50 protein-coding genes are annotated in these 56,788 nt (G+C 36.2%); 33 read left to right on the forward strand and 17 right to left on the reverse strand.

Annotated elements, in window-relative coordinates; translation table 11 throughout:
- Both ACB104_RS15510 and ACB104_RS15515 read left to right on the forward strand, forming a co-directional pair.
- Positions 1-6,550, forward strand: a 6,550-nt coding sequence (locus ACB104_RS15510) for a DUF8693 domain-containing protein (RefSeq protein ID WP_370480194.1), incomplete at its 5' end; no start/stop codon positions are given.
- Positions 6,551-6,744: 194 nt separating this feature from the next.
- A complete protein-coding gene (locus ACB104_RS15515) occupies positions 6,745-7,572 on the forward strand; it encodes a DUF8693 domain-containing protein (RefSeq protein ID WP_370480195.1) in 828 nt (275 codons plus the stop codon).
- A gap of 417 nt (positions 7,573-7,989) precedes the next feature.
- On the opposite strand, the gene hisS is transcribed toward ACB104_RS15515, so the two are convergent.
- From hisS to rpsF, 6 genes are all read right to left on the reverse strand, one after another.
- Positions 7,990-9,360 carry a histidine--tRNA ligase gene (hisS, locus tag ACB104_RS15520; protein WP_370480197.1) on the reverse strand — a complete coding sequence of 457 codons (1,371 nt, stop codon included), beginning with the start codon at positions 9,358-9,360 and terminating at the stop codon, positions 7,990-7,992.
- 98 nt (positions 9,361-9,458) lie between these two features.
- Positions 9,459-9,929, reverse strand: a complete 471-nt coding sequence (locus ACB104_RS15525; protein WP_370480198.1) for a DUF6495 family protein — start codon at positions 9,927-9,929, stop codon at positions 9,459-9,461.
- A 74-nt stretch (positions 9,930-10,003) separates the two neighbouring features.
- Positions 10,004-13,219: a TonB-dependent receptor gene (locus ACB104_RS15530; RefSeq protein ID WP_370480200.1), complete on the reverse strand. Its 3,216-nt coding sequence runs from the start codon at positions 13,217-13,219 to the stop codon at positions 10,004-10,006.
- A gap of 131 nt (positions 13,220-13,350) precedes the next feature.
- Positions 13,351-13,815: a 50S ribosomal protein L9 gene (rplI, locus tag ACB104_RS15535; protein WP_370480202.1), complete on the reverse strand. Its 465-nt coding sequence runs from the start codon at positions 13,813-13,815 to the stop codon at positions 13,351-13,353.
- A 13-nt stretch (positions 13,816-13,828) separates the two neighbouring features.
- Positions 13,829-14,125: a 30S ribosomal protein S18 gene (rpsR, locus tag ACB104_RS15540; RefSeq protein WP_139695332.1), complete on the reverse strand. Its 297-nt coding sequence runs from the start codon at positions 14,123-14,125 to the stop codon at positions 13,829-13,831.
- Positions 14,126-14,127: 2 nt separating this feature from the next.
- A complete protein-coding gene (gene rpsF, locus ACB104_RS15545; protein WP_370480204.1) occupies positions 14,128-14,466 on the reverse strand; it encodes a 30S ribosomal protein S6 in 339 nt (112 codons plus the stop codon).
- Positions 14,467-14,675: 209 nt separating this feature from the next.
- Here rpsF and ACB104_RS15550 point away from each other — a divergent pair, with 209 nt between their 5' ends.
- Entirely contained in the window at positions 14,676-15,371 is a 696-nt protein-coding gene (locus ACB104_RS15550; RefSeq protein WP_370480205.1) for a LytR/AlgR family response regulator transcription factor, read from the forward strand.
- 17 nt (positions 15,372-15,388) lie between these two features.
- Here ACB104_RS15550 and priA read toward each other — a convergent pair whose 3' ends face one another.
- The 3 genes from priA to nadC all read right to left on the reverse strand — a co-directional run bounded on the left by priA (position 15,389) and on the right by nadC (position 19,751).
- Positions 15,389-17,842 (reverse strand): replication restart helicase PriA, encoded by a 2,454-nt coding sequence (priA, locus tag ACB104_RS15555; protein WP_370480207.1) that lies wholly within the window; start codon positions 17,840-17,842, stop codon positions 15,389-15,391.
- Between the two features lie 3 nt (positions 17,843-17,845).
- A complete protein-coding gene (locus ACB104_RS15560; protein WP_370480209.1) occupies positions 17,846-18,787 on the reverse strand; it encodes a YihY/virulence factor BrkB family protein in 942 nt (313 codons plus the stop codon).
- Between the two features lie 103 nt (positions 18,788-18,890).
- Complete coding sequence (nadC, locus tag ACB104_RS15565) at positions 18,891-19,751, reverse strand: carboxylating nicotinate-nucleotide diphosphorylase (protein ID WP_370480210.1); 861 nt, start codon at positions 19,749-19,751, stop codon at positions 18,891-18,893.
- A 128-nt stretch (positions 19,752-19,879) separates the two neighbouring features.
- On the opposite strand from nadC, the gene rlmH reads away from it, so the two are divergent.
- Positions 19,880-20,353: a 23S rRNA (pseudouridine(1915)-N(3))-methyltransferase RlmH gene (gene rlmH / locus ACB104_RS15570; protein WP_370480212.1), complete on the forward strand. Its 474-nt coding sequence runs from the start codon at positions 19,880-19,882 to the stop codon at positions 20,351-20,353.
- Here the strand turns inward: rlmH and hpf are convergent.
- Positions 20,350-20,649 (reverse strand): ribosome hibernation-promoting factor, HPF/YfiA family, encoded by a 300-nt coding sequence (gene hpf / locus ACB104_RS15575; RefSeq protein ID WP_370480214.1) that lies wholly within the window; start codon positions 20,647-20,649, stop codon positions 20,350-20,352. The two genes, rlmH and hpf, sit on opposite strands and share 4 nt — an antisense overlap.
- Before the next feature lie 176 nt (positions 20,650-20,825).
- Here hpf and ACB104_RS15580 point away from each other — a divergent pair, with 176 nt between their 5' ends.
- From ACB104_RS15580 to ACB104_RS15595, 4 genes are all read left to right on the forward strand, one after another.
- Positions 20,826-21,407 carry a non-canonical purine NTP diphosphatase gene (locus ACB104_RS15580; RefSeq protein WP_370480216.1) on the forward strand — a complete coding sequence of 194 codons (582 nt, stop codon included), beginning with the start codon at positions 20,826-20,828 and terminating at the stop codon, positions 21,405-21,407.
- Between the two features lie 66 nt (positions 21,408-21,473).
- On the forward strand, positions 21,474-23,699 hold the full coding sequence (locus ACB104_RS15585; protein ID WP_370480273.1) for a RelA/SpoT family protein: 2,226 nt from the start codon (positions 21,474-21,476) through the stop codon (positions 23,697-23,699).
- A 26-nt stretch (positions 23,700-23,725) separates the two neighbouring features.
- Positions 23,726-24,184, forward strand: a complete 459-nt coding sequence (locus ACB104_RS15590) for a Fur family transcriptional regulator (RefSeq protein WP_370480275.1) — start codon at positions 23,726-23,728, stop codon at positions 24,182-24,184.
- A gap of 8 nt (positions 24,185-24,192) precedes the next feature.
- Positions 24,193-25,476, forward strand: coding sequence for an adenylosuccinate synthase (locus tag ACB104_RS15595; protein WP_370480217.1), 1,284 nt, complete (start codon positions 24,193-24,195; stop codon positions 25,474-25,476).
- Between the two features lie 75 nt (positions 25,477-25,551).
- Here the strand turns inward: ACB104_RS15595 and ACB104_RS15600 are convergent, their stop codons facing one another.
- Positions 25,552-26,160: a thioredoxin family protein gene (locus ACB104_RS15600; RefSeq protein ID WP_370480219.1), complete on the reverse strand. Its 609-nt coding sequence runs from the start codon at positions 26,158-26,160 to the stop codon at positions 25,552-25,554.
- A gap of 12 nt (positions 26,161-26,172) precedes the next feature.
- Positions 26,173-26,724 carry a TlpA disulfide reductase family protein gene (locus tag ACB104_RS15605; protein ID WP_370480221.1) on the reverse strand — a complete coding sequence of 184 codons (552 nt, stop codon included), beginning with the start codon at positions 26,722-26,724 and terminating at the stop codon, positions 26,173-26,175.
- 292 nt (positions 26,725-27,016) lie between these two features.
- Between ACB104_RS15605 and ACB104_RS15610 the strand changes: the two genes are divergently transcribed.
- The 9 genes from ACB104_RS15610 to ACB104_RS15650 are packed head-to-tail and all read left to right on the forward strand — an operon-like array spanning position 27,017 to position 34,015.
- The gene (locus ACB104_RS15610) at positions 27,017-28,423 is read left to right on the forward strand and encodes an anthranilate synthase component I family protein (protein WP_370480223.1); all 1,407 of its coding nucleotides are present in this window, start codon (positions 27,017-27,019) and stop codon (positions 28,421-28,423) included.
- 1 nt (position 28,424) lies between these two features.
- Positions 28,425-28,991, forward strand: a complete 567-nt coding sequence (locus tag ACB104_RS15615; protein ID WP_370480224.1) for an anthranilate synthase component II — start codon at positions 28,425-28,427, stop codon at positions 28,989-28,991.
- 10 nt (positions 28,992-29,001) lie between these two features.
- Positions 29,002-29,994 (forward strand): anthranilate phosphoribosyltransferase, encoded by a 993-nt coding sequence (gene trpD / locus ACB104_RS15620; RefSeq protein WP_370480226.1) that lies wholly within the window; start codon positions 29,002-29,004, stop codon positions 29,992-29,994.
- A complete protein-coding gene (gene trpC, locus ACB104_RS15625; RefSeq protein WP_370480228.1) occupies positions 29,994-30,779 on the forward strand; it encodes an indole-3-glycerol phosphate synthase TrpC in 786 nt (261 codons plus the stop codon). The genes trpD and trpC overlap by 1 nt, the downstream gene beginning before the upstream one ends.
- Positions 30,776-31,399, forward strand: coding sequence for a phosphoribosylanthranilate isomerase (locus tag ACB104_RS15630; protein ID WP_370480230.1), 624 nt, complete (start codon positions 30,776-30,778; stop codon positions 31,397-31,399). The genes trpC and ACB104_RS15630 overlap by 4 nt, the downstream gene beginning before the upstream one ends.
- A gap of 2 nt (positions 31,400-31,401) precedes the next feature.
- Complete coding sequence (gene trpB, locus ACB104_RS15635; RefSeq protein ID WP_370480231.1) at positions 31,402-32,583, forward strand: tryptophan synthase subunit beta; 1,182 nt, start codon at positions 31,402-31,404, stop codon at positions 32,581-32,583.
- A gap of 3 nt (positions 32,584-32,586) precedes the next feature.
- Positions 32,587-33,351, forward strand: coding sequence for a tryptophan synthase subunit alpha (gene trpA / locus ACB104_RS15640; protein ID WP_370480233.1), 765 nt, complete (start codon positions 32,587-32,589; stop codon positions 33,349-33,351).
- Positions 33,348-33,563, forward strand: coding sequence for a hypothetical protein (locus ACB104_RS15645; RefSeq protein WP_370480235.1), 216 nt, complete (start codon positions 33,348-33,350; stop codon positions 33,561-33,563). Before trpA ends, ACB104_RS15645 begins: the two co-directional genes overlap by 4 nt.
- A complete protein-coding gene (locus tag ACB104_RS15650) occupies positions 33,563-34,015 on the forward strand; it encodes a tRNA (cytidine(34)-2'-O)-methyltransferase (RefSeq protein WP_370480236.1) in 453 nt (150 codons plus the stop codon). The genes ACB104_RS15645 and ACB104_RS15650 overlap by 1 nt, the downstream gene beginning before the upstream one ends.
- Here ACB104_RS15650 and ACB104_RS15655 read toward each other — a convergent pair.
- Both ACB104_RS15655 and ACB104_RS15660 read right to left on the reverse strand, forming a co-directional pair.
- Complete coding sequence (locus ACB104_RS15655) at positions 34,012-35,253, reverse strand: DEAD/DEAH box helicase (RefSeq protein WP_370480238.1); 1,242 nt, start codon at positions 35,251-35,253, stop codon at positions 34,012-34,014. The two genes, ACB104_RS15650 and ACB104_RS15655, sit on opposite strands and share 4 nt — an antisense overlap.
- Before the next feature lie 124 nt (positions 35,254-35,377).
- Positions 35,378-36,031 (reverse strand): uracil-DNA glycosylase family protein, encoded by a 654-nt coding sequence (locus tag ACB104_RS15660; protein ID WP_370480240.1) that lies wholly within the window; start codon positions 36,029-36,031, stop codon positions 35,378-35,380.
- A gap of 102 nt (positions 36,032-36,133) precedes the next feature.
- On the opposite strand from ACB104_RS15660, the gene ACB104_RS15665 reads away from it, so the two are divergent.
- Entirely contained in the window at positions 36,134-36,268 is a 135-nt protein-coding gene (locus ACB104_RS15665; protein ID WP_370480241.1) for a 30S ribosomal protein THX, read from the forward strand.
- On the opposite strand, the gene ACB104_RS15670 is transcribed toward ACB104_RS15665, so the two are convergent.
- Positions 36,269-36,994: a tetratricopeptide repeat protein gene (locus tag ACB104_RS15670; RefSeq protein ID WP_370480242.1), complete on the reverse strand. Its 726-nt coding sequence runs from the start codon at positions 36,992-36,994 to the stop codon at positions 36,269-36,271. It lies immediately after the preceding gene.
- Between the two features lie 35 nt (positions 36,995-37,029).
- Entirely contained in the window at positions 37,030-37,788 is a 759-nt protein-coding gene (yaaA, locus tag ACB104_RS15675; protein ID WP_370480244.1) for a peroxide stress protein YaaA, read from the reverse strand.
- 437 nt (positions 37,789-38,225) lie between these two features.
- On the opposite strand from yaaA, the gene ACB104_RS15680 reads away from it, so the two are divergent.
- The 11 genes from ACB104_RS15680 to ACB104_RS15730 all read left to right on the forward strand — a co-directional run bounded on the left by ACB104_RS15680 (position 38,226) and on the right by ACB104_RS15730 (position 51,546).
- Positions 38,226-38,462 (forward strand): hypothetical protein, encoded by a 237-nt coding sequence (locus ACB104_RS15680; protein ID WP_370480245.1) that lies wholly within the window; start codon positions 38,226-38,228, stop codon positions 38,460-38,462.
- 215 nt (positions 38,463-38,677) lie between these two features.
- Positions 38,678-39,355, forward strand: a complete 678-nt coding sequence (gene trmD / locus ACB104_RS15685) for a tRNA (guanosine(37)-N1)-methyltransferase TrmD (protein WP_370480247.1) — start codon at positions 38,678-38,680, stop codon at positions 39,353-39,355.
- 268 nt (positions 39,356-39,623) lie between these two features.
- On the forward strand, positions 39,624-39,974 hold the full coding sequence (gene rplS / locus ACB104_RS15690) for a 50S ribosomal protein L19 (RefSeq protein ID WP_370480249.1): 351 nt from the start codon (positions 39,624-39,626) through the stop codon (positions 39,972-39,974).
- Between the two features lie 858 nt (positions 39,975-40,832).
- Positions 40,833-43,043 carry an NADP-dependent isocitrate dehydrogenase gene (locus ACB104_RS15695; protein WP_370480251.1) on the forward strand — a complete coding sequence of 737 codons (2,211 nt, stop codon included), beginning with the start codon at positions 40,833-40,835 and terminating at the stop codon, positions 43,041-43,043.
- Between the two features lie 73 nt (positions 43,044-43,116).
- On the forward strand, positions 43,117-45,489 hold the full coding sequence (locus ACB104_RS15700) for a TonB-dependent receptor (protein ID WP_370480253.1): 2,373 nt from the start codon (positions 43,117-43,119) through the stop codon (positions 45,487-45,489).
- Positions 45,490-45,493: 4 nt separating this feature from the next.
- The gene (locus tag ACB104_RS15705; protein ID WP_370480254.1) at positions 45,494-46,309 is read left to right on the forward strand and encodes a DUF4249 domain-containing protein; all 816 of its coding nucleotides are present in this window, start codon (positions 45,494-45,496) and stop codon (positions 46,307-46,309) included.
- Between the two features lie 103 nt (positions 46,310-46,412).
- Positions 46,413-47,657, forward strand: a complete 1,245-nt coding sequence (locus ACB104_RS15710) for an efflux RND transporter periplasmic adaptor subunit (protein WP_370480256.1) — start codon at positions 46,413-46,415, stop codon at positions 47,655-47,657.
- A gap of 1 nt (position 47,658) precedes the next feature.
- A complete protein-coding gene (locus tag ACB104_RS15715) occupies positions 47,659-49,011 on the forward strand; it encodes an ABC transporter permease (RefSeq protein ID WP_370480257.1) in 1,353 nt (450 codons plus the stop codon).
- Positions 49,012-49,017: 6 nt separating this feature from the next.
- Positions 49,018-50,478, forward strand: coding sequence for a TolC family protein (locus ACB104_RS15720; RefSeq protein ID WP_370480259.1), 1,461 nt, complete (start codon positions 49,018-49,020; stop codon positions 50,476-50,478).
- A gap of 29 nt (positions 50,479-50,507) precedes the next feature.
- Entirely contained in the window at positions 50,508-51,326 is an 819-nt protein-coding gene (murQ, locus tag ACB104_RS15725; protein WP_370480260.1) for an N-acetylmuramic acid 6-phosphate etherase, read from the forward strand.
- On the forward strand, positions 51,316-51,546 hold the full coding sequence (locus ACB104_RS15730) for a DUF6095 family protein (RefSeq protein ID WP_370480262.1): 231 nt from the start codon (positions 51,316-51,318) through the stop codon (positions 51,544-51,546). The genes murQ and ACB104_RS15730 overlap by 11 nt, the downstream gene beginning before the upstream one ends.
- A gap of 2 nt (positions 51,547-51,548) precedes the next feature.
- On the opposite strand, the gene ACB104_RS15735 is transcribed toward ACB104_RS15730, so the two are convergent.
- Positions 51,549-52,049, reverse strand: coding sequence for a DinB family protein (locus tag ACB104_RS15735; protein WP_370480264.1), 501 nt, complete (start codon positions 52,047-52,049; stop codon positions 51,549-51,551).
- 312 nt (positions 52,050-52,361) lie between these two features.
- On the opposite strand from ACB104_RS15735, the gene ACB104_RS15740 reads away from it, so the two are divergent.
- The 4 genes from ACB104_RS15740 to ACB104_RS15755 all read left to right on the forward strand — a co-directional run.
- Positions 52,362-53,249 carry a hypothetical protein gene (locus ACB104_RS15740; RefSeq protein WP_370480265.1) on the forward strand — a complete coding sequence of 296 codons (888 nt, stop codon included), beginning with the start codon at positions 52,362-52,364 and terminating at the stop codon, positions 53,247-53,249.
- A gap of 6 nt (positions 53,250-53,255) precedes the next feature.
- A complete protein-coding gene (locus ACB104_RS15745; RefSeq protein ID WP_370480267.1) occupies positions 53,256-54,176 on the forward strand; it encodes a DUF4412 domain-containing protein in 921 nt (306 codons plus the stop codon).
- Between the two features lie 39 nt (positions 54,177-54,215).
- A complete protein-coding gene (locus ACB104_RS15750; RefSeq protein ID WP_370480269.1) occupies positions 54,216-54,953 on the forward strand; it encodes a hypothetical protein in 738 nt (245 codons plus the stop codon).
- Between the two features lie 130 nt (positions 54,954-55,083).
- On the forward strand, positions 55,084-56,788 hold a 1,705-nt coding region (locus tag ACB104_RS15755; RefSeq protein WP_370480271.1), incomplete at its 3' end, for a hypothetical protein.

Raw genomic sequence — 56,788 nt, forward strand, 5'->3', positions numbered from 1 at the left:
AACGGTAACGGCTTCCGATAACTGCGACTCTTCTGTACCGGTCTCGTTCACCGAAGTGAGCAACACCGTGGTGGACGGATGCGGACAGATCGTAAGGCAATGGGATGCTTCCGACAACTGCGGCAACGACATTTCATTCACACAGACCATAACCGTGATCGACTCCACGGACCCCGTGTTCGCCGGATTGCCCGCGGCCACTGCAACTGTAGAGTGCGACGCCATTCCAGCGCCCCCAACGGTAACGGCTTCCGATAACTGCGACTCTTCTGTACCGGTCTCGTTCACCGAAGTGAGCAACACCGTGGTGGACGGATGCGGACAGATCGTAAGGCAATGGGATGCTTCCGACAACTGCGGCAACTCTGTGTCGTTTAACCAAACCATTACCGTAACCGATACTACAGCCCCTACCTGGACAACCGCTGCCAATGACCTTGACAGGACCGTCCAATGTAGCGATGCCGCTGCTATAGCTGACGCACAGGCTTTGTTCCCCGTTGCTTCTGACAACTGTGATGCCGATGTGACCAATATCAACAAAACAAGCGGTGGATTCGCTGCCGGTTCTTGCCCTCAGGCCGGAACTTATACAAATACATGGACCGTTACCGATAAATGCGGCAACACGTCCGCCGTATATACTCAGACAATTACTTTAATCGACACCACAGACCCTACAGCTTCCAACCCAAGCCCCATTTCAGTACAGTGTGCGGCCGATGTGCCTGCACCTAACGTTGCGGTGGTTACCGACGAGGCCGATAACTGCACAGCTAACCCTGTGGTGGCATTCGTGTCTGATGTTTCTAACGGAGATTTCAATCCGGAAACAATTACAAGAACATATTCGGTTACCGATGATTGTGGTAACTCTATAAACGTTACTCAGACGATTACTATTGATGATACAACACCACCAACAATAACCTGTCCTGGTAATATAAATGCTTCTAGTTCCGATGACGGTACAGGGGACTGTTACACAACGGTTGCGCTAGGAAGTCCAACTGTCTCTGATAATTGTACTTTAGACAGTAACCTGATAATATCTAATAATGCACCCGCTACTTTCCCTGTAGGATCTACTACAGTAACTTGGACCGTAGCAGATGAGGCAGGCAATACAGCAACTTGTACCCAGACTGTGACCGTGGCCGACGATGAAAACCCAACCATAACATGCCCAGCAGACATAATTGAAAATAACGCAGGTGGTGATTGTAGTGCTGGAGTAATTATCCCTAATATTGTTTATGCTGATAACTGCCCGGGAAGTACTGTTGCTTGGACTATGACAGGCGCTGAAACTAATAGTGGTTCTGGACAAATTGGAACTTATACGTTCCCTGTAGGCACCACAACTATTAGCTTAACGGTAACTGATGCTGCTAGTAATACAGCTTCCTGTAGCTTTACTGTAACCATTAACGACAGTGAATTGCCTGCATTTACTAACTGTTCTGGAGATATAAACGTATACAATGACCTTGGTGTCTGTAGTGCAGAAATAACATTTGCAACTCCTACTGCAGATGATAACTGTGGTATAGCGTCAATCGTACAAATAGCTGGATTACCTTCTGGCAGTACATTCCCTGTGGGGACCACTACTGTGACCTTTAGAGCTACGGATACTGCAGGATTAACCAGAGATTGTAGTTTTAATGTTAATGTAACCGATAATGAAGAGCCAACAACACCTGTTTTACCAGATCTAACCGATGAGTGTTCAGTCACTATTACTGAACCACCAACAACTACAGATAATTGTGCAGGTACCATTACCGGAACAAATGGAGATTTTAGTAGTTTTCCTTACACCTTTAATACCCAAGGGACTCACACTATAACTTGGCAGTTTGACGACGGTAATGGGAATCCTATTTCTGTGAATCAAACAGTTATTATAGATGATATCACAAATCCTGTACCTAATAATTCATATTATCCATCATCACTACCAGATGACCCCTATATAGATTGTGAGGCTGATGTACCTGTTCCTACCGCTACTGATAATTGTAGAGCTGGAACATTTAATGCGATTCCGGTTGATGCGCCTAATGCTAGTGGAAATGTTATTGATTTACCTATTACAACTTTTGGCGATACAACCATCTATTGGAAGTATGATGACAGAAATGGAAATGTTATATATCAAGAACAACTAATAACCTTAACAAAACCACCAATTTCAGGAGGGGTTTTACTGGGTCAGGTTGATACTCTAGACCAAGACTTGTTTCCTCCTACAAACAATGTGGCCATAACAGCCTGTCCAGATGAAATTAATCCAGTTACAATCAATTTGTCTGGGTACAATGGAACCATTGTACGATGGGAAAAATTTGAAGAAAATACCAATAATTGGGATAATATTGCAAATACTACCAATACTTATCATATCGATTTTGATATTGCAAATTCAGTATCCACAGTATTTAGAGTACTCATCCAATACAATTCCTGTTATGAATATTCTCAAATTTTAACTGTACATGCCGTACCACCAGACATCCCTCCATTACTTGAAAACGATTATTTTAATGAGTGTTTAGGTACTACAATTGAACTAACGGCCTATAGTGGTTATACTGGAATTGTTGATCCATCAGAAGAAGAAGCTGGACAGTTTGATCAGGGCCAATTCCCTGATAAATGGAACCCGAATATGTGGAAAATTGATGGTAATGTAGCAGGCGTAGCGTTTACTGGAGCTGCCAACAACCGCTCTGTGAACAACTGGACTGCAACCAATGATCACCCTTTCCCTGATGGAACTTGGACCCCAAAAACCACATTTGATTCCAATAATTTTAAGTTTGCTATTGCTCAAGGCGATTTTACCAGCCAAGAATACATAGATGCTTTTCCTCCTGGGAATGCAACAACTTTAGAAACTCCAATTATGAGTTTGCTCGGTCTGGACTCACCAGAAATTTCATTTACTCAGGCTTGGAACCTGTTTCCTGGGGATACTGCAATATGTGAGTTATCCTTAGATGGGGGATTGACTTATAATATTGTATTAGAGGATTTAACTGACCCTATTGTTCCATGGGACTGGGCCGCTTACCCTCCATCTTCAGAATATAATTTTGAGTTTGGCAATAGTGTTGCAACATTTGATTTGAGTGATTATAATACTTCCGACGAGGTTAGGGTACGATGGACCTTCTTTGGTACAACACCATTTAGTGCTTGGGCCATAGATGAAATTACTTTGCCTCTTGGTGGATCGCCAGGAGATGAAATTGAATGGACCGATGGTATTGGAGACCCTAATGAAGAACCTCTTGCAGATGGAACCTTGAATGTAACCTATACCTTTACACCAGATGCACCGGGGGCCCATGAATATGGTGCTACTGTAGTGGTTAATGGATGCAGAGCTTATGACCCTGACGGTACAGCAATTGCAGATGTTTTGATCAATTACGCTTATGCAGGTGAAGATAAAGTATATGCTGATGACGAATGCGGTGACAATATTGTGACCCTTAACGCTTACGATAATACCAAGACGGCTAATGAAAATGCCAACAAAGGCGCCTTTACGCTTCCTGTAGACTGTAAGAATTGTGATGATCCCGGTACAGGATCTCCACAGAAATGGACTGTTGTTAATACAGTCTCTTCTTGTGGTGGTAATTATTCATTTTCAGACGACACCGATCCCAATGCTACTTTTACTGGAGATCCAGGAACCTATACATTAAGATGGACCGTTGGGCCATTTGGTCCTAATAATGGCACCTGTTCTGATGATGTCATAATAGAAATTACAAATTGTTCTGTGGTTGATTTTGATGGAACCGATGATAATGTTACATTTAATGATAATTATAATTTAACTCCAGCATTTAGCATTGAATGTTGGATCAAACCGGATGCCACCACGAACTTAGGTGGAGCAAACAATGGTATACAAACCATCATATCCAAACGGAATGCTAATTCGAGTGATTATGATAAAAAGGGTTATGACCTTCGACTTGTAAATAACACTTTATCTTTTAAATGGAATGGTACTGGATCGATTACATCATCCTATCCTATTGACACCAATAGATGGTATCATGTTGCCGTTACTAGAGTAGTTGGTAGTAATAATAATACGAGTATTTATCGTATGTATATTGATGGCATTCAAGTAGCAAGTACTACTGGAAGTGCTCCAGCTTCAAATACTGATGATTGTATTTTAGGTGCTATGGCACAAACTGGCAACCCACCAAATAAACCCGTAAATTATTTCAGTGGCTGGATTGATGAAGTTCGCATTTGGAACAAAGCCCTGAGTGTAGATCATATTCGTCAGATGATGAACCAGCAAATAGATGATTCAGGAGGAAATGTTATTGGAGATGTGATTCCCCTTAAAATAGACGGGCCTGATGCAAATGGAGATAGTATTGACGACAATCCTATAACCTGGGCAAATCTTAGAGGCTATTATCGTATGGATCCGGCATCAATATCATGCGGTTACTTACAACCCTATGCCGGAAAAGGTGTTGCTGGTCAGCTTAGAAATATTACCACACCTCAAGATGATAGTGCCCCATTACCTTATACTACAGATGCCAATGGTAATTGGAATGACACATCGAGTACTTCCCCTTGGACCTATGGTGATACCGTTTGGGATTACCCAAATAGTACAGGTGTAAATGGAGACCCAATTGATTGGAATATTGTAAGAACAGGAAATAATATAACTTCAGACTCACAAGATGTAACCCTACTAGGACTCCTTGTAGATAGTAATGAACTTACAATCACCAATTCAGGAACCCAGGACGAAACCAACCCTGGACATGCCTTAAACATTACACGGTATTTAAAACTTGATGGCTTGATAGATTTAATTGGTGAATCACAATTAATTCAAAAACGTTATTACTTTGACCATGATGGTAACCCAAATAATGATGATGTTACTTATCAACTTAGTGGAAGTATATTAGATAGTGATAGTAGTGGACATTTAGAACGTGACCAACAAGGACAATCTAATCTATATAACTATAACTATTGGAGTTCTCCTGTAAGTCCTACTTATAATAGTGCTTATAGTATAGAACATGTACTTAGGGATGGTACGAATACCAACATTCCATTAACATTACAATGGACTAGTGGTCATAATGCTAATCCTAATACATCGGGAATCACTTTAAGTACCCGATGGCTATATGCATACATAAACAACCCAATGAGTATTTATGCCAACTGGGAATATATAGGGAAATCTGGTACAATAAATCCAGGATTGGGCTATACCATGAAAGGTAGTGGTGCCAACAGTGATGAACAAAACTATGTTTTTGATGGGCTACCTCATAATGGTACAATAACCACACCAATAACCTTTAATAACCAAGCATTGGTTGGAAACCCATACCCATCTGCTTTTGATGCTAGAGATTTTATCTTAGATAATATTCCTGGGGGAAATCCTGGAACATCAGCTAGTATTGATGGTACACTTTATTTCTGGATTCACTATGATACAAACGACACCCATATTTTAAGAGATTACCAAGGAGGATATGCCCAACTTAACATATCAGGCGGAAATCCTGCGGCATCGCCACCTGTTACTCTTGATGGCTATATAATTAGTGGACTTGGAAATTCAAATAAAATACCGGAATATTACGTTCCTGTTGCGCAAGGATTTTTTGTCTCTGCCATTCAATCTGGAACTGGAGGAAATATAGCATTCCACAATAAACACCGTATTTTCAAAACCGAACAAGGTGGAGAATCTGTCTTTATGAAACAAGGAAATTCAAAAGGTAAATCAAATAATGCTCAACCTAATGCTAACCAAGAATCTGATGACATACAAAGAGTACGCTTATTATTTAAAACACCTGAAGGCGTTAAAAGACCTTTATTGCTAGCATTTACCCCTGATAATACTGCTACCGATGGTTTTGATTTTGGATATGATGCTATAAATAACGACAATTTCCCTAGCGATATGCTTTTTAGAATAGGTGATGGAAATTATAATATCCAAGGTGTTGGTGCATTTGATGAAACTAAACAATACCCATTAGCAATATATTTAGAGACTGGGGGTCCAATTGAAATACATTTAACTGACCTGGAAAATTTACATCCAAGTACCAAAGTGTATATTTATGATTCTTTATTAGGCACTTATACCAAAATTAATAATAAAGCATTTGAAATGATAATGGACTCTGGTGAGTATCTTAATAGATTTTATGTTGCGTTCGCAAAAAACAATGCGCTTTCTATTGATGAAGATTTATTGCCAAATCAAGTTGTTGTTAACTATTTGCAGAGTAGTAAAGAAATATACATTAAAATAAATGATGGAATTAAAGTTAAGCAAGTGTACTTAACCAATACTCTTGGTCAAACGGTTAAGGCTTGGAATGTATCTAATACCCCTTCATTCTCAAATGACATGAAGATACCTGTAACAAATATTTCTGAAGGAAGCTATATTATTAAGGTTCAAACAGACATGGGCTCAACGAACAAAAAGGTAATAATCAACCAATAAAAAAGCATTATTAAAATATCTTAAATAAAAGGGGGGGGGGATAATATCCACCCTTTTTTGTTATAAAACCCCGACAAATGGTTAACAACATATACCTTTTATCGTATTTTTTTGCATTTTGTGGATTTTTTAGTTAAAAAATGATATATTAGCGTCAGCAATGAATGTAATGTCAACTAAAAACCCCAAATCAAATGACACAAATTACGCGCTTATGTCTGTTTGCCCTTTTATTATTTATTACTAATGTGTTTGCAAAATCAAATAACTTTAGTAGTGAATATAATGATACCGAAGCAACTTTTAGTAATTCAGAAATTCAACGTGTTAGAATTTACTTTACAACACCTAATGGTTTTGTAAGATACTTATTATTAAGTTTTACAAGTGATGGTATTGCTAGTGATGGATTTGATTTTGGGTACGATGCCCTTAATATAGAGGACCTTCCTGACGATTTAAACTGGATGATTGAAGAACAACGCTATGTAATACAAGGCGTTGGTGCATTTGATAACACTAAAAAATACCCTTTAGGACTATTTTTAAAAAATGCTGGTGAAATTAAAATTGATTTATTTAGATTAGAAAATTTTGATACACCAATTGAAATTTATATATATGATGCTTATCTCAATACCTATACTAAAATAAATGAAGCCTCTTTTGCAATGACTATGGAAAGCGGAGATTATATTAAAAGATTTTATGTTGCATTTAGTGATAATTTAGACACAAACTCAATTGCTAAAACCAGTTTATCTACAGAAGATGAAACGTTGGAAAAAGCTAACATAAGTTATTTGCAAAATACCAAAGAACTATTTATAAAAGCAAATACTTCAACAATAATAAAAACTATTACCATATTTAATCAACTAGGACAAAAAGTTTATGTTTTAGGTGGACTAGAAGACAATCAAATCAAGATGTCAATACCTAATTTAAAGGATGGTTATAGTATTGTTTCTGTAGAAACAGATAATGGCTATATGATCTCTAAACAGATATTTATAAATTAGAAACACGCACCAATAAATAATTCACCAAAAAACATCTAAGATTATTTTTGAATTTCATGGATTATAAATTTCATTCGGCTCCAAGCATTAATTAGCCCCAAACTAAAACTTAACTTATTAGGAAAAATTTACGCTCGTAATTTTCACTGCATAATCAAGCGAGGAAAGCTATTAATCTTCGGAGATTTTAAATATTCTTGACAATCAATTTAGAAATTTTACCAAGAAGAATTAGAACATTACCAAGTATTTTAAACTAGAAATATCAACTCAGGATCCTATATAATTAAGTTAACATTATAGATGGCATGCTATCTAAAAACATAATAGCAAAATATGTTTGGGTTTTGGGCTAGTTTATCAAATTCCAAATCTATCCAACTAAACTACTGAGTCCTAATTTAACTAGACCTCTTTTTATTTCAATTTTGAAATGAGATCTATTAACGATAATTTACTTTGCTCTCCGGAAACCATATCTTTAAGGGTGAACATATTGGAATTAATTTCTTCCTTGCCTAGCAAAACCACAAACGGAATATCGCGCTTATTAGCATGGTTCATCTGCTTTTTCATTTTAGCTGAATCCGGATACAATTCGGCGTTAACACCTTTTAAACGTAATTGCTTAATTGCTTTTAAGCAAAACAATGCTTCTTTATTACCAAAATTGATAAACAATACCTCAACATTTTTATTGACGGTTTCAGGAAACAGACCCAATTCTTCAAGAACCAAATAAATTCTATCCAAGCCAAAGCTAATACCCACACCACTCATATTAGGCATACCAAAAATACCCGTTAAATCGTCGTAACGGCCACCACCACCAATAGAACCCATTTGTATGGTTTTGGGCGCAGCCACTTCAAAAATAGCACCTGTGTAATAGTTTAGTCCGCGTGCCAAGGTAACATCCAATTGCAATTTGGCTGTGGATAAACCCAATTCATTAATGGCGTTATTGATAAAAGCCAGTTCATCAATACCTTTTTTGCCTTCTTCGGAAGTATCTAAAATGCCTTTTAAACTTTCAATTTGTGATTCAAACGAGCCGGACAAGGTGAATAGCGGCTGTAATTTCTTAATTCCTGTTTCTGAAATCCCTTTACTCAACATTTCTTCTTTTACCTTCTCCTCCCCTATTTTATCAAGTTTGTCCAAAGCTACCGTAAAATCTATCAATTTATCGGAAGCACCAATAACCTCTGCTATACCAGACAATATTTTACGGTTGTTTATTTTAATGGCAACACCATCCAGTTTTAAAGCCGAAAAAACGGTGTCATATAGTTGAATAAACTCCACTTCTTGCCAAAGTGAGTCACTACCAACCACATCGGCATCGCATTGGTAAAACTCCCTAAAACGACCCTTTTGTGGCCTGTCAGCGCGCCAAACAGGTTGTATTTGGTAACGCTTAAACGGAAACTCTATTTCGTTTTGGTGCTGTACCACGTAACGCGCAAAGGGCACGGTTAAATCGTAGCGGAGCGCCTTTTCGGAAATTGAAGCGGTCAGTTTATTTGAATCCTTTCCATTATAAGCGCTTTCATCTGCTTTAGATAAATAATCCCCCGAATTCAAAATCTTAAAAATCAAACGGTCACCTTCATCTCCATATTTCCCCATTAAGGTTTCAGAGTTTTCAAAACTTGGGGTTTCAATGGGTTGGAACCCAAAGGTTTCAAACGCACCACGAATGGTATTGAAAATATAATTGCGTTTAGCTACTTGCTCCGGATTGAAATCTCGAGTACCTTTTGGGATGCTTGGTTTTTGAGCCATTTAATGAATTTAATTGATAAACACTTCAACAATGCTAAGTGTGACAAAAATAACAGATTAATTTGAAAAAGATTCCTGCCTGCGCGGTAATGACAAATCTAATTTATCAAGTTGTCAAAATACTTGTACAAATCGCCTTTAGTAATGACGGCACCTTGCTCAATCATTTTGAATTTATCTAGGTTTTTGTCCTCGGTATATTCTTTATCTGCCTGTAAAAATTCAACTTGTTCATCCATCAAGTTTTCACGAAGCCAATTGTAACCTTCCTTTGTTGTAATATCAACTTCATCATTTTTTACATTTACAACTATGGCAAGCATGCTTTTTTCATCAAGATGAAACAAATACATGTGCTGTGGCGCAAAATGCTCTAAATATTCGGCTTGGTTTAAAACCCCTTCCCAAATTAAATCGCTGAACACGTCCAACTCTGTTTCAGCCAATTCTGCCTTGTTGGCTTTTAGGTTGGTCCATTCCTCGTGCGTGATGGATTGGGTGGCCAAAAAATTAATGAATTCTTGGTGCAGCTCTTCAAACTGTTCTTTGGTAAGTCTTCTATATTTCATAATAAAAATGCGCTCCTTTCGATAGATAGCTATCGAGATTGGAGCGCAAATTTAAGAATATATATCCGTTTATATTAGAAAATGTAACGTAATCCGAATTGAGCCTGCCATCTAGATGCTAAGCTAGAATCAAAGCCAAATGTTTTTGCTTCTGATCCGCCATTAAAAGTATAAACTGGCTCGCTACCAGACACATCAACACTTATTGGGGATAAATTATTTGGTTGCTCAACAACTCCCCAATCAGAATTTAAAAAGTTTCCAAAGTTTAAAATATCCAAACTTAACTGTAACGTATTGGTTTTTGTTTCAGAAACTTTAAAAATAAAATCTTGTAAAATTTTAACGTCCCATCTACTTCTCCACGGCGATAAGGCACCATATCTATCAAAATAGCTTCCTCTATTATCACTCATGTATTTATCTTGTTGAATAAACTTTTCAAAATCATCTGCCATCGCCTGCCCACCAGAAAAATTCATTTGCTGCACTTCTAAGGCTGTTGGAATATAGATAAGGTCATTATTTTGGAAAGAGGAGTCACCATTTATATTTCCCGCATAAGTATAATTAAAACGACCTCCCTGAGCATATTCAGCAAATGTTGATATTGTAGTTGCCATTTTATCATTTGAATAAGTCCACTTTTTGCTTGCTACACCAATAAAACGATGAGTATCTCCATATTTTGAAAAAGAAAGCACATCATCATTTGCATTACCTAAGTTTGGATTAAAATCAAAAGCATCACCGGTAATTTCTGCCTCAATGGAATTAACATCTTTAGCATTCAAATAGTTGTAGGCAAAACTGGTATAAATACCATTATCAAATGTTTTTTGAGCTTTGAATGTGGCATTCCAAATTCTTCCTTTATCGGAGTTTGTGAATACATAGGCACTTGTTGGACCTCCAAATTGGTTATTAGCTCTATCTCCTGCCAAATATACCGGGCGATTATCTCCAGGTGCATTTAAAGTACCTGATGGTGTATTTAATGCCCAATTTTGGACATGGGCAGCATTAATGTCTTTAGTATAAGAAACATCTGTAGTTAAAACAAGTCCATTATTAAGCCTGTGGTCTACACCAATATTAGTACGCCAAACCTGTGGCCACTTAAAGTCTGGATCTACGACTTGATAAAAGAAAAAGTCCACCCCTTGTACTTGGTTGCCTAACCAAACAAAAGGGAAACGGCCTGTAAATATTCCTGAGCCACCTCTAATTTGTGTTATGCTCTCTCCATTCACATCCCAGTTAAATCCTAATCTAGGAGAAATTAACCAATCATTTGATGGCAATTGCTCTGAATCCAAAAAGGTTGACCCCCCAGTTTCAGGATCAAAATAACTAATACTTGGTGCATAGGTGCCTCCTGAAAAATCTAAAGGATTAAAAGGACCTCCTTTTCTTTGGATATTTTCCCTTATTTTATCTTTTGTATCAAAGTACAGCGGTTTATCAAAACGTATACCATACGTCAGTTTAAAATCATCCGTTATATTCCACTCATCTTGTGCATAAAAAGCTAATTGACCAACATTGGTCTCGGCTAATGCCCATCCGCCTGGATTACCTGTTCCTGCCGCCTCCAATGAAGCATTTGTTGCAATGGCATCATTAAAATAACCTTGGTATGTAGCAACTAAATTTGCTTCAGCTGTTGCATCTAAGTTTCTAAATGAAGAAATATCACCGGTTGGAAAAAAGACACCTTGAGCCCCATATACTCCTAAATTAAATGAGTTATCAAATTCAAATTTTTCAAACGAAAAACCAATTGTAAAGGTGTGCTCTCCTTGAATGACATTCAAATTATTTGTGAGCTGAAATACTTTTTGGTCTAGAGTATTATGAATAGAAAATGGTTCATGCCCTGCAATTATGTAATTCTGTCCACCATTTTGAAGAGTAATAGAAGGCGCAGGTGTTGAAAGTGGATTTCTGAAATCATCAAAATGTGTATAACCAGCTTGAAGTTTATTGGTCATCACATCTGACAAGGTGGAATTTAACTCTAATTGAACTGATTGCAATTTATTATTAATTTGATATCCAGCATTTTCAAACTGAAGCGTACTAAAGCTTGGTCCTCGAACGCCAAGTGCTGTTGGATGAGCAGGTTTTTCCTTGGAGGCATCTAAAAAGTTATAAATTACAGCTAGCCTATTACTATCATTGATATTCCAATCCAATTTAAAGATACCTTTAGTAGATTCAGAGGCATAGGTAAATCCTTGAATGCTTCCTGGATTATAAAATTGACCATTTCCTATGGATACTTGTCTTAGAATGTTATCAACCGAATTTAAATCAGAAATAAGAACACTAGACTCATTTACGGCACCAGAACCCGTGTTGGGTATCCAACCATTAGAACCTAAATCATCTCTTTCATCTCTTTCAAAATTTGCAAAAAAGAATAATTTGTTCTTTACAATTGGCCCACCAATACTTACACCATATTGCGTTTGGTTTAAATCTGGCCTAGTGACTTCTTCTCCCTTTATTTTCTTTCCAGTCATGGTTTCATCCCTATAAAAACCATAAACAGTTCCATGGAATTCATTGGTCCCACTTTTGGTAACGGCATTTACAGAGGCACCTGTAAAACCAGATTGTGTTACATCAAATGGTGCGGTAGATACCGAAATTTGATCTATGGCATCCAAAGAAATAGGTTGAGCATCAGTTTGTCCACCAACTGTTGGCGCATCCAATCCAAATGGATTGTTAAAAATAGCACCATCTAAAGAGAAGTTGTTATACTGGTCATTACGACCGCCAAAAGAATTGCCACTAGAAGAAGGTTCTAATCTGGTGAAATCAGCTGCAGATCTAGAAATAGTTGGCAAGCTTGTCAATTCACGTCTACCAACGCTTGTTTCTGCTCCGGTACGGTCACTTCCAAAAGTACCTGTACCCCCTCCTCGAATAACTACTGTATCTAACTGCTGGTTATCCGTAATCATGTTTGCATCAATATTTTCTGTTTTACCCAATATCAAATACACATCATTAAATGATTGCTCTTTATAGCCAACATATGATATGGTAATGGTATAAGGCCCTCCAATTCTTAAATTCAAAAGGTTATACCTTCCGTCAATATTGGCCGCCGCTCCATACTTAGTTCCAGTTGGCGTATGGATAGCCACTATATTAGCACCGGCAAGTGGTTCTAAAGTTTCGTCTAAAATAAGACCTTTAATGTTTGAGGTAGTTATTTGCGGAAATGCAATAAAACCAAGAAACAAAAAGAAAATTAAAAATGCAGTTTTTTTCATTACGCTGAAGTTTTTGAGTTAGTCATATGGTGCTTAGCATAACACCTTGTGACTAATATAATTAAAAAGAAAAAGCCACCCCAATGGAGTGGCCTCAAATTTCAATACGTTTTATTAACAAATAGTTAATACTAATTTGCTTGCGCTATAACCTCAAAAGGAAAATCGAAAACTACCTCACGGTGTAAACGTACAACAGCATTGTACTGCCCTAAACGTTTAATGTTTCCACCAGTAATGGTAACAAATTTTTTGTCTACGATATGCCCTTCTTTTTCAAAAGCCTCAACCAAATCAGCTTTGGTTACCGAGCCAAATAATTTATCTCCAGCTGAAGCTCCTTCTGTTGCTTTAGCGGTAATTTTAACTTCCAACCCTTTAATAGCCTCTGCTGTTTTATTAGCATCTTCGATTAATTTCTTGTCTTTAAAAGCTCTTTGTTTCAAGTTTTCTGCCAATACCTTTTTAGCAGAAGGCGTTGCCAATATAGCATGCCCTTGAGGAATTAAAAAGTTTCTACCATAACCGCTCTTAACTGTTACAACATCGTCTTTAAACCCTAAATTCTCAACGTCTTGTTTTAATATAAGTTCCATTGTTATGATTGTTTTATTTTAATAAATCTGCTACATAAGGCATCAAGGCTAAGTGACGAGCTCTTTTTACAGCTACAGACACTTTTCTTTGATACTTTAAGGATGTTCCTGTTAAACGACGTGGCAAAATTTTGCCTTGTTCGTTTACAAACTTTAATAAGAAATCTGGATCTTTGTAATCAACATATTTAATTCCAGATTTTTTGAAACGACAGTATTTCTTTTGCTTATTAGTTTCAATGTTAAGCGGAGTTAAATACCTTATTTCTCCGTCTTTTTTTCCTTTTGATTGTTGTTCTATTGATGACATAATTAAGCTTTTACTTTAAGTTTTTCTCTTCTTCTTTCTGCCCATGCAATGGCGTGCTTATCAAGAGCTACGGTTAAATAGCGCATGAAACGCTCATCACGTCTAAACTCCAATTCTAGGGCATTAATTACATCACCTGCAACGGTGTACTCAAATAAATGGTAAAAACCACTTTTCTTGTTCTGGATTGGATAAGCTAATTTTTTAAGCCCCCAATCTTCTTTCGATACCATCTTAGCGCCGTTAGAAACAAGAAAATCTTCGTATTTCTTTACTGTTTCCTTTATCTGTTCTTCAGATAAAACGGGATTTAAGATGAAAACAGTTTCATAATGATTCATAAAAATCGTTTTAATTGTTAAAAATTGGCTGCAAAAATAAATAAATTCTATATATTTCACAACTAAAACGCACCCTATTTCAAAGGTAAAAATTATGACGTTAAAAATGTTAAAATTATGTTAAATTGCGCATTTTAACGATGTTTTTTGGTTTTTAACCGAATTATTCGTACTATTGTCGATATCTTAACCGAAATAATACAAATGTTATGACTTTAAACTGTGTAGTAGTAGACGATTCAGCAATACAACGTCTCTCTATTGTTAAGTTAGTTGAAAATCACCCAAATCTAAACTTAATAGCAGAGTACAGTAGTGCTTTAGAAACAAAAAATGGTTTAAATACGCATCAAGTAGATTTAATCTTTTTAGACATTGAAATGCCAGTGCTAAATGGATTTGAACTTTTGGACGTATTGAACAACAAGCCCCAAATTATTTTTGTAACCGGTAAAACCGAATATGCTTTTAAAGCATTCAATTATGATGCTACCGATTATTTGCACAAACCTATTACAAAAGAACGTTTTAACACCTCTGTAGAAAAAGCCCTTGAGCAACACAGGTTGACCCAAGACTTTAACGAAGAAGAAGGTGAACATATTTTTGTAAAGAGTAACCTGAAAAAACGTAAAGTTTATATTAAGGACATTAAATGGATTGAAGCCTTGGGTGATTATGTGAAATTAGTTACAGAGGAAAACAGCTTGGTAGTTTTATCTACCATGAAATCTTTTGAAGCTGAACTACCAGAGGGCAAATTTTTAAGAATCCATAAATCGTACATTGTTAATCTGGATAAAATTGACAGATTTAACAGTAAAAATGTTGAAGTCGGTGCCTACGAAATCCCTTTAAGTAGAAACAAAAAAACCCAATTGGTTGATGCTTTAAATAATATTTAAACCACTAACCATCTAAATTAAAAGTTATCGACATTTAGAATTACCCTAACCGACCGAAAATCTTTTATACTCAGGAAGCTATTATTAATTTTAATGATAGCTTCCTTTGTTTTTGACAATGATTGCTGCTTTGGTATTTTCACCAATATGTTTTTATGAAACTGGTTACGGATTCTGGCGATGGGTGGAGATTCTGGTCCTAAAACAAAATCGTCAAATACTTGTCTTAAGGATTTTGCGAACCATATAGCTGCAGTTTCAGTTTTACTATAATCTTTATGTTTTAAAGTGATTTTAATCTGCTTGTAAACGGGAGGATACTTAAAATTATATCTATCGTTCATTTGCTCATTGAACATATCAATATAATTATTGGTCGATACCTGCTGCAATATATTATGGTGCGGATTGTAAGTTTGTATCAAAACCTTACCACGTTCTTCAGTTCTACCAGCCCTACCTGCTACCTGTAGCATCAGCTGAAAACTGCGTTCATGGGCTCTGAAATCAGGAAAGTTTAGCATGTTATCAGCATTCATAATACCTACCAATTTTACATTTCTAAAATCAAGCCCTTTAGTTAGCATTTGCGTACCTACCAAAATATCAATTTCCTGTTGCTCCAATGCCGTGATTATTTTTTCATAGCCGTATTTACCACGCGTTGTATCTAAATCCATTCGGGCAACATTATGATTAGGGAAAAGCAGCTTGACCTCCTCCTCTATTTGCTCAGTACCAAAACCTTTGGCGTCCAAATCTTGACTTCCACAGGCCATGCAATCTTGCAACATAGCCATATTATAACCACAATAATGGCAGCGCAACTGGTTTCTATATTGATGATAGGTTAAACTCACATCACAATTGGGGCACTCCGGTGAATTCCCGCAAGTGTTACATTCCACAATGGGCGAAAAGCCACGCCTATTTTGAAACAATATGATTTGATGTCCTTCTTTTAACGCCTCAGTCATTTCTTCAATCAACCGGTCACTAAAATGACCTTTCATACGCTTCCTTTTCAGTTTATCTTTAATATCAACCAATTCAATATCTGGCATCAAAACATCATTATATCTATGCTTCAATTCCACAAAGCCGTACTTATTCTGTTTCGCATTAAAATAACTTTCCAAACTTGGAGTTGCAGAGCCCAATAACACCTTTGCCTGATAAAGGTTTGCCAATACCACCGCAGTATCTCGTGCGTGGTAACGTGGTGCTGGATCAAATTGTTTAAATGATTGCTCGTGCTCCTCATCAACAATGATTAATCCCAAATCATTAAATGGCAAAAAGATAGATGAACGTGCACCCAACACTATTTGTGCTTTTGCAGAATTGTCAAGAACATTGTTCCAAACTTCAACCCGTTCGTGCGAGGAATATTTTGAATGGAACACAACAACTTTTTCACCAAAATAATTTTGAAGCCGCGTGATTAATTGTGCCGTCAATGCAATTTCTGGAAGCAAATACAGAACCTGTTTGCCCTGTGCAATAACTTCTTCAATCAGCTTCACATAAACCTCGGTTTTCCCAGAAGAGGTAACTCCATGTAACAGAGTTACATTTTGGTTCTCAAATGACAATTTTATTTCGCCTAAAGCAGAGTCTTGATAAGTATTCAGTTTTTTTGAATCCTCGGTTTCTTCACCAGAAAATTGTATGCGATCGGTTTGGATATAATACTCCTCCAAAACACCTTTATCAATTAATGCCTTTATAATTGCCGAAGACGCACCACTTTCCTCTGCTAATTTGGTAACCTTTACCGGCTTTTTTGTTTTTGCTGAAATGGAAAACAAACTTAGCACCACATCACTTTGTTTTCGAGCTCTGCTTAAATCTTCCAGTAAATTTTGAAGTGACTTTTCTGAGGAAAAATTGGAATGCAATTTTACGTACCGTACCAATTTGGGTTTATACTTTTCGTAAACTTCTTCTTCAACAGAAATGGCTTCCCTTTCAATAAGCCTTTTTATTACGGGTAAAACATTCTTCTTATCTAAAATGTTTGAAATATCATGGATTTTCAATGAAGATTGATGGTGAAGCGCTTCATAAACCAAAAATTCATCATCTTTTAAAATTGACTCGTCAATGGTTTTCGTCATATTTCTAACCACCACGGTTTCACTCTCTAAAATAAAAGGATTTGGCAGTGCGGCTCGCATTACATCACCGAGCGTGCACATGTAATAACTAGCTATCCATTCCCAAAGAAGTAACTGGTTTTGGTTGACTACTGGATCTTCATCCAAAATTTGCTGAATCTCTTTAGCTTCATAGGCCGTTGGTGCATTATTATGGATTTTAAACACAATGCCAGTATAAATTTTAGATTTTCCAAATGGCACAGCAACCCGCATTCCTGGTTTTAAAAACTCCGATTCTGAAGCGGTAATACTATAAGTGAACAACTTTTGGAGCGGCACAGGAATGATGACATCTATGAAATAAACCATAAACTAATTCCTTTTTCTTAGTTTATTTAAAGATGCATTCAGCTCATAACCTAACAATAAAATATTTGAATTGAGCCATAAGTAAAATAGCAAAATCAACAATGCACCAATGGAACCATAAAGCTTGTTATACTGACTGAAATTTTCAATATAAACACCAAATAAATAAGATGTTAACATAATGAGCAAGGTCGTGAAAAGTGCCCCAACGGAAAAGAATCTTGAATGCCTTCCTTCATGCGTGCCAAAATAATATAAGATTGATGTGGCCAAATAAACCATTAGCACAAAGAATATATATTTGGCGACATCGGCCCAAAACACATTTTGAACATCTATTTCATATCCCCTATTTTCCAAAGCATTAAGCAACTCCTGAACCACGTAAAGTTGAAAATATCCTAATACAGCAATGGTCAAAATAAGTAAGAACGCCAATATTAATGCAATGCCCAAGGCGTACAAGTACTGCCTAAAAATGTTACGCGTAAGTTGTTCGTGGTAAGAATTTTCAAAACCAGAAAAAACTGCATTAACTCCGTTGGCCATCAATAATAAGGAAAGCACAAATACTGAAGACAACAAACCTCCGCGTTGGGATTGGTCGATGTTTTCAAAAATATTTTCAAAAAAGAAATCTGAAGTGTTTGGGGGTAAAAATGACTCTAAAAATTGTAAAAATTCAATTTTAAAATCATCAATTGGCACATAAGGGATAATGAATAAAACAAACAACAAAAACGGAAAAATGGCCGTAAAAAAGCTAAACGCAATGGCACTTGCCCTAGTGGTTAAAGCGCCCCTTACAATGCCTGTAATATAGAGTTCCAATAAATCATAAAAGGACAAACCTTCAAGACCGGGTAGTTTTATTTTCTTAAAAAACCGCACCAAGACATTAACTATAGGAATTTTGTCAAGTCTGTCTTCTAAGGGTTTTGTCATTAATACTTTGCTTTTGTAGTTAAAGCAAAGTTATTAAAATAAAGATTGCATTTTGCTGTTTGACCATGCGAATTTAGCGAATAAACTATCCTTTATTAGAAGACTATTTTATGGCCTTTAAACTCAAGTCCATATTATGTACAGAATGGGTCAATGCACCACATGAAATATAATTTACACCACATTCAGCATAATGCCTAATTGTATCTTCGTTAATGTTACCTGAAGATTCTGTTAAACATTTCTCCCCAATCAATTTTACCGCCTTTCTAGTGTCTTCATAATCAAAATTGTCCAAAAGGATTCTGTAAACACCATCATTCTGCAAAATTTCCTCAACTTCAATGAGGTTACGTGCTTCAACCATAATCAATAAATCCTTGCCCGTTTCATCCAAATACTGCTTGGTCATTTCAATAGCTTGTGTAATGCCTCCGGCAAAATCGATATGGTTGTCTTTAAGCATTATCATATCATAAAGCGCAAACCTATGATTTTCTCCACCACCAATTTTCACGGCCCATTTTTCCAAAACACGGATGCCTGGAGTTGTTTTTCTGGTATCCAAAATTTTTGTTTTGGTTCCTTTAACCAAATTCACAAACATTCTGGTTTTGGTAGCAATAGCACTCATGCGCTGCATGGCGTTAAGCACAGTTCGTTCTGCCATTAAGATAGATCTGGAAGGACCTTCCACATACATAACTACATCACCATAAGTTACTTCGGTGCCATCCTCTATACGAACGTCTATTTTTAGGTTTTTATCTACATAAGCAAAAACCTTTTTTGCAAAATTAACCCCGCCTATAACACCTTTATCCTTTACTAAAAGTTTTGCTCTACCTCTAGCATTTTCTGGAATACAAGCTAGGGAACTGTGGTCGCCATCGCCTACATCTTCTCGAATAGCATTTGCAATTATACCTTTAACCTCGCTATCAAACTGCTCTTGTGTAATCATTACTTGTTAATTAGTTTTGGTCAAAAATAAGAAATTGATTTACTATATTAAATTTTCCTTTTACGAATTTTTAGGTATTTTGATTTTTTTTTACATAATTCGCAAATAGTAAGCAATAATTTTAACTTATGACTATTAAGCTTATTGCCATTGGCAAAACTGATAACAAGCTACTTACATCTTTAATTGATGATTACCAAAAACGTTTGGGCTTTTATGTTAAGTTTGATTTTGAAATAATTCCTGATGTAAAAAATGCAAAGAATTTAAGTGAGGAGCAACAAAAACAAAAAGAAGGTAACCTCATCTTGTCTAAACTTAATACGACAGACACCTTAGTACTTTTGGATGAACAGGGAAAACAGTTTAATTCTGTAGCATTTTCAAACTACCTTCAAAAGCATATGAACTCGGGCATAAAGCAATTGGTGTTTGTTATTGGTGGACCCTATGGTTTTTCGGATGGAGTTTATAAAAAAGCTGATGGGAAACTATCACTTTCTAAAATGACATTTTCCCATCAAATGATTCGTTTATTTTTTATTGAGCAGTTGTACAGGGGCTTTACCATTTTAAGGAACGAACCCTACCACCACCGCTAATACGTTTTAAAAACTTGTTTACGCTTTTTAAGCTGTCGTTCAAGATCGCTAATCGTTTCCCTAACGGCCACCTCAAAGTTATGTTCTTCTGAAGTTGCAAATATTCTTGGGCCTGGCAAACTCAGTTCCATATTGCAGATCTTACCTTTATCATGATGCTTTTCGTCCTTTTTAAAAAATACCGTAGCACCTATTAAAAACTCATATCTATTAAACAATTTCTCTAATTTTTCCCTTGTAAAAGCTGAAAGCGTTTCGCTAATATCAACATCTACGTATTGAATGTTTACTGTCATAATCGTTCTCTTTTAAAGTTTAATTTCAGTTGTAATATACAAGTTTTTTATACAAATCAAAGTAACAAAAATCATAAATTGAATATAAATTTTACCAATCTTTAATATTTTCAGTTTAGCCATTTAATAGTACTTTTGAATTCTCCGAATTTCAATAAAATCAACTGAATACACCTATGAAAATCGTTTTTGCCACAAACAACAAAAATAAAATTAGCGAGGTCCAATCTTTGATTCCCCAAAATATAAAGTTACTCAGTCTAGAAGACATTGGTTGTTTTGAAGATATTCCCGAAACCCAAAGTACGATTGAAGGCAATGCCAAGCAAAAGGCAAATTATATAAAGGAACGCTATGGCATTGATTGTTTTGCCGACGATACAGGTTTGGAAGTTGATGCCCTTAATGGAGAACCAGGAGTATACTCCGCTCGATACGCTGGGGAGCAAAAAAACGCCGCCGATAATATGGCAAAATTACTCTCCTACTTAAAAAACAAAAACAACAGAAATGCCCAATTTAAAACCGTCATTGCCTTAAATTTCAACAATGGACTAAAAACGTTTACTGGAATCTGTAAAGGCGAAATCACTATGGAAAAAAGGGGGGGGAAAGGATTTGGGTACGACCCCATTTTTAAACCTTTGGGGCATGAACAAACCTTTGCCCAAATGGATTTAAGTTTGAAAAATGAAATCGGGCACCGTGGTAAGGCCATATTAAAACTGATCACTTTTTTAAACGAGTATGTGCGCTAGATTAACAGTCAAAAAACAGAATTTGGTGTTGCCTGTTAATATTCTTTATGTTACTTTTAATTCATGATGACAGAGGAATACATTGAAAGAGAAAATGCAGCGATAACAAAAGCCTACAAAGAGTTATTAAAGGTCAGTTACACGACGCTTACCAATGACGATAAAAAACTCATTAGAAAAGCTTTTGAAGTAGCCATGGATGGCCATAAAGACCAACGCAGAAAATCTGGTGAAGCTTATATATTTCACCCTCTTGCTGTTGCGAAAATTGTTGCCCAAGAAATAGGTTTGGATGCCACTTCCATTGCTGCTGCGTTATTACACGATGTCGTTGAAGACAGTCCTGACTATGAAATTGAAGACATTGAAAAAGAATTTGGACCAGTAGTGGCAACCATTGTTGATGGCCTCACAAAAATATCTTCCTTAAGTAAGGAAAAAGACATGGATGTTTCGCTCCAAGCAGAAAACTTCCGAAAAATGTTGTTAACACTTAATGATGACGTTCGGGTAATCATCATTAAAATAGCCGACAGGTTGCACAACATGCAAACCATGGACTCCATGCAACCCGACAAGCAAATAAAAATAGCATCAGAAACCCTTTATATATATGCACCCCTTGCCCACAGAATTGGGCTTTATAACATTAAAACTGAACTTGAAGATTTAGGGCTTAAATATACAGAGCCTGATGTTTACAATGATATTCTTGATAAAATAAAAGAAAGCAAGGTCGAACAAGACGACTATATTGAAAAGTTTAGTTCTGTCATAAAAAATTCATTGGATAAAGAGCATTTGCGCTACACCATTAAAGGCCGCCCAAAATCTATTTTTTCCATTAGGAAAAAAATGATAAACCAAGGGGTTTCCTTTGATGAAGTTTACGACAAATTTGCCATTAGAATTATTTATAAATGCGATGCCGATCAGCATAACGAAAAGTTTTTGGCTTGGAAAATCTACTCCATCGTTACCGATCATTTTAGGCCTAACCCTATTCGTCTGCGCGATTGGATTTCATCACCAAAATCAACCGGTTATGAAGCCTTGCACATTACGGTAATGGGACCAAAAGGGCGGTGGGTAGAAGTCCAAATACGAAGTGATCGTATGAACGAAATAGCCGAAAAAGGTTATGCGGCGCACTATAAATACAAACAGGGCAACGAAAAAGAGGACAATCTTGAAAGTTGGATAAACAGATTGCAAGAAGCTTTAGAAAATCCAGAAACCAATGCGGTAGATTTTGTTGAACAGTTCAAGCTCAACCTGTATTCAAAAGAGATTTTTGTGTTCACTCCTGCCGGCGATTTAAAATCACTGCCAAAAGGCGCTACGGCTTTAGACTTTGCATTCCATATACACACCGAAATAGGCATGAAAACCCGTGGAGCAAAGGTAAATAATAAATTGGTGCCCTTAAGTCATGAGTTGAAAAGTGGGGACCAAGTAGAAATTTTAACGGCCGAAAATTCAAAACCAAATACAAACTGGTTAGATTATGCTACTACAGCTCGATCCAGAAGTAAAATTAAATCTGCCTTACGTGAAAACAAAAAACAAATTGGCGAGGATGGCAAAGAGATTTTACGTCGCAAATTAAAACAACTAAAAATCAATCTTGATGAGGAATCTGTAAACGAAATGGTGCGATTCTTCAAGCTTAAAACAAGTTTGGATTTATTTTACAGAGTTGGCGTTGGCACCATAGATAATACAATGCTTAAAAGCTATGCTTCATCCAGAAGCAATGCTTTCATGAGCTTTATCAAAAACAGAATATCCAAGAAAACCCCAATAAAAAAAGAGGAATTGGAAAAAGAGGAAGTCACTTTAAAATATGACTCTCTGGTTTTTGGTAAAGAAGAAGAAAAATTAGACTATAAATTGGCCAATTGTTGTAACCCAATTCCTGGCGACGCCGTTTTTGGTTTTTTAACAGTTAATGAAGGCATAAAAGTCCACAAAAAAAACTGCCCTAATGCCGTTAGTTTACAGTCCAATTATGCCTACCGAATTATGCCTGCCAAATGGATAGATTCAACACAACAAGAGTTTTCAGCCAAAATTGTTCTAACTGGAATTGACCACATTGGCTTGGTAAACGAAATAACCACCATAGTTTCTGAAGATATGCACGTAAACATGAACAGCATAAGTTTTGAAAGCAACCATGGGCTATTTTCGGGAAAGATTAATGTGGTTGTAAAAAACAATACCATAATCAACAGACTTTTGGAAAAACTAAAAAAAATTAATGGTATAGATAAGGTTACTAGAGTGTAAAAAAAGTGTAAATTTGCGTCGAAATGATGGAGGCTAAACCAGAGAATAAAAATCAAGAAATTGTAAAGAATGTATTTACTACGTTTTTGGAAGCCAACGGTCACCGCAAAACGCCCGAACGGTACGCCATACTTCAGGAAATCTACAACAATAAGGAGCATTTTGATATAGAATCCCTATATCTTAATATGAAGAACAAAAAATATCGGGTATCTCGCGCAACGCTTTATAACACTATAGAACTTCTTTTAGAATGCGGTTTGGTAAGAAAACATCAATTTGGACAAAACCAAGCACATTACGAAAAATCATATTTCGATAGGCAGCACGACCATGTTATACTTACCGACACAGGTGAAGTCATTGAGTTTTGCGACCCAAGAATTCAATCTATAAAAAAAACAATAGAAGAAGTTTTCGATATAGAAATCAATAACCACTCACTCTATTTCTACGGAAATAGAAAATCAACCACAAATAACTAATTTTCACAATGGCAGTAGACTTACTACTAGGATTACAATGGGGAGACGAAGGCAAAGGTAAGATTGTTGACGTACTTACATCAAACTACAACATTATAGCACGTTTTCAAGGCGGGCCAAATGCTGGACACACTTTGGTTTTCAATGGAAAAAAACATGTTTTGCATACTATTCCATCGGGAATTTTTCATGATGATGCCACCAATTTGGTTGGCAACGGCGTAGTAATAGACCCCGTAATTTTTAAAGGCGAACTTGACAAACTTGAAGAGCAAAATATAGATTACCGAAAGTCTCTACTTATTTCACGCAAAGCACATATCATTCTACCAACACATAGATTGCTTGATGCAGCTAGTGAAGCTTCAAAAGGAAAGGCTAAAATTGGTTCAACCTTAAAAGGAATTGGACCAACTTATATGGATAAAACTGGTAGAAATGGTATTCGTATAGGTGATTTGGAGCTAAGCGATTGGAAAGAACGTTACAGAAACCTTGCCGACAAGCATGAGTCGATGATTGCTTACTACAATGTGGATATTGAGTATAACTTAAAGGAACTTGAAGAAGAATTTTTTAAAGCCATCGACGTCTTGAAATCGTTAACCTTTATTGATTCTGAAGAATATATTTACCAAGCGCAAAAAGCCGAAAAATCCATTTTGGCCGAAGGTGCCCAAGGTTCTTTGTTGGACATTGACTTTGGAACTTATCCTTTTGTAACATCAAGTAACACTACTGCAGCAGGTGCCTGCACAGGCTTAGGTGTTGCTCCAAATCAAATTGGTGAGGTTTTTGGTATTTTTAAAGCATACACTACCCGTGTTGGTTCTGGTCCTTTCCCTACTGAATTGTTTGATGAAGATGGTAAAACGATGGGGCGTGTTGGTAACGAATTTGGTGCCACAACTGGTAGGCCAAGACGTTGCGGTTGGTTGGATTTGGTTGCATTAAAATACGCTTGTCGAGTTAACGGCGTTACCCAATTGATGATGATGAAAGGCGATGTGCTTTCTGGTTTCAAAACTTTAAAAGTTTGCACGCAATATAAATATAAAGGTAAAACTATTTCGCATTTGCCTTACAATATTGAGCCTGAAAACGTGGAGCCTATTTATACCGAATTCAGTGGCTGGAACGAAGATTTAACAGAAATGTCTGATGCTTCAGAATTGCCAAAGGCACTAAATGAATACATTGACTTTTTAGAAAAAGAATTAGAAATCCCTATTACCATTGTATCTGTTGGACCAGATAGAAAACAAACTATTTTTAGACAACAGTTCGTTTAAAAGAACGATTTGATTCAAAATAAAAAAGCTCCAAATAAAATTTTTTGGAGCTTTTTTTAGCATATATTTTTATGTCTAAACCTTGATGGTACAGCCAATGGCTTTTGTTTCTTTTTCAGGCACTTCTTTCCCAGCCAATAAGGCATCTACTGCATCTTCAACATATTTTGTTGAAACCGATGAAGCGTCTTTATAATTGTCATCAATTGCACCAATATACTTTACGACATTACCTTTTTTAGTCTTTTGCAAAACAAACATATGAGGTGTTTTAGTGGCGCCATATTTTGGATAAACGCTTTGATCAGCATCTATTAAATATGGAAAAGTAAAGCCCTTGCTTTCAGCACGCTCTTTCATGGCATCCAAATTGTCACCTGGCTTAACCTTTACATTATTCGGCATTATGGCTATAACGGGATATCCTTTACTGGCATATTTTTGGTCTAATGCTATAATTCTGTCTTCATAAGCAACGGCAAACGGACATGTATTGCACGTAAACGTAACAATAAAACCTTTGGCATCTTTATAATCTGATAGAGATACCATTTCACCGTTTACATTTTCAAGTGAAAAATCTTCTGCAATATCTCCTATTTTGTAACCATCACTTGTAATGGTAAAAGCACTCATTACAATTAAAACAAGTACGGCCGAAACTAATTTGATTGACTTTTTCATTGGTATATATTTTTAATTTAAAAATTGGTTTAACTCTGTTTTTAACTCTTCAAAATCAAATGATTGTTCATAAAATTTACGATTATCATTTTTGTATATAATGGTGGCTGGTATTGCTCCAGTCCAACCTTCACTTACTTTCGGAATCCAAGTATTCATGTCTGGGTCATCCAACGCCACTACTTTACTTTTTAAATTTCTTTCCTTGATAAATGGCTTTAGTTTATTTTCATACAAATGTGGAAAATCAAGACTTACCAATATCACTTCTACCCCATCATCCTTAAATTCAGCATTCAACCTCTCGAAATATGGCAATTCCTTCACACAAGGCGCACACCAAGTAGCCCAAAAATTTAGGACATAGGTTTTACCATCTTTTCTTTTTAAGAATTTTTCAAAGCCATTAAAATCGTAAACTTCCAATACAACTCTATCTGTAGTTTCTTGTAGCTCTTCATTTTGAACAACTTCGGAAACATCTATTTTAATCGTTTTATTGTTCTGTTTACACCCAACAAAACCCAATAGCACGAAGGCTATAATTGCTATTTTTTTAATCATAAGCTTAAAAATAATCAATCAACGGCTATAAATATTGAGGTTTAACAAACTTTTAATTAAAAATCGTTTTAATTCTTGTGAAATTATTATTTCATTTTTATATTTGGCTCATCAAAAAATATAAATGAATTCAGCTTTAAATAATACTTGGTGGTGGTGCTTTCAGAACTAACATTCGTGAAGTAAAACCTGGTATATTTAAAACTCTAAAAAATATAAAAAAGGCTTGTCATTCACGACAGGCCTTTTTCTTTGTTCTGAATCGTTTTCAGAATGACATAAAACTAAATTTATGAAGACCTATAGCCTTTATACACATAATAAAAGAATCTTAACGGATACCATTACACCGGTTACCGTGTACTACAAGATACGTGATAAATATCCAAATAGTATTCTTTTAGAAAGTGGTGATTACCATAGAAACCACAAAAACTTTTCGTACATCTGTTTTAACCCAATAGCTTCAATAAAGGTTGAGAACGAGGTGATTTCACAAACATTTCCGGATGGAAGTTCTACGAACTTAGATATTGCCGAAAACGTTAATGTGGTTGATGAGATTTACAATTTCACCAAACGATTCAAGGTGAAGTCTCAAGAGAACTTCAAGTTCATCAACAATGGTATTTTTGGTTATACGGCATACGATGCGGTAAGGTATTTTGAAGATATTGAAATTGGTAAAAAAGATAATTCGGTTGTCATTCCAGATGTTTATTATGCGGTTTACAAAAATATTATAGCCATCAATCATTTCAAAAATGAGGCTTATATCTTTGCCCATTGCTATGAAGACCATGAAAACAACATTGACGAGATAGACAAACTCATTAACATTCAAAATTTCGCTTCGTACAATTTCAATTCAAAAGGAAACATAAATTCCAATTTAACTGATGACGAATTTAGGGAACATGTAGAACTGGCCAGAAAACATTGTCACCGAGGCGATGTGTTTCAATTGGTATTATCAAGACGATTTTCCCAAGAATTTACGGGTGATGATTTTAATGTTTATCGTGCTTTAAGAAGCATCAATCCTTCTCCCTATTTATTTTATTTTGATTACGGCGATTTTAAGATTTTTGGAAGTTCGCCCGAAGCGCAACTTATTGTAACCGATGGTTTAGCTGAAATTCACCCAATCGCAGGAACATTCAAACGCACAGGAGAAGAACAAAAAGATGAAGTCTTGGCAGAAAAGTTGAAAAATGATGACAAAGAAAATGCCGAACATGTAATGTTGGTTGATTTAGCAAGAAACGATTTGAGCCGTCATGGTAGCCAAGTAAAAGTTGAGACTTACAGAGAAGTACAGTTCTTTTCCCATGTAATCCATTTAGTGAGTAAAGTTACGGGTCAAAAACACAATACAACCTCAACCATGCAGGTTGTGGCGGACACATTCCCAGCCGGAACCTTAAGTGGTGCACCAAAACATATGGCGATGCAACTTATTGAAAAATATGAAAAAACGAGCCGAGGATATTATGGTGGAGCCATTGGCTTTATGGACTTTGAAGGTAATTTTAATCATGCCATTATGATTCGAACGTTTTTAAGCAAGGACTACAAATTAAACTGGCAAGCCGGTGCTGGATTGGTTTCAAAGTCAAACCAAGAAAACGAATTACAAGAAGTTTACAATAAATTAGGAGCATTAACCAAGGCTATTGCTTTAGCTGAAGATATTTAAGATGAAAAAGGTATTAGTTATAGATAATTACGACAGTTTCACCTATAATTTGGTGCACTATCTGGAAGATTTGAATTGTGATGTTACCGTTGTAAGAAACGATAAATTGGTATTAGAAGACGTGGAGCCTTTTGATAAAATCGTGCTTTCACCTGGCCCTGGAATTCCCGATGAAGCCGGATTATTAAAACCAATCATCGCAAAATATGCGCCAACAAAAAGCATTTTAGGTGTTTGTTTGGGCCAACAGGCCATTGGCGAAGTTTTTGGCGGTTCTTTAATTAATTTGGATGAAGTGTATCACGGTGTGGCCACTAAAGTTGAAATATGCGTTGATGACGAGTCCATTTTCGAAGGTCTAAATAAAAGTATTGAAGTTGGTAGATACCATTCTTGGGTTGTAAATTCAAATTTACCAGATAGCTTGGAGGCTACTTCATATGATGAAAACGGACAAGTTATGTCGCTTCGTCACAAAGAATATGATGTAAAAGGAGTTCAATATCACCCAGAATCAGTTTTAACGCCTAATGGAAAAAAAATACTAGAAAACTGGGTAAACCAATAGTGAATAAAGAATGAAAGACATTTTAAACAGACTCATAAACCACGAAACCCTTTCAACTGAAGAGGCTAAACAAGTTATTGTAAACATATCTAACGATATGTATAACCCCAGCCAAATAGTTTGTTTTCTTTCGGTGTTTATGATGCGAAGTATTACGATTGAAGAGCTTCAAGGATTTCGTGACGCCCTTTTAGAACTTTGCGTACCCATAAATCTTAGTGATTACAATGCAATTGATATCGTAGGAACAGGAGGTGATGGTAAAAACACATTTAACATCTCCACACTTTCATCTTTTATTACGGCAGGTGCGGGTGTTAATGTTTCCAAACATGGTAATTATGGCGTGTCTTCGACCTCTGGTTCGTCAAATGTTATGGAAAAACTTGGTGTTAAATTTTCAAATGATGAAGACTTTTTAAAACGTTGTCTAGACCATGCGGGAATTTGCATTTTGCATGCGCCATTATTTCATCCTGCTATGAAAAATGTTGCTCCTATTCGTCGTGAATTGGGTGTTAAAACCTTTTTTAACATGTTAGGACCCTTGGTAAATCCATCGTTTCCAAATAACCATGTTTTAGGTGTTTTTAATTTGGAAGTTTTAAGACTCTACAGCTTTTTGCTTCAGAATACAAAGAATAACTATAATATTATTTATGCTTTGGATGGTTATGATGAAATTTCATTGACTGGAAAAGCAAAAATTGTTTCAAATCATTCTGAAAAGCTTTTTTTACCTGAGGATTTAGGACTTTCAAAAATCAAGCAGGAGGACATTTTTGGGGGAGACAGTGTTGAAGAAGCTGCAAAAATATTTATGAATATTATTGACGGTAAAGGAACTGAAGCTCAAAACAACGTGGTGTGTTCTAATTCTGGTTTAGCCATTGCGACTACCAAACAAATTTCACATAAAGAAGGTTTTGAAATGGCTAAAGAATCACTCTTCTCGGGAAAAGCAAAAAAAAGTTTAGATAAATTGATTGAGTTGAGTAAGTAATGAATATTTTAGACAAAATAACATTAGACAAACGCAAAGAGGTAGAGCTTAGGAAAAGTTTAATTCCTGTTTCTCAACTGGAGTATTCCGTTTTGTTTGAAAGACAAACTGTTTCCCTTTCCAACAAATTGAGAAATAGCAAATCAGGAATTATTGCAGAACACAAACGTAGGTCGCCTTCTAAATCGATTATCAACAATGGTTTAAACGTTCAAGATGTGGCCATTGGTTATGAAAATGCCGGTGTTTGTGGCATGTCAGTTTTAACAGATGGCAAGTATTTTGGAGGCTCTTTGGATGATTTACTAACTGCAAGAGCCAGTTGCAAATTGCCTTTGTTACGCAAAGAATTCATCATCGACGAGTACCAAATTCTTGAGGCGAAAGCCTATGGTGCTGATGTCATTTTATTGATTGCCGCCATCTTAACAAGAGAAGAAATCAAACAATTTTCAGAGTTTGCCAAAAGTTTGAATTTAGATGTGCTTTTAGAAGTTCATAATGAAGAAGAGTTGCAAAAATCCATCATGCCAAGTTTGGATATGCTTGGGGTGAACAATAGAAACTTAAAAACTTTTGAAGTTAGCCTTCAAACCAGTAAATCATTGAGCACTCTGATTCCAAATGATTTTGTAAAAGTTTCAGAAAGTGGCATAAGTAATATTGATGCTATTAAAGAATTACAACCTTTTGGTTATCAAGGGTTTTTGATAGGTGAAAACTTTATGAAAACGGATAACCCTGGTGCAAGTGCTACAGAGTTTATCAAGACATTAGAAGGATGAAACTGAAAGTTTGTGGTATGAAATATCAAGATAATATAGAACAAGTTGCAGCGTTGCAACCAGATTATCTTGGGTTTATATTTTACAACCAATCCGCGAGAAACTTTGATTTGGAATACATCCCTAAAATTTCAAAATCTATTAAAAAAGTTGGTGTTTTTGTTGATGCAAGTCTTGATTTAATTCAAGCAAAAATAGAAAAACACCATTTAAATTCGGTACAACTTCATGGTGAAGAATCACCTGAATTTTGTGACGCTTTAAAAAATGAAAAAATAGAAATTATCAAAGTGTTTTCAATAAAAGATGAATTCAATTTTGAATTGCTAAAACCTTATGAAAATATAGTTGATTATTTCCTTTTTGATACCAAGGGAAAATTACCCGGTGGAAATGGCTACACCTTCAATTGGGATGTTTTAAAGGATTACCCATCAACCAAACCATTTTTTTTAAGTGGTGGTATTGGATTTGATGAAGTTGAAAAAATCAAAGCATTTAAAAGCAGTAAGGCTTCAAAATATTGCTATGCCATGGATGTAAACAGTAAATTTGAAATTGAACCCGGACTAAAAAACATTGAATTACTTACAGAGTTTAAAAATAAACTGATTGAATAATCATGAGTTATAACGTTGACGAAAAAGGTTATTATGGTGAATTTGGGGGCGCATTTATTCCTGAAATGCTCTATCCTAACGTAGAAGAATTACGCCAAAACTATTTAAAAGTCATGGCCGAACCAGAATTTAAAAAAGAATTCAACCAACTTTTAAAAGATTATGTTGGGCGTCCTTCCCCACTCTATTTTGCAAAACGCCTTTCAGAAAAATACAATACCAAAATTTACCTCAAGCGTGAAGACTTAAACCATACGGGTGCGCATAAAATCAATAATACCATTGGGCAAATTCTTATGGCAAAACGTTTGGGAAAAACCCGAATTATTGCCGAAACTGGTGCAGGCCAACACGGAGTTGCTACGGCTACGGTTTGTGCTTTAATGGGATTGGAATGCATTGTCTACATGGGTGAAATTGATATTGCACGTCAAGCACCAAATGTTGCTAGAATGAAAATGCTTGGAGCTACTGTTGTTCCTGCATTATCCGGAAGTCGTACTTTAAAAGACGCTACCAACGAAGCCATTCGCGATTGGATTAATAACCCCGTAAACACCCATTACATTATTGGTTCTGCTATTGGCCCGCATCCATACCCAGATATGGTAACACGCTTTCAATCGGTCATTTCTGAAGAAATAAAATGGCAATTAAAAGAACAGGAGGGTCGTGAAAACCCTGATTATGTCGTAGCTTGTATTGGTGGTGGAAGTAATGCCGCTGGTACTTTTTATCATTATTTACATGAAGAGGGTGTCAACATTATAGCCGTTGAAGCCGCTGGTTTGGGTGTTGATTCCGGTGAAAGTGCTGCTACATCGGTTTTAGGTAGAGAGGGTATTATTCATGGTTGTAAAACCATGTTGATGCAAACCAACGACGGACAAATTACCGAGCCTTATTCCATTTCGGCAGGGTTGGATTATCCAGGTGTAGGCCCTATGCATGCCCATTTATGTAAAACGGGACGCGCAGAATTTATGGCCATAACCGATGACGAAGCTATGAGATCCGGTTTAGAATTATGTAAATTGGAAGGCATTATTCCGGCTATTGAAAGCTCGCATGCCTTAGCCATTTTTGAGCAAAAGACTTTTAAACCAGACGATGTTATCGTGGTAAGTTTATCTGGTCGTGGCGACAAGGATTTACAAAACTACATTGAATATTTTAAGATATAAATTGTGAATAGAATTAATAAAAAACTATCAGAAGACAGGAAACTTCTTTCTATATACTTTACAGCAGGTTACCCAAGCTTGAACGACACGGTTTCCATCATTGAAGATTTGGAGAAAAATGGTGTAGACATGATTGAAATTGGTCTGCCCTTTAGCGACCCTCTGGCTGATGGACCAACCATTCAAGATAGCTCTACTAAAGCCTTAAAAAATGGTATGACTACTGAGATTCTTTTCAACCAGCTAGAGGACATTCGAAAAACAGTTAATATTCCTTTAATCATTATGGGATATTTCAACCCTATGTTTCAATATGGTGTTGAAGCATTTTGCAAAAAATGCCAGGAAATTGGTGTTGACGGATTGATCATTCCTGATTTACCTGTTGATGTTTACCATGAGGAATATCAAGCCATTTTTGAAAAATATGGTCTGATTAATGTGTTTTTAATCACACCACAAACTAGCGACGAACGTATCAGATATATTGATTCTATTTCAAACGGTTTTATTTATATGGTGAGTAGCGCAAGCACCACAGGTGCAAAATCTGGTTTTGGTAATGAACAAACTGAATACTTTAAGCGTATTGATAAAATGAATCTTAAAAACCCACAAATTATTGGTTTTGGAATTAGTAATAACGAAACCTTTACCCAAGCTACACAATATGCCAAAGGTGCAATAATAGGTAGTGCTTTTGTAAAGTATGTCACTAATGAAGGCATAAATAGGATTGATAAATTTGTTAATTCTATTTTAGAATGAAACTTTTCAAAGATTTTAAAATCATCATTTTGCTTTGCCTCACCTTGGGGCTTGCACCTTTTTTTCCAGAACCGCATATTTGGGGTAAAATTAGGTGGATTGCTGGTGGTGCTAAAGGCATGCAACTTATTGATTGGTTTGATATTGTTTTACATGGCTTCCCATTTGTATTGCTCATCATGGCAATAGTTTTGAAAATATCCAAAAAATAATGCCCTTTAATATTGTCTTAGTAGAACCCGAAATTCCGAATAACACTGGTAATATTGGTCGGTTGGCATTAGCATCAGGTTCTAATCTGCATTTGGTAAAACCTTTTGGATTTGAAATTGATGATACCCGACTTAAACGTGCCGGATTAGATTATTGGCAACATTTACAAGTTACTTACTACACAAGTATTGATGATTTTTTTAGAATAAACCAGGGCAAAAAAATGGCCTTCTTATCCAGTCATGGTACTAAAAACCATTGGGACATACCTTTCGAAAATGATATGTTTTTAATTTTTGGAAAAGAATCAGTTGGATTACCAAAATCATTGATTTCAGCTCAAAAGGAAAACCTCTTTAAAATTCCGCTTTATAGCAACCATGTGCGGAGTTTAAATTTATCAAACGCCGTTAGTATTGTGGTTTACGAAGGAACAAGGCACCTTATTTAATTATATCTTCTCCTTGATTTAGATTTATTATTAGACCCTTTTCTATTATTTGAGTTTCTCCGTTGTTGGTTTCCACCTGGCTTTATAGGTTCTGCTGACGCATTTGGGTCTGGCTCAAAACCTTCTATAATTTCAACTTCAATTTTTTCGCCAATCAACTTTTCAATATCTATTAAATAAGTTGTTTCATCTGCACTAACTAAAGATAAAGCTTGTCCATTAGCTCCAGCCCTTCCAGTTCTACCAATTCGGTGCACGTAATCTTCTGAAACATTTGGCAATTCGAAGTTAACCACATGGGGTAATAACGGTATATCCAAACCCCTGGCAGCAATATCTGTTGCCACTAAAACCCTAACACTTCCTCTTTTAAATCCGTCCAATGCTTTGGTTCGTGCCCCCTGACTTTTATTGCCGTGAATAGCGGCTGCAGAAATTCCAGTCTTTTTCATTTTTTCGCACAATCGGTTGGCGCCATGCTTTGTTCGTGTAAATACCAAAACTTGTTTCCAGTTTCCTTCAGAAATCAACTTAATGATTAAATTTGTTTTTAACCCTTTAGCGACACGATATACTTTTTGGCTTATTGCTTCAACCGTGGTGTTTTGAGGAGTTGCTTCAACTTGGATAGGATTATTTAAAATACCATGGGCCAACTTTTTTATATCTTTTGAAAAAGTTGCTGAAAACATCAAATTTTGACGTTTATCTGGCATTGTTTTAATAACCCGTTCAATATCACGTAAAAAGCCCATATCTAACATTCTATCGGCTTCATCTAAAACAAAAATATCAACGCGCTTTAGCGATATTATTCCCTGATTTTGTAAATCGAGTAATCGGCCAGGTGTTGCAACCAAAATATCTATACCTTTTTTAATTTGGGCAACTTGCGGTTTTTGGTTAACACCTCCAAAAATAACAGCACTGCGTAAATCTAAATAAGCACCATACTCGCGTACATTGGCATAAACCTGGGCCGCGAGTTCTCTAGTCGGGGTTAAAATTAATGCCCGAATTGGCTTGAATTTTTCTCTACGATTTTCTGATAAAATATGCAAAAGTGGCAAAGTAAACCCCGCTGTTTTTCCTGTTCCTGTTTGTGCTGAAGCAAGAATATCATTTCCTTTTAAAATTGGAGGAATGGCTTTTTGTTGAATTGGACTTGGGGCTGTATACCCTTTTTTGCTAATAGCTTTTAATAAGGCTTCAGATAGCCCTAAAGATTGAAATGACATATAATTGATTTGGGAAACGACAATCTCTTTTTCAATGCCATTTCTAATGCACGGCGAAGGTACAGCTATTTTATCGGTATATGCAATTTATTTAAAGCTAGTTATTTATGAGCTAAATTTTTAATTAAAAAAACTCCTGATACTGCATCACACGAAAATCAAAAGTATTAAAATCAGGGTTTTTATTTTTTAACTGTTGATATAAAGCCAGGCTTCCAATAGCTCGATTTGCAGAACCAGAAGCAGATGTTAGTGAAACTGTTTTGATGATGCGCGAACCTAATTGAAATTGATGAATCCGCGGTATTTCGGTGGAGACCAGTTTCAGCTTTATATTATGTCCTTTAATATGTTTTCTAAAGAAATATTCAGGGCCATTTTTACTATTTCCTCCTGTGAATAAAAGCGTTCTGATATTTGGGAATTCCTTTAAATAGCCAATAAGATTTCTAAGTTTAATATTAGTCATTCCCAAATCTGAAGCATCAATTTTAGCACGCTCACAACTTTCAACAATATCACAAACCCCAATTTTGTGCACAACTAAAAACTGTTTACGCTCTTGAACTGCTTCGTTTGAATTGTCGTAACGCAAATTCAAATTATGTATTTTATCGATATACAACCAAAGGGAATTGTAATAACTTCCATAGCAAAAATCAACATCCTTTTCCAAAAGTTGGCCAGTTGAAAACCGCGGTGGTGGCAATGTGCCCACAATTAGTTTTGTAGTATCTGCTTTTATAAACGGGCTGTATGGATGTTTATGCTTGAACATGACAAAACCAAATAAAGTTGTTTTGTTTTAACCCGCAAAAAATTTGGCTAAAAATGTTGATTTCATTAAATTATACATCGATTATTTTAAAATCAAACCACTATGGGAAAAGGCGATAAAAAAACAAAACGAGGTAAAATAAATCGTGGAACTTTTGGGGTAAGAAGACCAAGAATTAAGAAAAAAACACCCGTTGAAACAAAAATCAGCGTTGGTGACAAAGCCAAACCAAAATAATTATTCCAACTCTTTTAATAGCTTTTCAACTTCCAGAATTGCAGCTCGATAGAGTCTTTTATTTGGCTTAGTCATATGGCTGGCTTCTGTGTTTACCTCTTTTAATATTTCAATAGCATCCTCATTCTTTTTAATGTTTAAAAGAAATTTTGCAAGAATTAAACGCTCTTCATAAAAGGAATATCTAATATCAATCTGCCGTAAATTAGCTTCAGCCTCTTCAATTTTGCCAATGCGCTCAAGTGCTAAGCCATATAAAAATTGTGTTCTTGATTTTTTGAACTCAGGATGGTCCTTAATTTTTTCAGTGTAAAAAATAACCTTGTCGCTATCTTCAATATTGAAATAAGCTTCAATGAGCTGTTTGGTGGCGTAAAAATTATTCTGTGAACGGTCTTCCAAAACATTCAAATAATGTTCAATGGCATTATTATAATCCTTTATTTCCAAATAAGCTTCGGCAAGATTTAATCTATTTTGATAAGATTCTGAAAATTGCAACCGCTTTTCTAAGTCCTTGACTTTTTTGGTAGGATTTATAATGTTTACGACTTCATTGGTTATTTTCTCGGCATCTCGCTTATTATAAACTTGGGTGATGATGTAAATAATACTACCAACAACAGGCACGAACATAATTATGAAAAACCAATAATATGGTCTGCGGTTGGTGTACATATGGTACAAGCAATAACCGTTGAGTGCCAAAACAAGATAATAATGCATTAAAAGCCCTTTACGTTAAGCCTCAAAAATAAGTATTATCTTATAAAAACCAACTCGGTTTCTGAGGACATGGGCTCACTAAAATTATAACCTTCGTAATTAAAGGCCTTAACATCATCAACGGTATTAGCATCGTTATCAATAATATAACGTGCCATAAAGCCACGGGCTAATTTAGCGTAGGTCATTATGGTTTTGTATTCGCCATTTTTAAAATCCTTAAAATTAGCGGTTACCACAGGCACTTTAAGTGCTTTTACGTCAACGGCCTTAAAATATTCGTTACTTGCCAAATTCAAAAACAACTCACCATCTTCCAACTCCTCATTTAAGGCCTTAACAATATCTATTTTCCAGAATTCATAAAGATTCTTTTTTGTACCAACGGGCATTTTTGTGCCCATTTCCAATCGGTAGGGTTGTATTAAATCTGTTGGTTTTAATAAACCATACAAACCAGAAAGGATACGAACTGTACCTTGCAGCTTTTCTATTTTGTCTCTTGGAATGCTATATGCATCCAACCCGCGATAAACATCACCACTAAAGGCATAAATCGCTTGCCTTGCATTGTCTTTTGTAAAAGGCAATTCCCAAGTTTGGTTACGTTCGTAATTGAGTTGTCCCAAGGCATCCGAAATACTCATAAGTTTCGAAAGGTTTTTGGCCGATTTCTTCTTCAATAATTTGTTTAGGCGTTCAGACTGCTCTAAAAACTGTGGTTGGGTATATTTCTCTATGGGCAATTTACTTTCAAAATCCAATGATTTTGCCGGTGACAGTACTAATTTCATTTAATGCTTTCGTTTTCAATTTTTTCAAATTTACGATTACTATGGCATTTTAATAATCTTATGTTAGAATAATTTTTAATGCTGCGATAAGTTGAATTTATATCTTGATTGTAAAAAATTTCAACTACCTTCGTTTAACGACTGATATAAGTCATTGAAACAACGCATATCATCGCATTAGTAAACATTAAGACCAATGTGTGTGAAGTATTTTTAAAACGAATAATAATTCTAAGGATTTTAAAAAATATCAGTTTTATAACAAAAAAACTTCTGACTGACACCAAGTAAAACGATAATGTTGCGGCTGAATGACTTTGAAAACGGTAAATAAAAACTAACTCTGACTATAATAAAACGTAAAAGCAAATGCTTGACCGAAAATTGTCATACATTTACAAACTAACCATTAGTAAACCTTGACTAAATTAACTAAGATGAAATCAACTTGGAGTAAATTACATAAAACATTAAAGATTGGAATAATAATATTCATTTTAGGGACTGGACCTTTATTAATTTTATTAGGACTTGATACATTAGGACTAATTGACGCAGGTAATGCAGTAGGTCCTGGAATATTAGCAATGCTGAGTTTTTACCCTTCAATTATTCTAATTATCATTGGTAGCATTCTCACATACCGAAAAAGAAAAAAAGCAAAATTGTCATAATAAAACGTTTGCTAACACCGTTTATAATTAATTGCTTTGGCAAGTGCTTATTTAGAAAATTCCTTCGGAATTTTCTCGCGTTCGTTTTTGTTTACTAAATTAGTTGCTCAAACACGCAACTAACCATACACAAACACGTTAAACGAACTTCCCAAAAGCCCAATCTAAAAATCCCAAACAATTAAATTATCTTTGCACATCTTTAAAAAACAGCTATGCGCATTGACATTATAACCGTTTTGCCCGAATTGCTTAAAAGTCCGTTTGAAGCCTCCATTTTAAAACGTGCCATTGAAGCGGGGTTGGTTGAAGTCCATTTTCACAATTTACGAGATTACACCTCCGATAATTATAAATCTGTTGACGACACGCAATTTGGAGGCGGTGCCGGCATGGTAATGATGGTAGAGCCTATTGATAAATGTATCTCGGCCTTAAAAGCCGAACGCTATTATGACGAGGTGATTTATATGACACCCGATGGCGAAACTCTAAAACAAGGCATGGCCAATCAACTATCGCTCAAGGAAAACATCATTATTTTATGTGGCCATTATAAAGGGGTTGACCAACGTGTGCGCGACCATTTTATAACCAAGGAAATATCTATTGGTGACTATGTGCTTTCCGGTGGTGAGCTTGGCGCTGCTGTACTTTGCGATGCCGTTATTAGATTGATCCCAGGGGTTTTAGGCAATGAAACCTCTGCCCTAACCGATTCGTTCCAGGATAATTTATTGGCTCCGCCCATTTACACCAAACCTCGAGAATACAAAGGTTGGAAAGTTCCTGAATTGTTATTTAGTGGCAATTTACCCAAAATTGAAAAATGGCGCGAAGAACAAGCCTATCTCAGAACCAAAGAAAGACGACCTGATTTGTTGGATGATTAATTTTTAAACGTGTTAAGGATTGAACGGCATGTTTGAGCTCGCAGACGAAGGAGGAAGCGAGTAGTGAAAGCCTGACTTTTTGCTATCTACCACGGTAAACAGAAGCACAAAACAACCAGCAAAAAGGAACACCATAAAAAAGCAAAAAACTTTTAACTTTTTACTTTAAACTGTTAACTTTTTAATTATCTTTGCACCCAATTTCGGGTTAACCTCTGGCGAAAATCGTGTATGTTGTTCTGAATCAAACACTATTAATTTTAAAGATATGGAATCTTTAGTAAAATTTGTACAAGACGAATTTGTTACAAAAAAGGAATTACCTGATTTTTCGGCCGGAGACACTATTACGGTTTATTACGAAATTAAAGAGGGTAACAAAACTCGTACCCAGTTTTTTAGAGGCACAGTAATACAAAGAAGAGGTTCTGGGGCTTCAGAAACTTTTACAATTAGAAAAATGTCTGGATCTATTGGTGTAGAGCGTATTTTCCCAATAAACTTGCCGGCATTGCAAAAAATTGAAGTTAATAAACGTGGTAAAGTGCGTAGAGCAAGAATTTACTACTTTAGAGGTCTTACTGGTAAAAAAGCCAGAATTAAAGAAGCAAGACATTAACAGCATTTTTGCTGCAACAGCAGTATATAAAGCCTTGAGAAATCTCAAGGCTTTTTTTATTAACAAAAGTGAATAAAATAGGTTCACAAACTGTTGAAAACTAATTGGTTGATAAATTTGGCTATTCTGCTTTTTAGTTGTATCTTAGTAGAAGGAATAATAACAACGTTATGTTGGTTTCGTCTCAACAACGAATTTATATTATACCCTAAATAAGGTAACGTTCTTATACAAAAATTGTTTTTTGAGGTGGACGAGCAGCACGTGTATGCGTGTACAGGCGAGAAAACCAAGATATCATGAAAAGTGTTACACGTACAAGCAGGTAATAACTAAAATGATTGAAAGCTTGAAAAACAGGGTAAACGAAAGTATAAACTGTAATTAAAGCAATACTGTTGATAAATTTAACGTGAAAACGAAGAGGGAGTTAACAGTATCAAGAAAAACAATTAACAGAAACACGGTGCAATAAGTCAATACATTTTGAAAATTGCAACAATGTTTCGTTGAAATAACAAAACTTGAACCAAAAAATTTGAATGAAAATTTTAAGTTTGTTTAGTAGCAATACTAATTTGGTCACGCAGAGTTATTTCGAGAAAGCCATGTCAACATAGATTAAATTCTAAATGATATGGCTTTTGTTTTTTTATAACTTTTCTTCCCGTTTATTAATAAATTGCTATTACTAACCTGCTTTTTTAAAATTATAACAATTATAATTTGCTCTATCTTTTAAGTTAATCGATTGAGCTTAAATAACTACCTTTTTTTTGTATATTCGCAACGCTAAAAACGAAGCCCTTTTTACTATGTTTTTAGCTTGGTAATAATTCTAAAAATTAAATCACAGGAATGTCTAAAATCATTTATACAAAAACCGATGAAGCCCCGGCACTAGCCACAAGGTCATTACTTCCAATCGTTCAAGCATTTGTTAAATCTTCAGGTATTGATATTGAAACCAAAGACATTTCTTTGGCAGCTAGAATTTTGGCAGTCTTTCCAGATTATTTATCGGAAGACCAAATGGTTTCAGATGATTTGGCCATCCTAGGTGAATTGGCAACAAAGGCAGAGGCTAATATTGTTAAATTACCCAATATTAGTGCCTCAATTCCCCAGTTAAAAGGAGCAATTAAGGAATTACAATCTCTGGGCTATAAAATTCCTAATTATCCTAATGAGCCAGCTAACGATGCCGAAAACGATGCCAAAGCACGTTACGATAAAATTAAAGGTAGTGCTGTAAACCCTGTACTTCGTGAAGGAAATAGTGATAGACGTGCGCCAAAAGCCGTAAAGAACTACGCCAAAAACAATCCACACTCTATGGGAGCATGGGCAAAAGATTCAAAAACCCACGTGGCAACAATGAGCGAAGGTGATTTTGCGCATAATGAAAAATCTGTTACGGTTCCTCAAGCTACAAGCATAACTATTGAACATGTTGATGGCGAAGGCAACACCAACATTTTAAAAGACAGTTTCAAATTGTTAAAGGGCGAAATCATCGACGCAACGGTTATGAGCAAAAAAGCATTGGTAAGCTTTTTAGACAAGCAAGTTGCAGATGCTAGGGATAAAGGTATTTTATTTTCGCTGCACATGAAAGGCACCATGATGAAAGTGAGCGACCCTATAATTTTTGGCCACGCAGTAAAAGCATATTTTAAGGATGTTTTTGCAAAATATGGTAAGGTTATAGAGGATCTTGATGTAAATGTTAACTCCGGTTTGGGTAATCTTCTAGAGCGTATTCAGGAATTACCTGAAACTGAACGTAAAAAAATTGAAGCAGATATTGAGGCAACTTACAAAAAAGGCCCTAGCATTGCTATGGTAAATTCCGAAAAAGGAATCACCAACTTACACGTGCCTAGCGATGTTATAATTGATGCTTCCATGCCTGCCATGATACGTACTTCTGGCAAAATGTGGAATTCAGAAGGCAAGTTGCAGGACACAAAAGCAGTTATCCCAGATAGCAGTTATGCGGGCGTTTATGCCGCAACTATTGATTTCTGTAAAGAAAACGGTGCTTTTGATCCCACAACAATGGGAACAGTTCCTAATGTTGGACTTATGGCACAAAAAGCAGAAGAATATGGTTCTCATGATAAAACATTTGAAATCCAATCAAACGGTATTGTAAAAGTGATTGATGCCTCTGGTAAAGTACTTATGGAACACCATGTTGAGGAAGGCGATATTTGGAGAATGTGCCAAACTAAAGATGCCCCAATACAAGACTGGGTTAAATTAGCCGTTACAAGAGCAAGAGCTTCCGAAACACCCGCTGTTTTTTGGTTGGATGAAAACAGAGCGCACGATGCAGAATTAATAAAAAAGGTAAACACCTATTTAAAAGACCACGATACAACTGGATTGGATTTGAGAATCTTATCACCAATAGATGCCACTATCTTCACATGCAAAAGGCTTAAAGAAGGAAAAGACACTATTTCGGTTTCTGGAAATGTATTACGTGATTATCTAACCGATTTATTCCCAATTTTAGAGGTTGGAACAAGTGCAAAAATGCTTTCTATTGTACCATTAATGAATGGTGGTGGTTTGTTTGAAACCGGAGCTGGTGGTTCTGCCCCAAAACACGTCCAACAATTGTTAGAAGAAAACCATTTACGTTGGGACTCCTTGGGCGAATTTTTAGCATTGGCAGTTTCTTTAGAGCATTTTAGCGAAGTGAACAATAACGCAAAAGCTAAAATTTTAGCTGAAACTTTGGATGATGCTACAAGCACATTATTGGAGAACAAAAAAGGACCTTCAAGAGTAGCTGGAGAATTGGACAACAGAGGAAGCCATTTCTATCTAGCTTTATATTGGGCTCAAGAATTGGCAAAACAAAATAAAGATGAAGCCTTAAAAGATGAATTTACGCCTATTGCCAAACAACTGGCCGATAATGAAGCCGTAATATTAAAAGAATTGACTGACATACAAGGCAAACCAGTAAGCATTGGTGGTTATTACGAGCCCAATGAAGAAATAGCAAATAAAGTGATGCGACCAAGCAAAACCTTCAACGCTATTATAGCGTAATATTCTGTTAAAGAAAATGTTAAAAGCTCCTTTTCAAGGGGCTTTTTTTTATTTTTATGCAAATTGCCCGTTGATGAGAAAAAACTTCATGTGTTTACTCCTTGCTTTATGTTTTTACAACACCCTAAGCAGCCAAGAAAAATATACCATTAGTGGGACCATCTCAGAAGAAAAAAGCAATGAAACCTTAATTGGGGTCAATATTATCTTCCCAGAAATTCAATCAGGAACAACAACTAACGAATACGGCTTCTACTCCATTACACTGCCTGAAGGAAGTTACAGAGTTATCGTAAGCTTTTTGGGGTTTAACTCCATTTCTGAAACCATAACCCTTTCCCAGGATATAACGAAGAATTTCAGCCTAACAGATGCTTTGGAAAATTTGGATGAAGTTATTATTGTGGAAAATATTGAAAAGCCCAATATAAAAGCGCCGCAAATGAGCGTCAACAAGCTCACTTCAAACACCATAAAGGATATTCCTGTTGTTTTGGGTGAATCAGACATCATAAAAGCCATCTCATTACTCCCAGGCGTTACAACTGCCGGAGAGGGAGCTTCTGGATTCAATGTTCGTGGTGGTGCCGCCGACCAAAATTTAATTCTTTTGGATGAAGCAACCATTTACAATTCATCACATCTATTTGGTTTCTTTTCGGTATTCAATCCTGATGCCATAAAAGACTTAAGGTTATTTAAAGGAGGCATTCCTGCCCGCTACGGTGGCCGAGTTTCTTCTGTATTGGATATTTATCAAAAAGAAGGCAACAGCAGGGAGTTTCACGCCAACGGTGGTATCGGATTGGTTTCTAGCCGTTTGCTGGCAGAAGGCCCTTTAAAAAAAGACCAAGGCTCCTTCCTTTTTGGTGGCAGGTCAAGCTACGCCCATTTGTTCCTGCCGCTTTTTGATATTGACAACGTTGCCTATTTCTACGATTTAAATACCAAATTGAGCTATAAATTGAACGACAGAAACAACATCTATCTTTCAGGTTATTTTGGTCGGGACGTCTTTAGCATTCAGGATACTTTTGAAAACACCTATGGCAATTCAGTTTTAAACTTTAGATGGAACCATTTATTTTCAGACAAGCTTTTCTCAAACCTTTCGTTTATTTATTCGGATTATTACTATAGTCTAAGATTGAATTTTGTTCAGTTTGATTGGGTTTCAGGCATACAAAATTTCAATTTAAAATACGATTTCAAGCACTATATCAGCAATAAGTTAAAACTTCAGTACGGTTTAAATAGCATCTACTATAAATTTAATCCAGGAGAAATAAACCCAACGGTGTCCACTTCAGGCATCAATCCGTTTAAATTAACCAATAAATATGCTTTTGAAAATGCGCTTTACTTAGATGCCGAACATAAACTTTCAGAAAAATTGAACTTATCATATGGATTGAGATTGAGTGGCTTCCATCGTTTGGGGCAAGATGAGCTCAATATATATGAAAATGATGAAGCGGTGGTCTTTAATGAAGGTTTTCAGATTTATGAAAAGGCGGAACCAATAGGCACAGAATCCCTTAAAAGAAGTGATGTTATTGAAAGCTTTTACAATCTTGAACCAAGAGCCTCCTTGGCCTACCAGTTGAACACCGATAGCTCAATAAAATTAAGCTACAATAGAATGAGTCAGTATTTGCATTTGTTGAGCAACACCAACTCGCCCACCCCATTGGATATTTGGACACCGAGCGGAAAATATGTAAAGCCACAACTGTTAGACCAATATGCCTTAGGGTATTTTAAAAATTTCAATGATAACCTGTATTCCTTGGAACTGGAAAGCTTCTACAAAAAAGTTAAAAATAGAATTGATTATATAGACGGAGCAGATTTAATTGCTAACAACTCCATTGAACAAATTATATTGAACGGAAGAGCCAGAGCTTATGGCTTAGAACTTTTACTGCGTAAAAACGAAGGCAAGCTAAATGGTTGGCTAGCCTATACCTTCTCTAAATCTGAGCAACAAACACCAGGAAGAACCCCAAGTGAACAGGGTATAAACAATGGTAATTGGTATAAAACCCCCCATGACAAAACACATGATATTTCAATGACGGGAAGCTACCAATGGAACAGCAAATGGAAAATCAATGCCAATTTTTTGTACCAAACGGGACAGCCTGCCACTTTTCCAACAGCGCAATACGAGTATAACGGACTTAACATTCCCCACTACGAAGGAAGGAACGAAAATAGGCTTCCTTCCTATAACAGACTAGACTTAGCCTTGAATTACACGCCAAAGCCAAAAAAGACAAAAGGTTGGCAAAGTTATTGGGTGTTCAGTATTTACAATGTTTACAATCGCAAAAACGCTGCATCAATATCTTTTGGGCAAAACGAAAAAACAGGTTTTAATGAGGCAACAAGGTTGTCAATTTTTGGAATCGTACCATCTATATCTTATAACTTTAAACTTTAAGATTATGAAAAGTATATTTAAAGTTACTTTATTTTTTTTATTAATATTTTCTTGCGAGGATGTTATTAATTTAGACCTAAAAAATTCTGAGCCAAGATTGGTAATTGATGCTTCCATCAACTGGGAAAAAGGCACTGATGGCAAATTTCAAACTATTAAGTTAAGCCTAACCGCTCCATATTTTGATACAGAAATTCCACCTGCAACAGGCGCAATAGTTACCGTTACCGATTTAAAAAATAACGCATTCTCGTTTGTTGAAGAAGGAAATTCAGGCATCTACAATAATGATTCCTTTATACCCGAAATTGGCGAAACGTATTATTTATATGTAACTTATAACAATGAACTTTATACAGCTACTGAAACACTGATGCCTGTTGTACCAATAGAATCAGTGGAACAAAAAAATGACGGTGGCTTTTCTGGAAATGAAATTGAACTTAAAGCCTTTTATACAGATCCAAAGGACATTGAAAACTTTTATTTATTTGAATTTGATATTGTCAAGTTCGAATCTACCTTTTTTGAAGTTTATGAGGATAAATTTACGGACGGCAATAGGATATTCGCCTTTTACTCGAATGAAGACATAGCTTTGGACGATGAAATCAAAATTACAAATTACGGTATTTCAAAAAGAGCTTATGAATACTACAACATCCTACTCCAACAAACCGACGAAAACTCTGGAGACCCCTTCGAAACCCAACCCGCAACCTTGAGAGGAAACTGTATTAACCAAACCAATCCGGATAATTTTCCACTAGGCTATTTTAAGATTTCCGAAACAGATGTTTTCACTTATTTAATCGAATAAATCCCTTCAAATAGCTCTGAAATATTGGCATATATTTAACTAAATAAAATCCTACAGGAATGTTTTTTTTGTAATTTTAAAACTTCATCAACAAAAAACAAGCATGACCAAAAAAAGAATTGCCATAATCATAGCCATAATTGTTTTACCAATTATTGCTTACTCATACTTCAGCTCATCAAGTGATGAAGACGTTTCGCTTACCACTAAAGTAGTAAAAGGCACTTTTTTAAATGAGGTTTTTATTTCTGGTGAAGCACAATCCACGAGTTCAAAAAAGATTGACGGCCCCAGTAATGCCAGACGTTTTGGTTTGTACCAAATAAAAATCCAAGACCTGGTACCCGAAGGAACAGTTGTAAAAAAAGGAGATTATGTAGGCAAATTGGATGTTACCGAACTAAATGGGCGCATACAAGATGCCCAATTAAACCTGGAACAAGGAGAATCAAGATATATCCAACAACAATTAGATACTACGCTAACACTAAAACAAGAGCGTAATGCCATTAAAGATCTGTTGTTTAAAATTGAAGAAGACAAACTGGAATTGACACGGTCACAATATGAACCCCCAGCCACAATAAGGTCTTTAGAAATCAACATTGAAAAAACCGAGCGGGATTTAAAGGAAAAAAGAACAGATTATTCCATTAAAAAAAGACAGGCCAATGCAAAAATGATCGAAGTTGGAACCGAAGTTTCCAAATACAAAAAACAAATTGACGACTTATTGGATCTTCAAAAGGAATTCACCATATATTCTGATGATGATGGCATGGTAACCTATATTCGGGAATGGGGTGGAAATAAAAGAAAAGTTGGTTCTACAATTAGCCCTTGGGATCCTGCAGTTGCCAGTTTACCAGATTTATCTCAGATGGAATCTAGAACTTTTTGCAACGAAGTTGATATTCGAAAATTAAGAAAAGGGCTGACTGTAAAGGTAGGCTTTGATGCTTTTCCTAATATTGAACTGGACGGTGTAGTTACTGATGTTGCAAACGTTGGGGAAACAAAAGTTGGTTCAGATATAAAGCTATTTCAGGTTTTAATAAAGCTTAACGGTACAAATGAAAATATTCGCCCTGGAATGACCACGTCCAACAAAATTCTTACCAAGCAAGAGGATGATGTTTTAATGATTCCGTTGGAAGCTGTTTTTTCAAAAGATTCCATAAGTTTTGCCTACGTAAAATCCGGTTTATCCATAATAAAAAAACAGTTAGAACTTGGCGATTCAAACAACGAAGTTATTATAGTTAACAAAGGTTTAGAGGAAGATGAAATTGTTTACTTAAACAAACCCAAAGATTTGGATGAGAAAAGTATAACGCTATTAAAATAACATGATAGATAGAATACTTTTAGAAAAACTAAAATCCAGCTTTAGCGAGGCCTTTTGGTTTATTAAAACCAATAAAGTTAGGACTTTTCTAACTGCATTAGGTATCATATTCGGGGTTGCCTCGGTAATAGCCATGTTGGCTATTGGAAACGGTGCAGAAAAAGAAATATTGGCCCAATTGGAACTCGTTGGCGTAAATAATATTGTTGTAACTCCAATACCCGATGAGGAAAATGAAGATGACAGCGAAGATGAAGAAGAAAGTGGTAAAACCGAATCTAAAAGGTTTTCAAAGGGGTTGGATGTTCTAGATGCCCACAGCATAAAAAAACACATCCCTAGTGTAAAGTTGATTAGTCCGGAAATTGTTATGAACACTTACGTCATCAACAACGGAAGGCAAAATCCAGTAAAACTTGTTGGCATTTCTCCTAGTTTTTTTGAAGCTTCTAATATTACACTCGATAACGGGTCAGTTTTCTCCGATTACCAAATAAAAAATGCCATGCCCGTTTGTATTGTGGGAAAAAAAGTGGAAAAAAAACTGTTTACTGGGGAAAGTGCTCTGGGTAAACAAATAAAAGTTAAAGACGTTTGGCTGCATGTTATTGGCGTTATTGAAGAGAAATTTATTTCAGATAAAGCACAGGAAAATCTCGGTATTCGAGATTTAAATGAAGACGTATACATCCCACTAAACACTTTTTTGGTAAGGTATAAAGACCGTAAAATTATTACAGATGATGCCAACGCACTTAACCAAAACCAAAATGGACCTCAACAGAAAATGCCACGTGGCAATTATCATCAAATAGACAAACTAACGGTTCAGGTTGCCAACTCAAACCAATTAAAAGCTACTGCTGAGATATTGAGCAAAATGCTTAAACGCAGGCACAACGATGTTTTGGATTTTGAAATTACCATTCCTATTCAACTTTTAAAACAGCAACAAAAAACAAAACAGATTTTCAATGTTGTATTGAGTATTATAGCAGGTATCTCACTACTCATTGGTGGTATAGGTATTATGAATATCATGTTGGCATCCGTTTTGGAGCGCACAAAGGAAATTGGTATTATTCGCGCCATTGGTGCTACTGAGGAAGATGTTATTTTACAATTTCTTTCAGAATCTGTACTAATAAGTGTTGGCGGTGGCATTGTTGGAATTGTTTTGGGAATACTTAGCGCATACATTATTGAAGCTGTTTCTGGTATAGAAACCATATTGTCGCTTTCATCAATAACCGTGTCCTTTTTTATAGCCGTTTTGGTAGGGCTTACGTTTGGTATTTTTCCAGCAAAAGCGGCTGCCAACAAAAGACCAATTCAAGCTCTAAGATCTGAATAGAACAACATGCAAAGATTATTTAAATTACTTATCATTCTTTTTCCTTTGGTAACTTTTTCCCAAGTGAAAAAAATAACGCTAAATGAAGCAATTAGCATTGCACAAAAAAAATCGCCAGATTACAAAAGAAACCTAAATACAAATCAAGCCAGCTTTTGGCGATTTAAAAACTACAAAGCACGTTTTTTACCTCAGTTAGGGTTTAATGCAACTTTACCAGAATTTAGTAATTCCATTAGAAGGCAAACTAATGATGCAGGTCAAGATGTTTTTGTTAATCAAAACCAATTGGTGCTGGCAGGCGGTTTATCTTTATCCCAAAACGTTCCTTTTACTGGAGGCACATTGTCATTAACTTCAAATCTAGAAAAGGTTGATCTTTTCGGAAATAACGACATCACAAATTATTCCGTTGTTCCCCTTTCAATCCGTTACCGGCAAAACTCTCTTTTTTATAATGGGTTTAGGTGGGAAAGAAAAATAGAACCCTTAATTTATGAAGAATCTAGGCGTGACTTTGTTGAAAAAATGGAAGTCATTTCAATAAATACATGTAGAAGTTATTTCAGTTTGCTTAAAGCCCAAATGCAATTAAAAATTGCCGAACTGAATCTCTCAAATCAAGACACCCTTTATCAAATTTCGCAAGGGCGGTTTAAAATGGGGAAAATTGCCGAAAACGAGTTGCTGCAAATGGAACTCTCGCTTTTAAACTCGAAAAATAATGTTACTACAAACACCATCGAACTAAAGCGAACTTCCCAAAACATGGCTAGATATCTAGAGTTGGAAACTGAAAACATTGAACTGGAAATACCTGAAGAATTAGCACTTTTTGAGGTTGATGTAGAAAAAGCCATAGAAGAGGCACAATCAAATAGAAAAGCAGTTATTGAATTTAGAAGAAGACGATTGCAAGCCGAAAATGAATTGGCAAGGGCTAAAGGAAGTAATAGATTGGAGATGAGCCTTGTGGCCAATTTGGGTATTTCGCAATTTGGAAATGATTTTGAAAACCTGTTCAACAATTACAACAAACAACAATATGTGTCCCTAAATCTAGGCATTCCAATTTTTGACTGGGGCGTTTCAAAATCCGAACGTAAAATGGCAGAGGCCAATTTAGATTTAGCCAACAACGACATTGAACAGGGTAAACAAGAGTTTGAACAAGAAATTTATTTACACGTTCTCAATTGGTCCAGTAAAAGAGACTTTTTAATTACTGCGCAAAAAGCAAAGGAAATAGCTGAAAAGAGTTATGAAATTACCAAAAAAAGATACGTTTTAGGGAAAGTTACCATTACTGATTTGAATATTAGCCAAGAGAAAAAGGATCAATCCTTTGTTCAATACCTCAACTCTTTGGAAGCATTTTGGATAGATTATTATACGTTAAGACAACTAACGCTCTACGATTTTATAAATGACAAAAAAATAGAAGCTGAAGATATTCTTTATGACTAAAACTGCCAATTAATTGCTATTTTTGGCACATGGGTTTTACAAAAACTACCGAGCAAGATTCAAACTACAACCATCTTGAAAAGATGTCGGTTTTAGAATTATTGAAAAACATCAATAATGAAGACAAAACCGTACCCCTTGCTGTTGAAAAAGCACTTCCTAAAATAGAAAAACTGGTAGAACAAATTGTTTCAAAACTAAAAATTGGAGGCCGTTTGTTTTATATGGGAGCCGGAACAAGTGGGCGATTGGGTATATTAGATGCCTCTGAGTGTCCTCCAACATTTGGGGTTTCCCATGATTTGGTTATTGGGCTTATTGCGGGTGGTGATTCAGCCATAAGAAAAGCCGTTGAATTTGCCGAAGACTCCCTAACCCAAGGTTGGGAAGATTTACAAAAATATAAAATCAACAGTAACGATGTTGTTGTTGGCATTGCCGCATCTGGAACAACGCCTTATGTTATTTCAGCATTAGAGCGGTGTAACGAAAACAATATTATTACCGGCTGCATTACTTGTAACCACAACAGCCCACTTTCACAAACTGCTCAATTTCCCATAGAGGTTATTGTAGGCCCCGAATTTGTTACTGGTAGCTCAAGGATGAAAGCTGGTACTGCCCAAAAACTGGTACTTAATATGATAACCACATCAACCATGATTCAATTGGGGCATATAAAAGGCAACAAAATGGTTGATATGCAGTTGAGCAATAACAAATTGGTTGATCGCGGTACTAGAATGATCATGACAGAACTTAATATATCTCAAAACGAAGCAGAGGCACTGCTTGAAAAATATAAAAATGTGCGATTAGCCATTCAAAATTATAACCATGGAAAATAAAACAGATAAAGTCATTCTTTTTAAAGGCATAAAAACCTTAATCTTTGCCGTACTCAGCCTTTTTATTGGGCCAATCATGTTAAGCTTTGCGTTTAGCCAACCAGAAAATTCTTTGTACAAACCTATGTTGATTGTTGGCTGTTTAATATGTGCTATGGCTGTTTTTCTAATTTTTAAAGGCATCAGGCTCATCATGAGCAGCATGTTTAAAAACAAATAATTCTAGCCAGCGGTAGTTTGCGTTGGCGTTGTTGGGTTATAGCCGAATTCAGAATCATTCAGTTGAATGCCTAAGCTATCAAAAATATAGTTGATGATGGCGTAATGATGTATGGTATGGCTATTGGCCTGGGCTAAAAGAGAACCATAAGTATAGGGAATTTCTGTTTTCCCCATGCCCAAGTCATCAATAACCCAAATTCCATCCTTCAAGTTAAAATGTACTGCACTCAATTGGCGCATTATAGATTTTAGATAGTCTTGCGCACAAGTGCAGTCAGACTCTACATCCTTATTTCTACTTCTGGCCGTTAAATCAATTTTACCTTCAGAATTGACTTTGAATATGCAATCATAAAAATCTAAAATATGCCTAATGTGTGTACCAATACTGGAATGGTAAGGTGGCACAGAAGCATCGCACAATTGGGCATTGGATAAAGAGTTAAGAATAACCTGGGATTTTTGAAGTGTTTTTAAAGTAGATTGGATGATTATCTTCATGTAAACTAAAATAGGTAAAATTATTTTATTAAAACCAATGTGCTATTAGTCTTTCTTTGTTTGCTTCCTTACATAATTTCAAAAAATTGAAAACTAAAAACGGTTAAATTCAATTACATAAAATTTCATTTTCAAGAACGCTGTTCAGTCCTTAAAAAACACTTAAGGCAATCATAGCGAGCTTTTTTACTGACATGTTACATATATGGCATACTTTGAAACATATGTTTTATGGATGTATTGTATTTCAGCTTAGTTTTATGTGGTAAGGTAAATTCACATAATCTCTCGCAATCAATAACACATAGTTATATGCAACCTAAAAAACTTTTCATAGCAGCAGTATTACTTTTCTTCCTCTGCCCTGTCCACGGGCAGCTGCTGGATAAACTAAAGCAACGCGCCAAAGAGCGTGGTTTGGAAACACGGGAAGTTTCGTTTGACAGCACAGATAATGCCGTGAACAGGACCATCTCCAATGAAGAAGAAGAACTCGTTCTCAAATCGGCAAACGACTTTTACAACAAAGACGTTATCATGAAACTTTTTAATGATGGGCAACTGGTACAAACTGCTTATTTTGATTCTGAAACCATTGCCATGCGTACAGAACAAGTTGGCAATGCCAACCCACTTTATCATGATGATCAAGGTAAATTCTACGCCTATGATAAAGATAAAGGGCATTATTCCACAATGAAACTTTTGCCAACTAGTTCTATGGGATTTATGACTGCTGGTTTAACCACACAAGCATATAAATTGCCCCATGAACCCTATTTTGAGGCATTTAAGGCATTGGAAGACGTTGGCTCAGGTCTTAATTTTTTAATTCTTGAACTTGCTTTTATCTACAAACCAGCCCATTTTGAAAACAATGAGTCCTATTCTGCTCAAAAAAAAACATGCAACGGCTCAAATGACTGCATCCGCTTTAACTATAATTTTCCAGATTATCCAGAAAGCTATATTCAGTTTGATGGCCAAGGCAGATTGAACGAACTATACATCAATTCCAATAGTCCAGAACTTAAGGACGAACCCAAAGGTAAGTTTGTATTCACTTATCAGGACTGCAAAGTAAGCATTCCAGAAGCCGAAGAACAATCCATTATACCAGGCCCATTGGGAAAAATACTCCCAATAGAAAAAGGATTGGAACCATGGAAGTATAATAAAGCAGACAATAAAAAAAACTAAGTAATCATGAAAACAAAATATTTTTTATTCATTCTTATTGCCCTGGCTTTAACATTTAATGCTGAAGCTCAATTTCTTAAAAAATTAAAAAAGAAAGCGGAACAGGCAGCCGAACGCACTGTTTTAAGAAAAACGGACGAAGTGGTCAGTCAAAAAACAGAAAAAACAATTGATGATGTTACGGAAGGAAACCAAGACGAGGAAAATAAAGAAAATACTTCCAGCACCACCAATCAAACAAACAACACGTCATCAGGCAATAACACAACAAGAACCCAATCACCAAATATGAATCCTTTGATGGGTTCTGGTAAAAATGCTGCAAAAAATTTACCAGATACTTATGCCTTTGATTGGGAGTTTAAAACCATCATGAGAACTTCAGAAAATGAAGAGATGAACATGGATTATCTCATTAAACCAGATGCCAGCTACTTTGGTATGCAAATGTCCAGCAAGGAATACCAACAAATGGAATTTATGTGCATTGTGGTCGATTCTGAAACGGAAACCTCTGCAACATTTATGAACGCAAATGGTCAAAAAATGGCGATGATCAGCAAACATCCTAACGACCTCATGAAAAATGAAAAAGAGAATAAATTCAGTTATAAAGAAATTGGTACCAAAAAAATACTAGGCTATGAATGCTACGGCATTGAGATTGAAGATGCCGATTATATTGGTACCATTTATTTTACACTAGATGCTCCCATAAACTTCAGGGCCTTATTTGAAAACTCAAAAAGCACGCCTAAAGGTTTTGATCCCGCATTGCTACAAGTATTAAAGGAAGAAGCACTTATAATGGAAATGGATTTTAAGCATAAAAAGAAGAAAAAACAAAATTTCACCATGACAGCTCAAAGCCTGGAAAAAAAGAAAACTGTAATAAACACCAAAGAGTATCAAAGTATGGGATTTTAAGCCATACCAAAACTTAACCCATAAATTGAAATAAAACACATGCATAAAATATTTTTATACACTACACTATTATTCTTAATCAATTCGGCTATAGCACAGCAAACCATTAAAGGTAAAATAGACAATTACCAAAGTGGTGAAGCCGAGTTTATTTTGCCTGTAAGAGAACCAAAAGCCATTGGCACTATTAAAGCTAATGGTAAGTTCACTATAGAGTTGGAAGACGATATGGCTTTAGCGGTTATAGAAGCACAAAACAAAGCCAATGCCGAAAGCCAGGAACTCAGAATTAAGAACAATTCCGTTAAAAGAGCTTTTTATTGTGACTCCGAAGAGGTTAAAACAACCAATGGTGACTTGGAATTGGAATCTGTAACCATGCAAGGAAATTTCTTTATTGGCATTATAAAAGACAAAAAACCTGTTGGAAAACTTAGGCTAGCTAGCTCTAAAGCTTTTAGTGAAAGTTTCTTTTCATATGGTAAAAAAGATTTTGTAACTGGTTTTTATATAGACTTTTATTATGTGCCAGACGGTGCATCAGTAAAAGGAATATGCAAAACCAAAACCTATACGCTCGATATGAAAAATACTTTTGACCTCATCCATAATTATGATATCGACTTAAAAAAAGGATGGAATATTGTTAAAATTGAAGTTGAAGAAGTGTATACAGATCAAGAAGGTCATGTAAGGCCACTAAAGTTCAAAATGCAAACCATAGATAAGATTCCTAAAGAAACAAAATTCATTTTCTCTGAAGGCAAAACGCTTTAAATAGGAAATCAAGTATCGCAACTAAAAATTAAACAGCCCCTTCCCTACCATTTTAACACACTTTTGTTTGGCTCATAAAAATGAATAACTAACGTAATTAATCAACGTCATGATACCAGCCAACCAGCAAATGAAACAATATATTACTTTATTTTTCTTAGTACTATGTTCGTTTCTAGGATATTCACAGGCACCCACAACGCCTTCTACAAATTTTTCGGTTGTAGAAACCGATGGCAATAGAATTAGGGTAAGTTTCACCCCAGGAGATGGGGCCAAACGCATTATAGTAGCTAAGGCATTATCTCCTGTAACTGCTATACCAACCGACGGTGCAGATTACACAGCTGGGGCATTTGGGCTGGGAAATGAATTGGCACAAGGCGAATTTGTGGTTTATGATGGTACAGGTTATTCATTTTTATATATAGAAGGTTTAATACCTGAAACAACCTATTATTTTAAAATTTTTGAATACAACGGAATCGACTTTACTACAGAATACCTTACAAGTAGTTTTTTAGAAGCTAGCGGTCAAACTTCATCACCACCCACAACGCAGGCAAGCAATATTCAGTTTAGCAATATACTTGGTAGCACCATGACTGTTAGCTGGGACCGTGGTAATGGTAACGGCTGTATCCTTATAGGTAAAGAAGGAAGTGCTGTTGACATAGAGCCTGAAGATTTAATAAACTATAGCCGTAGCAGGAGCTTTGGCGCAGGTTCAACCCAAATCGGAACGGGAAACTATGCACTGTACATAGGCTCGGGAAGCAGTGAAGATATTTACAACCTCAAGTCCAACACGACATACCATTTTGCTGTGTTTGAGTACAGTGGAAGTAATGGCAAAGTTTACCTCACCTCTACCTCCACGGTGTCCACACCAGGCGCCACCGCCAGTCAGAGCACATCGGCGTACCCCACGTTGAACACTAATGCCATGTACTTTACCAACGTGGATGGTGACAGGTTCTACCGAAACATGTTCTCAAACTACTATGGGAACGGACAGAGCAGGCTCATCATAGCCAAGGCAGATAGCCCCGTGACTGCAGTGCCCGTGGACGGGACATCCTATACGGCAAGCACAACCTTTGGAAACGGCGACGAAATAGCCCCAGGGGAGTTCGTCATGCACAGCGGAGCCAACGGGGGCAACTGGGTATACGGCCTACAGCCCGAAACGACTTACTATTTCAAGGTGTTCGAATACAACGGCACTGGCACCGAGACCTTCTACCTGACAGGAAACGACATAAACGGAGACCCACCATTCGAGACAAGCTACGCTACGCTGTCACCCCCCACCGTACAGGCCAGTAATATACAATTCAGCAACATCATCGGTACGAGCATGACCGTAAGTTGGACAAGGGGGGACGATCAGCAAAGTGGCTGTATCCTTATAGCCAAAGAAGGTAGCCCCGTGGACATAGAACCACAGAACGGCATAAACTACAGCAGTAGCAGCAACTTCGGTACGGGCTCAACAGAAATTGGTACCGGAAATTTCGCATTATACGAAGGCTCAGGAACCAGCGACATTGTGGGCAACCTAAAGCCAAATACGACCTACCATTTTGCCCTGTTTGAATACAACGGCGAGAACGAAAGGATGTACCTCACCTCCGCCTCCACGGTGTCCACACCAGGCGCTACAGCCAGTCAGAGCACATCGGCGTACCCCACGTTGAACACTAACGCCATGTACTTTACCAACGTGGATGGTGACAGGTTCTACCGAAACATGTTCTCAAACTACTATGGGAACGGACAGAGCAGGCTCATCATAGCCAAGGCAGATAGCCCCGTGACTGCAGTGCCCGTGG

Source organism: Tamlana flava, from assembly GCF_041287255.1.
Taxonomy (GTDB): Bacteria; Bacteroidota; Bacteroidia; order Flavobacteriales; family Flavobacteriaceae; genus Tamlana; species Tamlana flava.

Bases quoted from the DNA above. Each gene is read 5' to 3' on its own strand.
- ACB104_RS15515 (WP_370480195.1), top strand. From the start codon at position 6,745: ATGACACAAATTACGCGCTTATGTCTGTTTGCCCTTTTATTATTTATT.
- hisS (WP_370480197.1), bottom strand. From the start codon at position 9,360: ATGGCTCAAAAACCAAGCATCCCAAAAGGTACTCGAGATTTCAATCCG.
- ACB104_RS15525 (WP_370480198.1), bottom strand. From the start codon at position 9,929: ATGAAATATAGAAGACTTACCAAAGAACAGTTTGAAGAGCTGCACCAA.
- ACB104_RS15530 (WP_370480200.1), bottom strand. From the start codon at position 13,219: ATGAAAAAAACTGCATTTTTAATTTTCTTTTTGTTTCTTGGTTTTATT.
- rplI (WP_370480202.1), bottom strand. From the start codon at position 13,815: ATGGAACTTATATTAAAACAAGACGTTGAGAATTTAGGGTTTAAAGAC.
- rpsR (WP_139695332.1), bottom strand. From the start codon at position 14,125: ATGTCATCAATAGAACAACAATCAAAAGGAAAAAAAGACGGAGAAATA.
- rpsF (WP_370480204.1), bottom strand. From the start codon at position 14,466: ATGAATCATTATGAAACTGTTTTCATCTTAAATCCCGTTTTATCTGAA.
- ACB104_RS15550 (WP_370480205.1), top strand. From the start codon at position 14,676: ATGACTTTAAACTGTGTAGTAGTAGACGATTCAGCAATACAACGTCTC.
- priA (WP_370480207.1), bottom strand. From the start codon at position 17,842: ATGGTTTATTTCATAGATGTCATCATTCCTGTGCCGCTCCAAAAGTTG.
- ACB104_RS15560 (WP_370480209.1), bottom strand. From the start codon at position 18,787: ATGACAAAACCCTTAGAAGACAGACTTGACAAAATTCCTATAGTTAAT.
- nadC (WP_370480210.1), bottom strand. From the start codon at position 19,751: ATGATTACACAAGAGCAGTTTGATAGCGAGGTTAAAGGTATAATTGCA.
- rlmH (WP_370480212.1), top strand. From the start codon at position 19,880: ATGACTATTAAGCTTATTGCCATTGGCAAAACTGATAACAAGCTACTT.
- hpf (WP_370480214.1), bottom strand. From the start codon at position 20,649: ATGACAGTAAACATTCAATACGTAGATGTTGATATTAGCGAAACGCTT.
- ACB104_RS15580 (WP_370480216.1), top strand. From the start codon at position 20,826: ATGAAAATCGTTTTTGCCACAAACAACAAAAATAAAATTAGCGAGGTC.
- ACB104_RS15585 (WP_370480273.1), top strand. From the start codon at position 21,474: ATGACAGAGGAATACATTGAAAGAGAAAATGCAGCGATAACAAAAGCC.
- ACB104_RS15590 (WP_370480275.1), top strand. From the start codon at position 23,726: ATGGAGGCTAAACCAGAGAATAAAAATCAAGAAATTGTAAAGAATGTA.
- ACB104_RS15595 (WP_370480217.1), top strand. From the start codon at position 24,193: ATGGCAGTAGACTTACTACTAGGATTACAATGGGGAGACGAAGGCAAA.
- ACB104_RS15600 (WP_370480219.1), bottom strand. From the start codon at position 26,160: ATGAAAAAGTCAATCAAATTAGTTTCGGCCGTACTTGTTTTAATTGTA.
- ACB104_RS15605 (WP_370480221.1), bottom strand. From the start codon at position 26,724: ATGATTAAAAAAATAGCAATTATAGCCTTCGTGCTATTGGGTTTTGTT.
- ACB104_RS15610 (WP_370480223.1), top strand. From the start codon at position 27,017: ATGAAGACCTATAGCCTTTATACACATAATAAAAGAATCTTAACGGAT.
- ACB104_RS15615 (WP_370480224.1), top strand. From the start codon at position 28,425: ATGAAAAAGGTATTAGTTATAGATAATTACGACAGTTTCACCTATAAT.
- trpD (WP_370480226.1), top strand. From the start codon at position 29,002: ATGAAAGACATTTTAAACAGACTCATAAACCACGAAACCCTTTCAACT.
- trpC (WP_370480228.1), top strand. From the start codon at position 29,994: ATGAATATTTTAGACAAAATAACATTAGACAAACGCAAAGAGGTAGAG.
- ACB104_RS15630 (WP_370480230.1), top strand. From the start codon at position 30,776: ATGAAACTGAAAGTTTGTGGTATGAAATATCAAGATAATATAGAACAA.
- trpB (WP_370480231.1), top strand. From the start codon at position 31,402: ATGAGTTATAACGTTGACGAAAAAGGTTATTATGGTGAATTTGGGGGC.
- ACB104_RS15645 (WP_370480235.1), top strand. From the start codon at position 33,348: ATGAAACTTTTCAAAGATTTTAAAATCATCATTTTGCTTTGCCTCACC.
- ACB104_RS15650 (WP_370480236.1), top strand. From the start codon at position 33,563: ATGCCCTTTAATATTGTCTTAGTAGAACCCGAAATTCCGAATAACACT.
- ACB104_RS15655 (WP_370480238.1), bottom strand. From the start codon at position 35,253: ATGTCATTTCAATCTTTAGGGCTATCTGAAGCCTTATTAAAAGCTATT.
- ACB104_RS15660 (WP_370480240.1), bottom strand. From the start codon at position 36,031: ATGTTCAAGCATAAACATCCATACAGCCCGTTTATAAAAGCAGATACT.
- ACB104_RS15665 (WP_370480241.1), top strand. From the start codon at position 36,134: ATGGGAAAAGGCGATAAAAAAACAAAACGAGGTAAAATAAATCGTGGA.
- ACB104_RS15670 (WP_370480242.1), bottom strand. From the start codon at position 36,994: ATGCATTATTATCTTGTTTTGGCACTCAACGGTTATTGCTTGTACCAT.
- yaaA (WP_370480244.1), bottom strand. From the start codon at position 37,788: ATGAAATTAGTACTGTCACCGGCAAAATCATTGGATTTTGAAAGTAAA.
- ACB104_RS15680 (WP_370480245.1), top strand. From the start codon at position 38,226: ATGAAATCAACTTGGAGTAAATTACATAAAACATTAAAGATTGGAATA.
- trmD (WP_370480247.1), top strand. From the start codon at position 38,678: ATGCGCATTGACATTATAACCGTTTTGCCCGAATTGCTTAAAAGTCCG.
- rplS (WP_370480249.1), top strand. From the start codon at position 39,624: ATGGAATCTTTAGTAAAATTTGTACAAGACGAATTTGTTACAAAAAAG.
- ACB104_RS15695 (WP_370480251.1), top strand. From the start codon at position 40,833: ATGTCTAAAATCATTTATACAAAAACCGATGAAGCCCCGGCACTAGCC.
- ACB104_RS15700 (WP_370480253.1), top strand. From the start codon at position 43,117: ATGAGAAAAAACTTCATGTGTTTACTCCTTGCTTTATGTTTTTACAAC.
- ACB104_RS15705 (WP_370480254.1), top strand. From the start codon at position 45,494: ATGAAAAGTATATTTAAAGTTACTTTATTTTTTTTATTAATATTTTCT.
- ACB104_RS15710 (WP_370480256.1), top strand. From the start codon at position 46,413: ATGACCAAAAAAAGAATTGCCATAATCATAGCCATAATTGTTTTACCA.
- ACB104_RS15715 (WP_370480257.1), top strand. From the start codon at position 47,659: ATGATAGATAGAATACTTTTAGAAAAACTAAAATCCAGCTTTAGCGAG.
- ACB104_RS15720 (WP_370480259.1), top strand. From the start codon at position 49,018: ATGCAAAGATTATTTAAATTACTTATCATTCTTTTTCCTTTGGTAACT.
- murQ (WP_370480260.1), top strand. From the start codon at position 50,508: ATGGGTTTTACAAAAACTACCGAGCAAGATTCAAACTACAACCATCTT.
- ACB104_RS15730 (WP_370480262.1), top strand. From the start codon at position 51,316: ATGGAAAATAAAACAGATAAAGTCATTCTTTTTAAAGGCATAAAAACC.
- ACB104_RS15735 (WP_370480264.1), bottom strand. From the start codon at position 52,049: ATGAAGATAATCATCCAATCTACTTTAAAAACACTTCAAAAATCCCAG.
- ACB104_RS15740 (WP_370480265.1), top strand. From the start codon at position 52,362: ATGCAACCTAAAAAACTTTTCATAGCAGCAGTATTACTTTTCTTCCTC.
- ACB104_RS15745 (WP_370480267.1), top strand. From the start codon at position 53,256: ATGAAAACAAAATATTTTTTATTCATTCTTATTGCCCTGGCTTTAACA.
- ACB104_RS15750 (WP_370480269.1), top strand. From the start codon at position 54,216: ATGCATAAAATATTTTTATACACTACACTATTATTCTTAATCAATTCG.